At 72.3% G+C, this 57,671-nt stretch carries 43 protein-coding genes (1 of these 43 running past the window's edge); 23 read left to right on the top strand and 20 right to left on the bottom strand.

Annotated features, from left to right (window positions below; translation table 11 throughout):
• Window positions 1-38: the 3' portion of a TetR/AcrR family transcriptional regulator gene (locus tag ACWDBB_RS25115; protein ID WP_449791744.1), read on the top strand. It extends 703 nt beyond the left edge of the window; 38 of the gene's 741 nt are visible here — the last part of the coding sequence; its start codon lies beyond the left edge, outside the window; the stop codon is at window positions 36-38.
• A gap of 52 nt (window positions 39-90) precedes the next feature.
• On the opposite strand, the gene ACWDBB_RS25110 is transcribed toward ACWDBB_RS25115, so the two are convergent.
• Entirely contained in the window at window positions 91-864 is a 774-nt protein-coding gene (locus ACWDBB_RS25110) for a class I SAM-dependent methyltransferase (RefSeq protein ID WP_449791743.1), read from the bottom strand.
• 93 nt (window positions 865-957) lie between these two features.
• Entirely contained in the window at window positions 958-1,818 is an 861-nt protein-coding gene (locus ACWDBB_RS25105) for a DMT family transporter (protein WP_449791742.1), read from the bottom strand.
• A gap of 479 nt (window positions 1,819-2,297) precedes the next feature.
• Here ACWDBB_RS25105 and ACWDBB_RS25100 point away from each other — a divergent pair, with 479 nt between their 5' ends.
• Window positions 2,298-3,548 carry a hypothetical protein gene (locus ACWDBB_RS25100; RefSeq protein ID WP_449791741.1) on the top strand — a complete coding sequence of 417 codons (1,251 nt, stop codon included), beginning with the start codon at window positions 2,298-2,300 and terminating at the stop codon, window positions 3,546-3,548.
• A gap of 214 nt (window positions 3,549-3,762) precedes the next feature.
• Here ACWDBB_RS25100 and ACWDBB_RS25095 read toward each other — a convergent pair whose 3' ends face one another.
• Both ACWDBB_RS25095 and ACWDBB_RS25090 read right to left on the bottom strand, forming a co-directional pair.
• Window positions 3,763-4,932, bottom strand: coding sequence for a protein-L-isoaspartate O-methyltransferase (locus ACWDBB_RS25095; protein ID WP_449791740.1), 1,170 nt, complete (start codon window positions 4,930-4,932; stop codon window positions 3,763-3,765).
• Between the two features lie 263 nt (window positions 4,933-5,195).
• Window positions 5,196-5,630, bottom strand: a complete 435-nt coding sequence (locus ACWDBB_RS25090) for an ATP-binding protein (protein WP_449791739.1) — start codon at window positions 5,628-5,630, stop codon at window positions 5,196-5,198.
• 185 nt (window positions 5,631-5,815) lie between these two features.
• Between ACWDBB_RS25090 and ACWDBB_RS25085 the strand changes: the two genes are divergently transcribed.
• The 3 genes from ACWDBB_RS25085 (at window position 5,816) to ACWDBB_RS25075 (ending at window position 7,959) form a co-directional block, all read left to right on the top strand.
• Window positions 5,816-6,604 carry a helix-turn-helix domain-containing protein gene (locus ACWDBB_RS25085; RefSeq protein WP_449791765.1) on the top strand — a complete coding sequence of 263 codons (789 nt, stop codon included), beginning with the start codon at window positions 5,816-5,818 and terminating at the stop codon, window positions 6,602-6,604.
• Entirely contained in the window at window positions 6,601-6,858 is a 258-nt protein-coding gene (locus ACWDBB_RS25080) for a DUF397 domain-containing protein (RefSeq protein WP_449791738.1), read from the top strand. Before ACWDBB_RS25085 ends, ACWDBB_RS25080 begins: the two co-directional genes overlap by 4 nt.
• Before the next feature lie 210 nt (window positions 6,859-7,068).
• Window positions 7,069-7,959, top strand: coding sequence for a hypothetical protein (locus ACWDBB_RS25075; RefSeq protein WP_449791737.1), 891 nt, complete (start codon window positions 7,069-7,071; stop codon window positions 7,957-7,959).
• Window positions 7,960-8,547: 588 nt separating this feature from the next.
• On the opposite strand, the gene ACWDBB_RS25070 is transcribed toward ACWDBB_RS25075, so the two are convergent.
• From ACWDBB_RS25070 to ACWDBB_RS25055, 4 genes are all read right to left on the bottom strand, one after another.
• On the bottom strand, window positions 8,548-9,045 hold the full coding sequence (locus ACWDBB_RS25070; protein WP_449791736.1) for an ATP-binding protein: 498 nt from the start codon (window positions 9,043-9,045) through the stop codon (window positions 8,548-8,550).
• 200 nt (window positions 9,046-9,245) lie between these two features.
• Entirely contained in the window at window positions 9,246-10,487 is a 1,242-nt protein-coding gene (locus ACWDBB_RS25065; protein ID WP_449791735.1) for a L,D-transpeptidase, read from the bottom strand.
• Window positions 10,488-10,695: 208 nt separating this feature from the next.
• Window positions 10,696-11,946, bottom strand: a complete 1,251-nt coding sequence (locus ACWDBB_RS25060) for a L,D-transpeptidase (RefSeq protein WP_449791734.1) — start codon at window positions 11,944-11,946, stop codon at window positions 10,696-10,698.
• 173 nt (window positions 11,947-12,119) lie between these two features.
• Complete coding sequence (locus tag ACWDBB_RS25055) at window positions 12,120-13,355, bottom strand: L,D-transpeptidase (RefSeq protein ID WP_449791733.1); 1,236 nt, start codon at window positions 13,353-13,355, stop codon at window positions 12,120-12,122.
• Window positions 13,356-13,535: 180 nt separating this feature from the next.
• Here ACWDBB_RS25055 and glgX point away from each other — a divergent pair, with 180 nt between their 5' ends.
• Window positions 13,536-15,731, top strand: a complete 2,196-nt coding sequence (glgX, locus tag ACWDBB_RS25050; protein ID WP_449791732.1) for a glycogen debranching protein GlgX — start codon at window positions 13,536-13,538, stop codon at window positions 15,729-15,731.
• Window positions 15,732-15,734: 3 nt separating this feature from the next.
• Here the strand turns inward: glgX and ACWDBB_RS25045 are convergent, their stop codons facing one another.
• A complete protein-coding gene (locus tag ACWDBB_RS25045) occupies window positions 15,735-17,162 on the bottom strand; it encodes a family 2B encapsulin nanocompartment shell protein (RefSeq protein WP_449791731.1) in 1,428 nt (475 codons plus the stop codon).
• 232 nt (window positions 17,163-17,394) lie between these two features.
• Between ACWDBB_RS25045 and ACWDBB_RS25040 the strand changes: the two genes are divergently transcribed.
• Both ACWDBB_RS25040 and ACWDBB_RS25035 read left to right on the top strand, forming a co-directional pair.
• Window positions 17,395-19,254 (top strand): ABC transporter ATP-binding protein, encoded by a 1,860-nt coding sequence (locus ACWDBB_RS25040; protein ID WP_449791730.1) that lies wholly within the window; start codon window positions 17,395-17,397, stop codon window positions 19,252-19,254.
• Complete coding sequence (locus ACWDBB_RS25035) at window positions 19,251-21,098, top strand: ABC transporter ATP-binding protein (protein ID WP_449791729.1); 1,848 nt, start codon at window positions 19,251-19,253, stop codon at window positions 21,096-21,098. Before ACWDBB_RS25040 ends, ACWDBB_RS25035 begins: the two co-directional genes overlap by 4 nt.
• Window positions 21,099-21,292: 194 nt before the next feature.
• On the opposite strand, the gene glgP is transcribed toward ACWDBB_RS25035, so the two are convergent.
• Window positions 21,293-23,971, bottom strand: a complete 2,679-nt coding sequence (gene glgP, locus ACWDBB_RS25030; RefSeq protein WP_449791728.1) for an alpha-glucan family phosphorylase — start codon at window positions 23,969-23,971, stop codon at window positions 21,293-21,295.
• A gap of 1,030 nt (window positions 23,972-25,001) precedes the next feature.
• Here glgP and ACWDBB_RS25025 point away from each other — a divergent pair.
• The 7 genes from ACWDBB_RS25025 to pyk all read left to right on the top strand — a co-directional run bounded on the left by ACWDBB_RS25025 (window position 25,002) and on the right by pyk (window position 38,118).
• A complete protein-coding gene (locus tag ACWDBB_RS25025) occupies window positions 25,002-26,957 on the top strand; it encodes an alpha-1,4-glucan--maltose-1-phosphate maltosyltransferase (RefSeq protein ID WP_449791764.1) in 1,956 nt (651 codons plus the stop codon).
• Complete coding sequence (gene treS / locus ACWDBB_RS25020) at window positions 26,954-28,678, top strand: maltose alpha-D-glucosyltransferase (protein ID WP_449791727.1); 1,725 nt, start codon at window positions 26,954-26,956, stop codon at window positions 28,676-28,678. The genes ACWDBB_RS25025 and treS overlap by 4 nt, the downstream gene beginning before the upstream one ends.
• 250 nt (window positions 28,679-28,928) lie before the next feature.
• Window positions 28,929-30,410 carry a maltokinase N-terminal cap-like domain-containing protein gene (locus ACWDBB_RS25015; protein ID WP_449791726.1) on the top strand — a complete coding sequence of 494 codons (1,482 nt, stop codon included), beginning with the start codon at window positions 28,929-28,931 and terminating at the stop codon, window positions 30,408-30,410.
• Window positions 30,411-30,565: 155 nt separating this feature from the next.
• Window positions 30,566-33,001 (top strand): 1,4-alpha-glucan branching enzyme, encoded by a 2,436-nt coding sequence (gene glgB, locus ACWDBB_RS25010; protein WP_449791725.1) that lies wholly within the window; start codon window positions 30,566-30,568, stop codon window positions 32,999-33,001.
• A gap of 168 nt (window positions 33,002-33,169) precedes the next feature.
• Complete coding sequence (pta, locus tag ACWDBB_RS25005) at window positions 33,170-35,299, top strand: phosphate acetyltransferase (RefSeq protein ID WP_449791724.1); 2,130 nt, start codon at window positions 33,170-33,172, stop codon at window positions 35,297-35,299.
• Between the two features lie 73 nt (window positions 35,300-35,372).
• Window positions 35,373-36,596: an acetate kinase gene (locus ACWDBB_RS25000; protein WP_449791723.1), complete on the top strand. Its 1,224-nt coding sequence runs from the start codon at window positions 35,373-35,375 to the stop codon at window positions 36,594-36,596.
• A gap of 94 nt (window positions 36,597-36,690) precedes the next feature.
• Entirely contained in the window at window positions 36,691-38,118 is a 1,428-nt protein-coding gene (gene pyk / locus ACWDBB_RS24995; RefSeq protein WP_449791722.1) for a pyruvate kinase, read from the top strand.
• A 94-nt stretch (window positions 38,119-38,212) separates the two neighbouring features.
• Here pyk and ACWDBB_RS24990 read toward each other — a convergent pair whose 3' ends face one another.
• From ACWDBB_RS24990 to ACWDBB_RS24975, 4 genes are all read right to left on the bottom strand, one after another.
• On the bottom strand, window positions 38,213-39,697 hold the full coding sequence (locus tag ACWDBB_RS24990) for a hypothetical protein (RefSeq protein WP_449791721.1): 1,485 nt from the start codon (window positions 39,695-39,697) through the stop codon (window positions 38,213-38,215).
• Window positions 39,694-40,320, bottom strand: coding sequence for a DUF6114 domain-containing protein (locus tag ACWDBB_RS24985; RefSeq protein WP_449791720.1), 627 nt, complete (start codon window positions 40,318-40,320; stop codon window positions 39,694-39,696). Before ACWDBB_RS24985 ends, ACWDBB_RS24990 begins: the two co-directional genes overlap by 4 nt.
• A gap of 133 nt (window positions 40,321-40,453) precedes the next feature.
• On the bottom strand, window positions 40,454-41,116 hold the full coding sequence (locus ACWDBB_RS24980; protein WP_402401122.1) for a DUF6230 family protein: 663 nt from the start codon (window positions 41,114-41,116) through the stop codon (window positions 40,454-40,456).
• A 732-nt stretch (window positions 41,117-41,848) separates the two neighbouring features.
• Window positions 41,849-42,850, bottom strand: a complete 1,002-nt coding sequence (locus ACWDBB_RS24975) for a tetratricopeptide repeat protein (RefSeq protein WP_449791719.1) — start codon at window positions 42,848-42,850, stop codon at window positions 41,849-41,851.
• 428 nt (window positions 42,851-43,278) lie between these two features.
• Between ACWDBB_RS24975 and ACWDBB_RS24970 the strand changes: the two genes are divergently transcribed.
• Complete coding sequence (locus ACWDBB_RS24970) at window positions 43,279-43,920, top strand: TetR/AcrR family transcriptional regulator (protein ID WP_449791763.1); 642 nt, start codon at window positions 43,279-43,281, stop codon at window positions 43,918-43,920.
• Window positions 43,921-44,011: 91 nt separating this feature from the next.
• On the opposite strand, the gene ACWDBB_RS24965 is transcribed toward ACWDBB_RS24970, so the two are convergent.
• The 3 genes from ACWDBB_RS24965 to ACWDBB_RS24955 form a co-directional block, all read right to left on the bottom strand.
• The gene (locus ACWDBB_RS24965; RefSeq protein WP_449791718.1) at window positions 44,012-45,697 is read right to left on the bottom strand and encodes an acyl-CoA mutase large subunit family protein; all 1,686 of its coding nucleotides are present in this window, start codon (window positions 45,695-45,697) and stop codon (window positions 44,012-44,014) included.
• 264 nt (window positions 45,698-45,961) lie between these two features.
• Window positions 45,962-46,303 carry a DUF3817 domain-containing protein gene (locus ACWDBB_RS24960; protein ID WP_449791717.1) on the bottom strand — a complete coding sequence of 114 codons (342 nt, stop codon included), beginning with the start codon at window positions 46,301-46,303 and terminating at the stop codon, window positions 45,962-45,964.
• Window positions 46,304-46,379: 76 nt separating this feature from the next.
• A complete protein-coding gene (locus ACWDBB_RS24955) occupies window positions 46,380-46,916 on the bottom strand; it encodes a MarR family winged helix-turn-helix transcriptional regulator (protein WP_449791716.1) in 537 nt (178 codons plus the stop codon).
• 499 nt (window positions 46,917-47,415) lie between these two features.
• On the opposite strand from ACWDBB_RS24955, the gene ACWDBB_RS24950 reads away from it, so the two are divergent.
• Together ACWDBB_RS24950 and ACWDBB_RS24945 are read left to right on the top strand one after the other, a co-directional pair.
• Window positions 47,416-49,044 (top strand): M4 family metallopeptidase, encoded by a 1,629-nt coding sequence (locus ACWDBB_RS24950; RefSeq protein WP_449791715.1) that lies wholly within the window; start codon window positions 47,416-47,418, stop codon window positions 49,042-49,044.
• 462 nt (window positions 49,045-49,506) lie between these two features.
• Window positions 49,507-51,132: a M4 family metallopeptidase gene (locus ACWDBB_RS24945; protein ID WP_449791714.1), complete on the top strand. Its 1,626-nt coding sequence runs from the start codon at window positions 49,507-49,509 to the stop codon at window positions 51,130-51,132.
• Between the two features lie 91 nt (window positions 51,133-51,223).
• Here the strand turns inward: ACWDBB_RS24945 and ACWDBB_RS24940 are convergent, their stop codons facing one another.
• Entirely contained in the window at window positions 51,224-51,535 is a 312-nt protein-coding gene (locus tag ACWDBB_RS24940) for a DUF3817 domain-containing protein (protein ID WP_449791713.1), read from the bottom strand.
• A 341-nt stretch (window positions 51,536-51,876) separates the two neighbouring features.
• Between ACWDBB_RS24940 and ACWDBB_RS24935 the strand changes: the two genes are divergently transcribed.
• The 5 genes from ACWDBB_RS24935 (at window position 51,877) to ACWDBB_RS24915 (ending at window position 55,645) form a co-directional block, all read left to right on the top strand.
• Window positions 51,877-52,674 (top strand): DUF2127 domain-containing protein, encoded by a 798-nt coding sequence (locus ACWDBB_RS24935; protein WP_449791712.1) that lies wholly within the window; start codon window positions 51,877-51,879, stop codon window positions 52,672-52,674.
• A 104-nt stretch (window positions 52,675-52,778) separates the two neighbouring features.
• On the top strand, window positions 52,779-53,417 hold the full coding sequence (locus ACWDBB_RS24930) for an AIM24 family protein (RefSeq protein WP_402401147.1): 639 nt from the start codon (window positions 52,779-52,781) through the stop codon (window positions 53,415-53,417).
• A complete protein-coding gene (locus tag ACWDBB_RS24925) occupies window positions 53,417-54,067 on the top strand; it encodes an AIM24 family protein (RefSeq protein ID WP_392873034.1) in 651 nt (216 codons plus the stop codon). Before ACWDBB_RS24930 ends, ACWDBB_RS24925 begins: the two co-directional genes overlap by 1 nt.
• A 209-nt stretch (window positions 54,068-54,276) precedes the next feature.
• Window positions 54,277-55,089, top strand: coding sequence for an AIM24 family protein (locus tag ACWDBB_RS24920; RefSeq protein ID WP_392874198.1), 813 nt, complete (start codon window positions 54,277-54,279; stop codon window positions 55,087-55,089).
• 40 nt (window positions 55,090-55,129) lie between these two features.
• A complete protein-coding gene (locus ACWDBB_RS24915) occupies window positions 55,130-55,645 on the top strand; it encodes a MarR family winged helix-turn-helix transcriptional regulator (protein WP_392873037.1) in 516 nt (171 codons plus the stop codon).
• Window positions 55,646-55,727: 82 nt separating this feature from the next.
• Here the strand turns inward: ACWDBB_RS24915 and meaB are convergent, their stop codons facing one another.
• Both meaB and ACWDBB_RS24905 read right to left on the bottom strand, forming a co-directional pair.
• Complete coding sequence (gene meaB / locus ACWDBB_RS24910) at window positions 55,728-56,684, bottom strand: methylmalonyl Co-A mutase-associated GTPase MeaB (RefSeq protein WP_449791711.1); 957 nt, start codon at window positions 56,682-56,684, stop codon at window positions 55,728-55,730.
• A gap of 92 nt (window positions 56,685-56,776) precedes the next feature.
• The coding region (locus ACWDBB_RS24905) for an acetyl-CoA C-acyltransferase (protein ID WP_449791710.1) at window positions 56,777-57,671 on the bottom strand (895 nt) is incomplete at its 5' end.

Raw genomic sequence — 57,671 nt, 5'->3', positions numbered from 1 at the left:
GCGTCCTCGACGGCATCGCCGCCCACTTCGGCCTCTGACCGGCCCGGGCGGCGGCCCGCACGGCGGCCCACGCGGCGGCACGGGGGCCGGCTATCCGGCCGGTCGCTCGCCCGCGATGATCAGGCGGTAGCCGTAGTCCACGCTCTCCCGGTCGAGCAGGTCGGCGTACCGCCGGTGCCACTCCCCCGAGACGAGGTCGGCCCGCAGCCGCTCGACCGCCGGCTCCACCACCTCCGGCGGCAGCGTCGCGAAGGTCGAACTGGCCTGCCGGACGGCCCGGTCGAGGTAGAGCTCGGGCCGCCGCCAGTAGGCGGCCTGGTAGCCGTCGGTGAAGTCGTGCGGGATGGGGAACGGCAGCACGGTGTGGGCGCCCAGGGCCTCCACCACCTCGGCGAGCGGGGTGAAGCGGCCGTCCTCCAGCTCCCGGATCTCCGGCAGGTAGTCCTCCAGCAGCCACAGTTGCGGCCGGTGCGCCGGATCCCAGGTGAACACCACCTGCCGCCGCGCGACCCGCCGCAGCTCGGCGAGCCCCTGCCGCAGGTCCGGCCAGTGGTGGACGGTCAGCACGGCCATCGCGGCGTCGAACGCCCCGTCCGTGATGGGGAGTTGCGAGGCCGATGCCTTGATCTTCCGCCGCCCGGGGTGCTGGTCGAGCATGACCTGCGACGGATCGACGGCCGTGACCTCGGCGCCCTCCGGCTCGTACGACCCCGCCCCCGCACCGACGTTGACCACCGTGCGCGCCCCCCGCAGCGCGGACCCGATCAACGCGTGCAGCCGTGGATCCGGCCGCCGGATCCGCCGGTACCCGACGCCGATGCGGTCATACGCCGCCGGTCCGCTCTGCTCTTCCAGGTGTCCCATCCGGCCAGCCCAGCAGACAGCGCCGCTGCCGACAACCGGTTCGCCCCGACGCGCGGGAAGTCGGCCGGCCGACTTCCCGCGCGAGCCCGGCGGTTAGCGGCGGGCGGGGAGGGCGAGGAAGGCCAGGCCGCCGGCCAGGACGGCGAGGCCGCACCAGGAGGCGGCGGGGAGGCGCTCGCCGAGGGCGGCCACGCCGAGGACGGCGGCGACGGCCGGTTCGGCGAGGGTCAGGGTGGTGGCGGTCTGGGCGGTGGTGTGGCGCAGGCCGCGGCCGAACAGCCAGTACGCGAGGAAGGTGGTGACCACCGCGAGGTGCAGCACCACGCCCGCTCCGCGCGCCGAGGCGAGCCACGCCAGGTCACCGGTGAGCAGCACCGGCAGGACGATCAGCGCCCCGCCGGCGAACATCGCGCCCATCACCCCGCCCGAGGGGTGCCCGGCGTTGATCAGCCGTCCGCCGATCAGCGAGTAGACGGCGTACGAGAGCCCCGAGAGCGCCGCCAGCAGCACGCCCAGTGGGTCCACCGCCGTGCCGCCTCCGGCGAGTTCGGGGCCCAGCACGAGCACGGCGCAGCCGAGTACGGCGAGCGCCGTGGCCCCGGCCCACCGCCCGCCGGGCCGGCCCTGCCGGGCGAGCCAGCCGAGCAGTCCGGTGAACACCGGCGCGCTGCCGAGGGCGATCACGGTGGCGACGGCCACGCCGGTACGGCTCACCGCCGGGTAGAAGGTCAGCGGGTACCCGGCCACCGCGACGGCTCCGGCCGCGAGCAGCCACCGCTCGCGCGGCACGCACACCCGGGGCAGCTCCCGGGCGGTGCGGTCGGTGAGGAACAGCAGCAGTCCGCCGAGCACCAGCCCGGCGGCGCCGATCCCCGCCGCCGGGGCGCCGGAGGGCGCCAGCGAGCTGGCCGTGCCGGTGGTGCCCCAGAGGACGGCGGCGATCAGGATCGGCACCGCGCCACCGCGGGGGCGGGCGCGGCGGGGGGCCTGGGGAACGGAGGGAACGGTACGGGCAGGGGAGGACAAGCGATTCGGCACAGTCGTGAACTTCCGTCGTCGAAGACCGTCAGGAGAGGGGTTCCGAGAACGGGCGCACGCCATCGGCCCGCGGCGGCCGCCATCGGGCCGGGCCGGGGTCGCAGGGGATCAAGCCACCGGAGCGCGCGCCCGATCAGGCGCTGAGCGGTGGCAGCACGACGTGCCAGTACAGGTTCACGGGCCCGATGCTATCCGCCCGCACGAGAAGTCGACAGGGCCGACTTCCCACGCAGACGCCCCACCCGCCTCCGGGGGGTCGCCCCGCCCCTCCCGGGGGCGCGTTGCCCCTCGCGCACACCCGTTGGCGGCCCGGCGTTCGGCTTTCCCCCGTGGCGGACCGTCGACGGGTCCCTACGCTGAGTGTCGGCCCGTCGGCTCACCGGAAGGACCCGCTCATGCGCCGCTCCCGCCTCGTGCTGCCCGTGATCCTGGCTGTCGTGGTCGGCTCCGGCCTGGTCGCCGCCGATGTGGCGCAGGAGGAGCCGTACCTGTCCGTGAGTCTGCCGGTGCTCCGCGATCCGGACGCCCAGCAGCTGCTCCACCGCATGACGGACCCGGTGCAGGACTGGGTGGAGTCCGGGGATCCGGCGGCGGCCGGCTACGCGGGGACGGTGATCGACGCGTCCGACCAGCACGCCGACGTCTACTGGAAGGGCGCGGCCCCGGCCACGGTCCGCTCCCTGCTCGACGCGAACGCCCGGCCCGGCTACACCGTCGACGTCCACCGGAGTCCGTACTCCCGCGCGGAGATGCGCGCCGCGATCGACCGTTTCACCGCCGCCGTGGCCCGCGACGCCTGGACGTCGATCGGCCCCCAGGAGGACGGCGCCGCCATCGCGATCACGTACACGCCGGCGGCGGCGAAGCGGCTCACCGGTGGTGACGCGGACGCGCAGGCGTACTCCTCGCGGGCCGCCGAGATCGCCGGGATGCCGGTGACGGCCAGCGTCGAGGGAACCCCGGTGGCGCTGTCCGGCAGCCGGCACTCCGACAGCGCGCCGTACTACGCGGGGGCCGAGGTGAGCACGGCGAAGGCGTCGTTCTGCTCGACGGCGTTCAGCGGCTGGAAGGGCGGGACGAAGGTGGTACTGACCGCCGCGCACTGCGGCGGCGGCCGGTACTACAACGGCACCGGCGGCTACATCGGCGACCTGTCCTCGGTCGGCGACGGCCTGGACGTCGGCATGATCGCGGTCAACGGCAGCGGCGGCGGCCGGTTCTACGACGGCGCCTGGTCGGACAGCGGCGGCTCGTCCCGGCACACGTACGGGGCCGGGCGGAACAACGTCGGGGACCTGGTCTGCCTGAGCGGCGCCCAGTCGGGGTGGAAGTGCGACGTGCAGATCAAGCGGGTCGACGTGGAGACGACGAACGACGAGGGCACGAAGATCAGGCCGGTGGACGTCGCCGAGTCGAAGGGCGGCGACCGCCGGGCGATCGCCGCGCAGGGCGACAGCGGCGGCCCGGCGGTGGCGAACCCGTCCGGCCCGAACGGCGACATGGAGGCCCGCGGCGTGATCGTGGCGGCGAGGTCCGAGGTCGGCTGCCCGGCCGGATCCACGGCGCACCCGACCAAGTGCTACTCGCAGGTGCTGTACGTGCCGATGACGCCGGTGGTGAACCAGATGGGTTTCTCACTGTCCTGACCCGGGGGACCCTGAAGTTCGGCAACATCCGTGATCCCGCCTTCGCGGGCTGTCAGCCCTTTCCGTGCAGGCGAATCGCGCGAACAGGCCTTCGGCAAGCCTGAACAGGCTGCCACAGGCCGGTGACGCCTGCCCCTGTTGCGCGGGAAGTCGGCCGGCCGACTTCCCGCGCAACAGGGGCTTCACGCCGTTCAGCCGGAGGATCCGAGAACGGTCACCGCGCAGCCGGGTGCAAGCACCCGATCGGCCACCGGGGGCCGTCGTTCGGGTCGCCGTGCCAGGCCCACTGGGAGTCGGGGGTGACGGTGACGCCGTAGTCGTAGAGATCAGGGCGGCCGAGTTCCTCCCACTGGGACCAGGCGGCCACCAGCTCGTCACCGAGGCGGCGCGGCCCGCCCTGCGACAGCAGCAGCCTGCCGTCCCCGTCCGGACGGATCTCGGCCCACGAGCGGGCACCGTCGTGGACCAGGGCGGCCGCCCCCTCCCCGGCCTGGCCGGTGGACAGCACGGCGTCCGGGACGGCGACGCGCAGCGCGAACCTGAGGTGCCAGTCCTCCAGGCCTGCCGGATCGCGGTCCAGTGCCCGGCAGTCCTCGGGGTCGGTATCGCCGCGCACCTGCGCGTACGCGGCGGGCCCACTGCTCGGCTGGGCCGGAGCGTGCCGGTCGCCCATGAACTGGGCCAGCCCGTGGACCCAGCCGTGCGCGGCGGCGCCGTCGTCGGCGACGGTGAGGGCGACGTATCCGAGTCGCCCCCAGGGATAGACGATCCGTCCGCCCGGGCGCACCGCCGCCGCCCAGGACCAGGGGACGGTCTCGACGGCGTAGGTGGCGTGGAGGCGGTCGACCCGGCCGCCGCCTGGCACCCCGCCGTCGGTGCCGTCCCCTGCCGCCGCATGGACGTCGAGCCCGGCGTCCGCGAGCCGGGCCCGAGCGACGGCGGCCAGCTGCTCGTCGACCTCGGTGGTCACCACCAGGCCCGGCCCGGCTCGCCAGGCGGCCAGCGCCGCCGTCCAGCCCTGGCCGGTGCCGACGTCCCACACCCGGTGCCCCGGCTCCACCCTGAGGCTGTCCAGCATGTCCGCCACCACGGAGGGCGCGGACAGTGAGGACGACGGGCGGCCGTCGGTGAGCTGGGTGACGGCCGACGCGTCGACGCCGGAGTACAACTCGACGGCCCAGCCGTCCGGGTCGTCGGCGCGGTCGACAGACACGTAGGCCCTGCCGTTCCACCGCCACAGCCGGTCCGGCGCGAAGCGGTCGCGCGGCACGGCGACGAAGGCCTCGCGCAGCCACGGCGAATCCTCCGGCCACGTCCCTCGCCGCTCCATCTCCGCGTGCAGGCGTGCCCGGTGCTCGGCCAGGCGCCCGTCGTCGCTCGCCATCACTTCTTCTTGTGCTTGCCGTTGCTCGGCGGCGGCAGGGGGATCTTGCTATCGGAATTGTCCGGCGGCGGAGTCCCCTGGCTCGGATCCTTCGGCGGCTTCGAGTGCTCTCCCATGCTGTTCTCCTATGGTGATGAGACGGATGCGGTCGGTCGCCACCCTGTCCCGGCACCGCAGGAGGCGGTAGAGGCGTGCGGCAGCGACCGGAGGGCGCGCACGAGAAGTCGGCCCACCCGACTTCTCGTGCAGTCGGTGGGTTGGGATCAGGCGTGGGGGTCGAGCGGGGTGGGGAGGGCGAGTTCGCACCAGATGGTCTTGCCGATGTGGCCGTCGCCACGGAGGTGGGCGCCCCAGGAGGTGGCGAGGGCGGCGACGAGTTCGAGGCCCCGGCCGGACTCGTCCTCGGGGGTGGCCTGGCGGACGGTCGGGAGGTCGGAGTTGGCGTCCGAGACCTCGATGCGGAGCACGGAAGGGGTGGGGAGGAGGACGCGCACGCCGATCATCCGGTCACGCGGGCCACGGGCATGGCGGCAGGCGTTGGTGACGAGTTCGCTGAGGAGGATCAGGGCGGTCTCGGCGGTGTCGACGGGCACCTCCCACTCGAAGGCCTGCCGGATGAAGCGGATGCGGGCACGGCCGGCGCTGCGGGGAAGGCGGGGGAACATCCACTCGACGAGGTCGACGGGCTGAGTGAGCATCAGAGTCCTTGGGGGTGTACGGAGGGCGTCACTCGGGAGGGCTGAGTTCGGCCATTTCACCCTTCAAGCGTCGACAGGCGGGCATAGCCTCAGGAGTAACGCGATACGTACAGCGAGAGCATGAACCGCCCTGCGACCAGGGCAGGGAGGGGGACAGGGCCGTGAGCACGCCGAAGGAAAACCCGATGTCGTGGAAGTACTGCGGCGATCAGCTCAAGCGGTGGCGTGCAAAGGCGGGCGTAACCCGGGAGCAGCTGAGCAAGGCGGCCTGCTACGACATCGAGAGCGTGCGGTCGATGGAGGCGGGGAGGCGGAAGCCGTCGTTCAAGCTGCTTCAAGTAGCGGATGAGTTGTGCGACGCGAAGGGGATGCTGCTGGCCGCGACCGACTTCCTGCAGCCGGAGAAGTTCCCGTCCTACTCACAGGGCTACACGGATGCAGAGAGCGTGGCGATCGCAATCCAGTGGTTCGAAGGGCTACTCATCCCTGGCCTGCTCCAAACCGAGGATTACGCCCGAGAGTTGCTGAGCCACAGCTGCCCACCCCTGGACGACGAGACCGTGGAAGCGCGAGTGGCCGCGCGACTCCAGCGCCAGGAAAGGCTGCATCGCTCGATGACTGTGATGTTCAGCTTCGTTGTCTACGAAGCCGCCCTTCGGTCAATGGTCGGCGGACGAGCCTGCATGAAGCGGCAGCTCCATCACCTGCTGGAGGTCGCCAAGTTGCGTAATGTGTCAGTACAGGTGCTTCCGGTCGGACGCGGCGCCTACCAGGGACTCGGCGGCTCCCTGATCCTGCTGGAGTCCCCCGAGCACGAGCACTTCGCTTACATCGAGGGTCAAGAAACCGGGGTTCTGTACGCGGACCCAGACAAGGTGAGCGTCCTGAACCGCCGCCATGGCATGATCAGCCAGCAGGCACTCGGTGCCGAGGACTCAGCGGACTTCATCAGAAAGGTAGCGGAGGAGCTTTGAGCGACCACGAGTGGTTCAAGTCCAGCTACAGCAACGATCAAGGCGGCGCCTGCATCGAAGTCGCCGTCGCCTGGGGCAAGTCCAGCTACAGCGACGACAATGGCGGCGAGTGCATCGAGGTAGCCTCCTGCCCTTCCGCCATCCACGTCCGGGACTCCAAGGACAAGGCCGGGCCGACCCTCACCTTCTCCCCCGAGGCCTGGTCCGCCTTCGTCGCCTTCGCCTCCGAAGCTCAAGCCGCACAGGCCGAGTGACCCTCAATGGAATGGGTGGGTAACCACCTTCCAACCACCCCCCGTGCGCAGCAGATATGACTTATCGTCACGACTTCTCCACAGGCGGTTTCCCCCTGTAGCGTGCGCAGCAACGAAACAACCCCCGCCGGTGCTACCAACACCGAACGGGGGTCTGACCGGCACGATCGAAACGAGCTCGATCCTGTGGCTACTCACGACTCTACCGCCATGGCCGCCCCCGGGTACGGCAAGCAGTCCGCCCCGGAGCAACTCCCCCGCTCCGCGACCGACTTCGCCCACCTCCCCGCCCGCGAGGCATACCTCGCCTCGCTCATCGACCACCTCCCCGACGGCGCCGCCATGGACGTCAAGACCCTCGCCGTCCTTCAGCCCCACTACGGGCAGATGGCCTGCCGCACCGCCCTCAACAGGCTCTCCACCGCAGGTCATCTGCGTCGCGTCCGGGAGCGCGTCAGCTCCAAGGAGTGCCGCTGGGTGTTCCGCACCTACTTCTCCCGCACGCCCCGCTCCGACGCCTGGTGGACGCGCTTCGTCATGACCGGCGAGACGTCAACGCCCGCCGCGCCCGATCCTCCCAAGGAGCGAACGCTCAACCGCACTTCCCCCACTTCGGCCGCCTACGCCGCCCTCGCCGGCCTCGGCCTCGCCGACCCCCGCCTCGCCCTCTCGGCCGCCGACTGCGCGGCCCTCGAACCGCTGGCCGCCGAGTGGCTGGCCCGGGGCACCTCCCCGGCCCTCTTCACTGCCGCCCTCACCGGCGGCCTCCCGCCGGACGTCCACAGCCCGGCCGCCTTCACCCGCCGCCGCCTGCTCGACAAGATGCCCCCGGAACGCCACCCGCAGCCGGCCCCACCCTCGCAACAGCACCCCGCCCGCGTCATCGAGTGCACCGCCTGCCGCACCCCCTGCCGCCCCAGGCCCTCCTCGGCGGCCTCTGTCGCGCCTGTCGCGGCACTCCCGCGACCCCGCCATCCCGCCGACACCTCTCGCCCACCACCGTCCACCAGCACGCCGCCCGCGTCCGCGACGCTCTCCGACGTCACAGCAGCCCAGCAGCGCGCCTTCGTTGACATGTCAGGCCAAGCTGACGCGGCCTAGATTTCGCATCAACAGATTGCCGAGACGCATGGCGGGTGGGCGTTGGCCGAACGACCCTTCAGCGCTACGCGCGGGCGGTCGGCGCCCGGCTCCACAGCCTGGTCGACCACACCGGCTCGGCCGTCACACCCGCCTGGCAGCCCGCTCCGGTCGAGGTCGAGGTCCACGGGGCCCTCCGGGAGCGCGGCACCGGCACCCGTCCCGCCGCCTGGAGCCGGGCAACACCCAGGCGGACTTCGCCGTCGACGCCGTGGTCCCTGGATCATGAATATTCACAGGCATCAGCGTGAACCTATGCGGAATCCAAAGGTGAACTAGGTAACAGGCCTTTCATTCCAAGCCATCCGGTTTGCCCGCATGCTGAGATCCGTGCGATAGTCAGAGCAGCCCAACGGCGGGCGACACAGCACGCCGCCCTGGGCCGATGACTTCGGCGGGCCCGACCTGGCACTGCCGACGCCCATCGCGCGGCACGCACCCCCTTGGCCGGCGCGATGACCTGCAGGGGCCCCCATCCGCCGGACCACGGCGAATCCGGGGGCCCTGCGTGTTTCCCGGGGAGTGCACGGAACAGCGGTTCGCCCGCCCTCAGGGCCGCTCGCGCACCTTCAGCTCGAACCAGACGCCCTTGCCGCGCGGCAGCAGGTCCGCGCCCCAGCGGTCGGCGAGGTCGTCGACGATCCTCAGCCCCCGCCCGCGCTCGTTCGCCGGCTTGGCCTCGGCGAGGATCATGCACGGCAGCGCCCGCGAGGAGTCCCGGACCTCGATCCTCAGCCACCCGGGCTTGCGGCTGACGTGCAGGCCGATGGTGCGCCCGGCCGCGTGCCGGACCGCGTTGCTGACCAGCTCGCTGGTGAGCAACTCCCCGGCCTCCAGGTGCTGGTGGAGCTCCCAGGACTCCAGGACGGAGAGCACCAGCCTGCGGGCCACCGGGCCCGACTCGGGCCGGGACGGCAGCCGTACCTCGTTGGGGGCCGACGGGTCGCGGAGTCTGCCGGAGTACAGCTCCTCCAGCTCCTCGGAGGTGAGCCGCTCCAGTGCCGAGAGCCCACCGCCCCGGACGTCGATCCAGGATGCCTCGGCCACCACTCCGGCCCCGGGAACCACTGACTGATCTGCTTCGCCCCAACCCGCCATGCGGACCATCATTGCGGAACGCAAGCAGCCGCGTACGGACAATGAGCAAACGATCACGTCGCGTCGGCATATGCCGGATGCAAGAAAGGGTCGACCCGGGCCGAATTCCGTCAAGCCCGGGTTGACCCCTCCCCCACCTCAGCGACCGGTCACCAGGTGCTCCACGGCGCGTTCCAGCCGCTCAGCCCGTTCGACGGGTCGAGCGTCTCCTTCCTCGTCGAGTTCTTCACGACCATCACGTCGCCGACCAGCGAGCCGTCGTAGAACTTGCCCATCGAGGTGTTGGCGCCGCCGCCCTGGACGTCCTTGAGGCCCACGCAGCCGTGGCTGACGTTGTCCTCGCCGAAGGTGCTGCTACTGCTCCAGTAGTTGCCGTGCACGTACGTGCCGGAGTCGGTGAGCCGCATCGAGTGCGGGACCTGGAGGTCGTACGGCGCACCGGTCATGCCGGGCAGGGTGCTGGACTGCATCCGCACCACGCCCTCCTTGGACATGACCACCATCGTCCCGTTCCAGGTGGGGTGTTCGGGCGCGCCGGCGCTGATGTCGATCTCGCTCGTCTGACCTGCCGATACGACCGTCATCTTGTGCGTCGCGGCGTCAACCGTCGAAATCTGGGACCGCCCGATCGTGAAGGGCTCGTCCCGGTCCCCGCCGTACACCCCGGGGGCGATCTCGACGCTCTTGAGGCGGTAGTGCACGACCACCTTGGTCCCGGGCGTCCAGTACTGCTCCGGGCGGAAGTCCAGCCGGCGGTCGCCGAACCAGTGGCCCTTCACCACGGTGCCGTTGTTGGTCTCGAAGCTGATGCCCCGGGCGACCTCGTCCTTGTTCGCGACGTCCTTGCTGAAGTTCACCGAGACGATCATGCCGACGCCGTACGTCGCGTCGTTGTCCACGTTGTCCGAGGCCTTGGCGAGCGCCGTCGGCGTCAGCGTGGAGAAGTCGCTGTCCGCCGTGGCGACCGCGCCGTCGGCGTCCGCAGCCATCGCGCTGACCTGGTAGGCGGTGCCCACCTCCAGGCCGGCCGTGGGCGTCCAGGAGGAGCCGTCGGCGGAGATGGTGCCGGGGACCTCCCTGCCCGCCTTGTCGTTCACCTTGACGGTGGTGAGCTTGCCCCCGGTCGCGCCGATCTTCAGCGCGTTCGGCGCCACGTCCACCGAGCCGGGCTTGGGCTCGATGCTCACGGCCGCCTTGGAGACCTTCGGCACCGTGCCGGTGGACGCCGCCGCGCTGGGCGCCGCCGCCGGCTTGGCACCGGCCGCACCCGCCCCCAGGTCGGCCTTGGCCGCGCCGCCCGCCGTGCTCCCACCGCCCCCGCCGCAGGCGGCCGTCAGCGCCATCGCGCCGCCGACCAGACCGACCGCCACCACTCTGCGTATCGACCTCAACGTCGATCCTCCCTCAGAACCCCGTGATCCCCGTGAATCCGGCGGACCCGAACGTCACACGCTCCGGGCCATCGGAAAGGTTGCGCCATTCGTGGGGCTCGTCGCCCCGGAAACCGCGGCGGCCCGACCCCAACGGGTGAGGATCGGGCCGCACGACGGCGAACTCGCCGGAAGGCCCGGAACAGCCGGGCCCGCTACCGGGAAGGGCCTACCAGGCGGCCCAGTCCACGTTCCAGCCGCCCAGCCCGTTGGAGGGCGAGACGGTCTTCTCCTTGGTGTTCACGACCTTGATCGGGTCGCCGACCATCGAGTCGTTGAAGAACTTGCCGGCGACGGAGGAGTCGCTGCCGCCCTTCACGTCCTGCATCGACACACAGCCGTGGCTCGCGTTGGTCTTGCCGAACGGGCTGGCCCAGTAGTTGCCGTGCACGAAGGTGCCGGAGGTGGTCAGCCGCATCGCGTGCGGGACGTCCTTGATGTCGTACTCGCCACCGAGACCGACGGTCTGCGAGTTCATCCGGGTGACCTTCTCCTTGGACATGACCACCATCGTCCCGCCCCAGGACGGCGTGGCGTCCGCGCCCAGGGTGACCGGCACGGTGGTGCTCTGGCCGTCCCGCTCGATGGTCATCTGGTGCGACTTGGCGTCCGCCGTGGAGACCATCGACCGGCCGATGGTGAACGGCTCGTCCTTGTCCACGTCGCCGTAGATGCCGGGGGCGACCTCGACGTTCTTCAGCCGGTACTTGACGGTCACCTTGGTGCCCGGCGCCCAGTACTTCTCCGGACGGAAGTCCACCCGGCGGTCGCCGAACCAGTGGCCCTTCACCACGGTGCCGTTGCTGGACTCGATCGTGATGCCCTTGAGGACGGCGTCCTTGTTCTTGACGTCCTTGTTGAAGTTCACCGAGACGATCATGCCGACGCCGTAGGTGGCGCCGTCGCTGATGTTGTCGTTGGTGGAGACCTTCTTCTCCGGCGTCAGCGTGGTGAAGGTGGTGGTGGACGCGGCCACCAGCCCCTCCGCGTCCTTGGCCTGCGCGTTCACCTTGTACGCCATGCCGACGGCGAGCGCTCCCGTGGGCTTCCAGCCGGCGCCGTCCGGGGTGATCGCACCCTCGACCGGCTTGCCGTCCTTGTCGGTCACCTCGACCGTGCTGAGCTTGCCGTTGGAGACGGCCACCTCCAGCCCGTTCGGCGCGACGTCCTGGGCGCCGTCGGCCGGCTGGACGGCGAGCACCGCGGCCGAGGGCTTCGGCGTCGCCGAGCCACCGCCCGCGTCCGCCGCCGGCGCGGAGGCCGCGTTGCCGCCGCCGGAACCCCCCGAGCCGCCGCCCTTGTCGTCGTTGCAGGCAGCCGTCAGCAGCAGCACCCCGCCCATGACCAGCGCCATCGCACTCCGGCGCCCGTAGCGGTTGGTGGTGCGTATCGCTGCGCCGACCGTCTTACCCGTCTTCACGGTTTCTCCCCTCCCGGTATCCACTCACTTGACGCGTTGAGTGCCCCCATGAGTTGCACCGTCCGGCCGATCTTTCCGGCCGGATTCCGGACGCGCCGGAGCAGGATAGCTAAGCCGTCCGAGTGAAACCTGAGAGGAGTCGGGTTGACGAGAAGTGAAGGTTCGGAGGAGGCCTACGGAACCGGCCGCAGCGCGCTCCCGGCCACCCACTGGTCCCACGGCACGTTCCAGCCGTTGAGCCCGTTCTGCGGCGGCACGAAGTCCCCGGAGGAGGCCTTCACCTCCAGCACGTCCCCCGGCACGGTGTGCTCGAACAGCCAGCCCGCCGGGGAGTCCTTGCTCGCCCCGCCCTTGGCGTCGGCCAGCCCGATGCAGCCGTGGCTGGTGTTGGCGGTGCCGAACACCCCGGGATCCGCCCAGTAGTTGCCGTGCACGAAGGTGCCGGAGGTGGTCAGCCGCATCGCGTGCGGGACGTCCTGGATGTCGTACTCGTCGCCCATGCCGACGGTCTGCGAGTTCATCCGGGTCACCTTGTACTTCTCCGACACCACCATCACCCCCCGGTAGGTGGAGTGGTCGGGGCTGCCGCCGGAGATCTTCAGCACCCGGACCACCTGGCCGCCCCGGCCCGCCCGGACGGTCATCGTGTGGGCGTCCAGGTCGACGGTGGAGACCTGCGCCCGGCCGACGGTGAAGTGCAGGTCCCGGCTCTGCGTCCCGAACGCCCCCGGCGCTCCCTGCACGTCCTTGAGCCGCAACGCCACCGTCACCCGGGTGCCCGCCGCCCAGTACTGCTGCGGACGGAAGTCCAGCCGCTGCCCGTCGAACCAGTGCGCGGCCACCGGCACCGGCGGGTCCGCGACGACCCGGACGGCCTTCTCCACCGCCGCCCGGTCGGTGATCGGACGGCTGAAGCGCAGCGAGACCGGCATGCCCACGCCGACCGTGGAGCCGTCCTCCGGGGTGAAGAACGCCGCGAAGGTGTGCGCCCGCGCGACGGTCGTGAACGCCGAGTGCCAGGCCGCCCTGCGCCCCTGGTCGTCCTCCGCGACGGAGTCCAGCGTGAACGCCGTCCCGAGCGGCAACGGCCCGTCCGGCACCCACCCGCCGCCGTCGGCCGCGATCGTCCCCGGAACCTCGGTGCCCTTGCCGTCCGCCAGCCGCACGGACACCAGCCGCCCCTGCGTCACCCCCACCCGGACGGCGCCCTCCGGCTGCACGTCCTGCGCCCCGTCGGCCGGCTGCACGGCGAGCACCGCCCGGGACGGCACCGGCGGCACCGCCCACGCACCGCCCTGGGCCGCGTCCCCCTCCGACACCCCCACCGGGCCGCCACAACCCGCCAGGACGACCAGACAGCAGACCACCGCCGCCACGCCCCGCGCCCACACCCGTCCTCGGCGCCGCATCCCGGGGCCCCTCCCACTGTTCACAACCGACGCCCGGAACAACGATGGCCCTCGACACGGGGACACGCCGATCACCCGGAATCCCCCGACCCACGGAAACCCCCACCGCTTCTGCCGGACGCAATCCGGGAAAGAGAAGGTGAATGGACCCGGAACACCCCGCCCAGGAAGGCCACCGCCATGGCGTCGGCACCGCACCTGAACCCCGGCAACTGGCAACCCCTGGGCGCCCGCCTCCGCACCGACCACCGAGGCCGCCGGGGCACCGACTTCGCCCTCTGGGCCGCCGGCGCCGAAGCCGTGGAGCTCTGCCTGTTCGACGAGGAGGGCCACGAGACCCGCCACCCCCTCACCGAGCAGGACGCCCAGGTCTGGCACGGTTTCCTCCCCGGCGTGCTCCCGGGCACCCGCTACGGCTTCCGCGTGCACGGCCGCTGGGACCCGTGGACCGGCGCCCGCTGGAACCCCGCCAAGCTGCTGCTCGACCCGTACGCCCGCGCCGTCGACGGCTGTTACACCTCCCACGACGCCGCCTGCGCCTCCGTCCGCAACTGGCCCGAGGCGGACGTCGCCGACACCGTCCGGGACAACCGCGACTCCGCGCCGTACGTCCCGAGATCGGTGGTCGTCCACGACGACGAACGCCACGAGGACGGCGACCGCCCGAACACCCCCTGGTCCGAGACGGTCCTCTACGAACTCCACGTGCGCGGCTTCACCATGCGCCACCCGGAGATCCCCCCGCACCTGCGCGGCACCTACGCCGGCCTCGCCCACCCCGCCGCCCTCGCCCACCTCACCCGCCTCGGCGTGACGGCCGTCGAGCTGCTGCCCGTGCACCAGTACGCCAGCGAGGACCACCTCCAGGCCCGCGGGCTCGTCAACTACTGGGGCTACAACACGATCGGCTACTTCGCCCCGCACGCCGGCTACTCCGCCTCCGGCTCCCGCGGCGGCCAGGTCGGCGAGTTCAGGCGGATGGTCCGCGCCCTGCACGCCGCCGGGATCGAGGTGATCCTCGACGTGGTGTTCAACCACACCGCCGAGGGCGGCGCCCTCGGCCCGTCACTCTCACTGCGCGGCATCGACAACGCCGCCTACTACCGCCTCCCGCCGAACCACCCGCGCGGCTACGCCGACTACACCGGCTGCGGCAACACCCTGGACACCCGCCGCCCGCAGGTGGTCCGGCTGATCACCGACTCGCTGCGCTACTGGGTCACCGAGATGGGCGTGGACGGCTTCCGCTTCGACCTCGCCGCCGCCCTGGCCCGCGGCGGCCCGAGCGGCGGCGACGCCGTCGACATGGACCACCCCTTCCTCACCGCCGTCTCCCAGGACCCCCTGCTCGGCCGGGTGAAGCTGATCGCCGAGCCCTGGGACGTCGGCCCGGGCGGCTACCAGCTCGGCGGCTTCCCCCCGCTGTGGGCCGAGTGGAACGACCGGTACCGCGACACCGTACGGGACTTCTGGCGCGGCGCCCGCCCGGACGTGCGCGAGCTCGGCTACCGCCTCTCCGGCTCCTCCGACCTCTACCAGCGGGCCGGCCGCCGCCCGTACGCCTCCGTCAACTACGTGACGGCGCACGACGGTTTCACCCTGCGCGACCTGGTCTCCTACGACCGCAAGCACAACGGGGCCAACGGCGAGGACAACCGCGACGGCACCGACGACAACCGCTCCTGGAACCACGGCGCCGAGGGCGAGACGACCGACCCCGCGGTCAACGCGCTGCGGCTGCGCCAACTGCGCAACCTGACCGCCACCCTGCTGCTCTCCGCCGGCGTCCCGATGCTCACCGCCGGGGACGAACTGGGCCGCACCCAGGGCGGCAACAACAACGCCTACTGCCAGGACAACGAGGTCGGCTGGCTGGACTGGTCACTGCTGGAGCAGCCCGGCTGGCAGGAGCTGTGCGCGTTCACCGCCCGGCTGGTCCGGCTGCGCCGGGCCCACCCGGTGCTGCGCCGGCGGGCGTTCTTCTCCGGCCGGGCCACCACCCCGGGCGGCCGGCCCGACCTCACCTGGTTCACCCCGCGCGGCACCGAGATGACCGAGGCCGACTGGTTCGCACCGACCGCCTGCCTCGGCATGCTGCTCTCCGGCACCGCGCTGCCCGAACGGGACGAGGACGGGCCGGCACCCGGCGACGACAGCTTCCTGCTGGTGCTCAACGCGGGCCACGAACCGGTGGCGTTCACCCTGCCCGGCGAACCCTGGGCGGCGCCGGCGGCCCCGTACGAGAGCGTGGTCGACACCGCGGACCCGGGCCCGGGCGGCACCGTCGTCCTGGGCGGCACCCTCGCTCCGGGCGGCACCGTCGTCCTGGGCGGGCGCTCGCTGCGCCTGCTCCGCTCCCCCGCCCAGGAGACGTAGGCATCAGCTGCCGGCGTGCCCGACCTCGACGTTCTCCAGCACACCGATCGCGTCCGGCACCAGCACCGCCGCCGAGTAGTAGGTGCTGACCAGGTACGAGGCGATCGCCTTCTCGTCGATGCCCATGAAGCGGACGTTCAGACCCGGCTCCACCTCGTCCGGGATCCCGGTCTGGGTGAGGCCGACCACGCCCTGGTTGTCCTCGCCGACGCGCATCGCGATGAACGCGCTGGTCTGCTGGCCGGACACCGGGATCTTGTTGCACGGGAAGATCGGCACCCCGCGCCAGGTCGGCCGGTGCTTGCCGAGGACGTCGACCGCGGACGGGTAGAGGCCGGCCCGGTTGCACTCCCGCTCGAAGGCCGCGATCGCCCGCGGGTGGGCGAACAGGAAGTCGGTGTCACGGCGCATGCTCAGCAGCTCGTCCAGGTCGTCCGGGGTGGGCGCCCCGGTGCGGGTCTGGATCCGCTGGTCGAAGTCGGCGTTGCTTAGCAGCCCGAACTCCGGGTTGTTGATGATCTCGTGCTCCTGCCGCTCCCGCAGGGCCTCGATGGTCAGCCGCAGCTGCTCCTCGGTCTGGTTCATCGGCTTGTTGTAGAGGTCCGCGACCCGGGTGTGCACCTTGAGGACGGTCTGCGCGACGCTCAGCTCGTACTCGCGCGGCGTCAACTCGTAGTCCACGAAGGCGCCCGGCAGCTCGTACTCGCCCCGGTGGCCGGCCGAGAGGTCGATCCTCGCCTCGCCGTGCTCGTTCTGCGCCTGCGCGGCGTCGGCGGCGAAGCCCAGCAGCTGCTCGCGCAGCGACTCGGAGCGGCCGACCAGCTCCTGGAGCACCGGCCAGGACAGCGCCATCGCGACCCCGGAGGTGCTCGCCCTCACGGTGTACGGCCAGGTGCCGCCGCCCTCGGTGATCGCCTCGTCGCCGAGGGGGTCGCCGTCGGCGAGCGAGCCCAGCACGGTCTGCTCGCCGTACTTGCCGGTGCCGATCCGGTCCACCTTCCCGTGCGCGATCAGGAACACCTCGTCGATCGGCGCCCCCTCCCGCACCAGCACGTCGCCCTGCGCGAAGTCCCGCTGCACGAACCGGCGGGCCATCTCGGCGAGCACCTCCTCGTCCTCGAAGCCGCGCAGCGCCGGCACCTCGGCCAGCGAGGGAGCGATCACCGTCACCGCGGAGCCGGTCTTGGCGAAGCTCACCCGGCCCCGCCCGGGGGCGTAGCTCAGCCGCCGGTTGACCCGGTAGGTGCCCGCGCTGACCTGCACCCACGGCAGCATCTTCAGCAGCCAGCGGGAGCTGATCTCCTGCATCTGCGGCTTCGACTTGGTCGTCGTCGCCAGGTTCCGCGCCGCGGTCGTGCTGAGGCTGAGCTGGGCCCGTACCCGCACGGTTGCGGAACCGTGACCGGGGGTGGGCTCGGTTTCGACCGTCATCCGCGCACTCCTGTCGCCTGCGTGTCCATGGGCATCCGTCAGGAGATGTAATCGGCCGACGAGCAGGCGCTCGCAAGACGCGCGCGGCGCACTCGCCCCTGCACGAACGGATGCGCGCGCCCCATGTTCGCGCCCGCACCGCCCGTTCGGGTGGCCGGTTCTCGCCTGATGCCACCGACAGGGGCGAAAAACCGGATGAGAAGTGACGGTCTCTCTGCCTACCCTCACCGCGATGGCCGAGAACAGACAAGACCCCGACGACCCGACCCCGGCAACCCCCCGAACCGACACGGACACCGCGAGAACCGCGGCCGGCCGGGCCGGGACCGCACCGCGCCACTCCACGGTCCGCTCCCTGCTCCGCCTGCGGCCGTACGCCCGCGCCGTCCGCGGCCGGCTGGCCGTCTCGGTGACGGCCGCCTCGCTCGGCATGCTGAGCACCCTCGCCGTCCCGGTGGTCCTCGGCCTGATCGTGGACGGCCCGCTCGCCGAACACGACCTGGCCGGCCTCTGGCCGCTGGTCGGCCTGCTGGTGGTCCTCGGCCTGGTCGAGTCCGCGCTGTTCTTCACCCGCCGGGTGGTGCTGGCCCGCCCGCTGGCCGGGCTGGAGACGGCCATGCGCGGGGACCTCTTCGCCAAGCTCCAGCGGCTGCCGGTCTCCTTCCACGACCGCTGGGGCTCCGGCCAGCTGCTCTCCCGGGCCACCGCCGACATGTACACCATGCGGCTGTTCCTGGCCTTCCCGCTGGTCTTCCTGGTCGTCAACTCGGTGATGTTCCTGGCCGGCACGGTGGTGATGTTCACCCAGGACTGGCGGCTCGCACTGATCGCCCTCGTCCCTGCGCTCCCGCTGTTCGTGCTCACCCGGCGGTTCGAGGCCCGCTACTCCGACGTCTCCCGGCTCGCCCAGGACCAGAACGGGGACCTCGCCACCGTGGTCGAGGAGTCCGTCCTCGGCATCCGCATCCTCAAGGCCTTCGGCCGCCACCGCTCGATGGCCGAGCGCTTCCGCACCCAGTCCCAGGAGCTGCGCGGCACCGAACTGCGCAAGGCGCACCTGCTCGCCAACCTCTGGGCGGTCATCGTCGGCCTGCCGGAGATCGCGCTCGGCTGCGCCCTCGCCGTCGGCGCCTACCTGGTGGCCCACGACGAACTGAGCGCCGGCACCCTGGTCGCCTTCCTCTCCACCGCGCTCGCGCTGCGCTGGCCGGTCGAGTCGCTCGGCTGGCTGCTCGCCTACGCCAACGAGGCGGCCACCGCCACCGACCGCTTCTTCGAGGTGCTGGACGAGCCCGAGAGCCCCGACCCCGGCACCGCCACCGAACTCGCCGCCCCGGACGGCATCCGCTTCACCGGCGTCCGCTTCCGCTACCCCGACGCCCCCGAGGACGGCCCCGACCTGCTGGCCGGCATCGACCTGCACGTCCGCAGCGGCGAGACCATGGCCCTGGTCGGCGCCACCGGCAGCGGCAAGACCACGCTCACCGCGCTGCTCCCCCGGCTGTACGAGGCCACCGCCGGCACCATCACCCTGGACGGCCGGGACATCCGCGAACTGCCCCGGCAGCGGCTGCGCGAACTCGTCGCCGTCGCCTTCGAGGAGCCCACCCTGTTCTCCGCCACCGTCCGGGAGAACGTCCTGATGGGCGCCCCCGGCGCCGGTGAGGAGCAGCTGCGCACCGCCCTCGCCACCGCCCAGGCCGGCTTCGTCGAGAAGCTCCCGCAGGGCCCGGACACCGAGGTCGGCGAGCAGGGCCTGAGCCTGTCCGGCGGCCAGCGCCAGCGCCTCGCGCTGGCCCGCGCGGTGGTCGGCGACCCGGCTTTCCTGGTGCTGGACGACCCGCTCTCCGCGCTGGACGTGCACACCGAGGCGCTGGTCGAACGGGCACTGCGCGAGGTCCTCGGCACCACCACCGCCCTGGTGGTCGCCCATCGCCCCAGCACCGTGCTGCTCGCCGACCGGGTCGCGGTGCTGGCGGACGGCCGGATCGTGGCCGTCGGCACCCACCAGGAGCTGCTGCGCGACTGCGCGCACTACCGAGAACTGATGTCGGGCGAGGCCGCCCCGGTGCCCGAACGGAGCAGCGCATGACCACCACCGCCGAACCCCTGCAGACCGGGCCCGCCGAGCCGCCCGGGGAGGAGCTGCCCCCGCCGCCCGCCGACGAGGAGGACATCCCCGTCCCGCCGGGCGCGCCCCGGGCGCTGCTGCGCTCGCTGCTCGGCCCGCACCGGGCCCGGATCGCCGTCGCGATGGTGGTGATCCTGGTCCAGCAGGCCGCGCTCCAGTCCGGCCCGCTGCTGGTCGCGGTGGCGATGGACCGCGGCATCCCGGCGCTGCGCGAACACGACTCCGGCCCGCTGATCGCGGTGGTCGCCGCCTACCTGTTCTGCGCGCTGCTCAGCCCGGTGCTGCAGTGGGCGTTCATCAAGATCAGCGCCCGGGTCAACCAGGACATCGTGCTGGAGCTGCGCGGCCGGATCTTCCGGCACGCCCAGCGGCTCGGCCTGGACTTCCACGAGCGCTACACCTCGGGCCGGATCATCTCCCGCGCCACCAGCGACATCGACGCGCTGCGCGAGCTGCTCTCCGAGGGCCTGCAGGAGCTGCTGACGGTCTTCCTGTCGGTCTGCTACATCTCGGTGCTGCTGCTGGTGCTGGACTGGCAGCTCGGCCTGGTCTCGCTGGCGGCCTTCCTGCCGCTGGCCCTGATCGCCCGCTCCTTCCGCCGTCGCTCGCGCCGGGTCTACCGGCGCTCGCGCACCTCGGCGGCCTCGCTGATCGTCCGCTTCACCGAGACCATGAACGGCATCCGCCCGGTGCAGGCCTTCCGCCGGGAGAAGGCCAACGACGCCGCCTTCGCCGTGGTCAACAAGCAGTCCGCCACCGCGACGGCGGACGGCCTGCTGGAGATCGCCCGCTACGTCGGCCTCTCCCGCGCCACCGCCAACCTGTGGACCGCCGGCGTGGTGCTGCTCGGCGCGTACCTGGTCGTGGACGACGCGCTGGAGCTGGGCGTGCTCACCGCCTTCGCGCTCTACCTGCGCCGGCTCTTCGACCCGATCGACCAGCTGGCGATGTTCCTCAACAGCTACCAGTCGGCCGCCGCGGCCCTGGAGAAGATCTCCGGCCTGCTCGCCCACGAGCCGACCGTCGCCGAGCCGGCCGAGCCCACCGCGCTGCCCGAGTCCTCCGGAAAGGGCCGCGCCGTCTCCTTCGAGGGCACCCGCTTCGCCTACCGGACGGGCAAGGAGGTGCTGCCGGTCTTCGACCTGCTGATCCCGGCCGGGCAGACGGTCGCGGTGGTCGGCGCGACCGGCGCGGGCAAGTCGACGGTCGCCAAGCTGCTGGCCCGCTTCTACGACCCGACCGACGGCCGGATCCGGCTGGACGGCGTGGACCTGCGCGAGCTGGCCACCCCCGAGCTGCGGCGCGGGGTGGTGATGGTGACCCAGGAGTCCTTCCTGTTCTCCGGCACCGTCGCCGAGAACATCGCGATCGGCCGCCCCGGCGCCACCCGCGAGGAGGTCGAGCAGGCCGCCCGCGACATCGGCGCGTACGAGTTCATCGCCGCCCTGCCGGACGGCTTCGACACCGACGTGCGCAAGCGCGGCGGCCGGATCTCGGCCGGCCAGCGCCAGCTGGTGGCCTTCGCCCGCGCCCTGCTGGCCGACCCCTCGGTGCTGATCCTGGACGAGGCGACCAGCTCGCTGGACGTCCCCGGGGAGCAGGCCGTGCAGCGGGCGATGCGCACCGTGCTGGCCGGCCGGACGGCCGTGATCATCGCCCACCGGCTCTCCACCGTGGAGATCGCCGACCGTGTCCTGGTGATGGATCAGGGCCGGATCGTGGAGGATGGCTCCCCACGGGAGCTGATCGACGGCTCCGGCCGTTTCGCCGCCCTCCACCGGGCCTGGCGGGACAGCCTGGTCTAGGGTCAGCCCGGGCCCGGCTCCAGGGCCCCACGAATGTGCCCGTCCGGGTGCGCCGTCACGCACCCGGCCGGGCCACCCCACTTGCCGAACAGGAGTACGGGCGCGACCGTCCGCGCGGTTCACGACCGGACGGCCGCCCTCCGCCCGCGCGGACGGGCGGGTGGAGGGCGGCCGTCCGGGGGACAGCCCTGGGCTCAGCGCAGCAGCCCGGCGTCCATCCCGGCCGACTCGGCCGGCAGGGCGACCAGCCCCAGCTCGGCCGGCGAGGCCAGCCGCGGATGCGCGGGCAGCACCCGGACGGTGTAGCCGAACGGGCCCGTCCGACACAGCTCCAGCGAGCCCTCGTAGCGGGTGCGACCGTCCAGGTCGGGCCCGCCGACCGGCTTGAGGGCGAGCAGGCAGGCCTCCGAGATCCGGTCCCGCTCGTCCACCCGACCGGAGACCGCCTGCACCTCGACGTCGCCCGGCTCCAGCGTCCCGAGCGCGACCTGCACCCGCAGCGCCAGCGAGCTGCCCAGCTCCTGCGCCTCGGCCGGGCAGTCCGCCTCCACGTGCTCGACCCGGACGGCCGGCCACGCCTCCCGGACCTTCGCCTTCCAGGCCGCCAGCTCGCGCGCGCCCGTGAACCGGCCGCCCGCCTGCTGCCCCGCCAGCTCCCGCTGGGCCTGCGCCGCCGGCGCGTACAGCCGTTCGACGTACTCCCGGACCATCCGGCCGGCCAGCACCTTGGGCCCGAGGGTGACGAGGGTGTGCCGGACCATGGAGATCCACTGCTGCGGCAGCCCGTCCGCGTCCCGGTCGTAGAAGCGGGCGGCGACCTGGTTCTCGATCAGGTCGTAGAGCGCGGCCGCCTCGATGTCGTCGCGCCGCTCGGCCTCGCCGCTGTCCGGGTCGAGCGCCCCGCCGCTCTCGTCGGCGGTGGGGATCGCCCAGCCGTTGCGGCCGTCGTACCACTCGTCCCACCAGCCGTCCAGGACGGACAGGTTGAGGCAGCCGTTGAGCGCGGCCTTCATCCCGGAGGTGCCGCAGGCCTCCAGCGGGCGCAGCGGGTTGTTCAGCCAGACGTCGCAGCCCGGGTAGAGGCGCTGGGCCATCGCCATGTCGTAGTCCGGCAGGAAGACGATCCGGTGCCGCACCGCCGGGTCGTCGGCGAAGGCGACCATCTGCTGGATCAGCCGCTTGCCGCCGTCGTCGGCCGGGTGGGCCTTGCCGGCCACCACGATCTGCACCGGCCGGGTGGGGTGCAGCAGCAGGGCCCGCAGCCGCTCCTGGTCGCGCAGCATCAGGGTGAGCCGCTTGTACGAGGGCACCCGGCGGGCGAAGCCGATGGTGAGCACGTCGGGGTCGAGCACCGAGGAGACCCAGCCGAGCTCGGCCTCGCCGGCCCCGCGCCGGCGCCAGGAGGCGCGCAGCCGGCGGCGGGCCTCCTCCACCAGCTGGGCCCGCAGGGTGCGCCGCAGCTCCCAGACCTCGGTGTTGCCGATCCTCTCCAGGCCGGTCCAGCGCTTGGTCTCGCCGGTGGTCATCGCCTCCTCGGCGCGCTCGGCGCCGATCTCGGCGGCGCCGAGCCGCACCACCGCCGGGTCGATCCAGGTGGCGGCGTGCACGCCGTTGGTGACCGAGGTGATCGGCACCTCGGCGGGGTCGAAGCCGGGCCACAGGCCGTTGAACATCGAGCGGCTGACCTCGCCGTGCAGGGTGGAGACCCCGTTGGCGCGCTGGGCCAGCCGCAGGCCCATGGCGGCCATGTTGAAGAGCTTCGGGTCCCCGTCGGACCAGCTCTCCGCGCCGAGCGCGAGCACCTGGTCGACCGGCACGCCCGGGAGCGCGGCGTCGCCGCCGAAGTGGCGGGCGACCAGCTCGCGGTCGAAGCGGTCGATGCCGGCCGGGACGGGCGTGTGGGTGGTGAAGAGGGTGCCGGCCCGGACGGCCTCCAGGGCGGCGGCGAAGTCGAGGCCGGTGCGGTCGTCGGCGATCAGTTCGCGGATGCGTTCCACGCCGAGGAAGCCGGCGTGGCCCTCGTTGGTGTGGAAGACGTCGGGGGCGGGGTGGCCGGTGAGCCGGCAGTAGGCGCGCACCGCCCGGACGCCGCCGATGCCGAGCAGCATCTCCTGGAGCAGCCGGTGCTCGCTGCCGCCGCCGTACAGCCGGTCGGTGATCTCCCGCTCGGCCGACGAGTTGGCCTCGATGTCGGAGTCGAGCAGCAGCAGCGGGACCCGCCCGACCTGGGCCTTCCAGATGTGGGCCGCCAGGGTGCGGCCGCCGGGCAGGGCGAGGTCGACCCGGCTCGGGGTGCCGTCGGCCTCGCGTAGCAGGCTGACCGCGAGTTCGTCCGGATCGAGCAGCGGATAGCGCTCCTGCTGCCAGCCGTCCCGGCTGAGGGACTGGCGGAAGTAGCCGTGCCGGTAGAACAGGCCGACGCCGACGACCGGCACGCCGAGGTCGCTGGCGGCCTTGAGGTGGTCGCCGGCCAGGATGCCGAGCCCGCCGGAGTACTGGGGCAGCGCGGCGGCGATGCCGTACTCGGGCGAGAAGTAGGCGATCGCGGCGGGCAGCGGGGCGGCCTCGGAGTGCTGCCGGTTCTGGTACCAGCGGGGGCCGGTGAGGTACTCGCGCAGGTCGTCGGCGAGGTCGCCGAGTCTGCGCAGGAAGCGCCGGTCGGTGGCGAGCGCGGCCAGCCGGGCGGCCGGGACCTCCCCGAGCAGCCGTACCGGGTCCTCGCCGGTCGCGGCCCAGACCTCCGGGTCCACGGACCGGAAGAGGTCCCTGGTCTCGGGGTGCCAGGACCAGCGCAGGTTGAGGGCCAGCTCGTGCAACGGCTGGAGTTGTTCGGGCAGGACGGTGCGGACGGTGAATCTGCGGATTGCCTTCACGGCGTGAAGCGTAGCCTCGGCGGTCGGCCCGACAGTGCGTCAAGTGGGCTATTGGGCATCCGTTCGGGCTATTGATGAGATCGCATTCGGCGCATTGGTCTGCACGGGGGGCGCGCGAGGCGCACATTTCGGGGGCCCGCGCTACCAATACGTGAACTCTTCGGTACGGTTCCATTTCCGACCACTCATCCGGCCGGGAGAAGGCCCGAAACTACTGTCGTACCGCTGCAAAAACCTTGTCACCGGTGCGAGGATGACCGAAGGCCGTTGATGCTGTGGGGAGTACGACGACGGGTGGCGTCCCCCGCGAAGCAGCACGTCCGAATCCTTTTCGCGTTGACCGTTCCCGCCCTTCTTAGCCCATTCGGCGCTCACCGCGCACGGACGCGTGTCCTCACGCCCGGCCCGCTCGTTCACGGGTGGACCGGGTCGGCCGGGGACACGCCCCGCGCAGGCGTGCGCCGGGACGCGCACGGGCTCCGGGGCGCCCCGCCGCCGGCTCGGCGGGCGTCGGGCAGGTTGCCGGGAACAGCGGCGCGGGCAGGCTTCCGGTCGCACGTCCTCCCCACCCAGCAGTCCTCCGGTACTCCCCCGGCCCGACCCCGGCCCGCGGGGAGCTGCCGCCGATCTCGGGCAGGAGCTTGGCATGCACGGCGACACGCGGGACCAGTCCACACCGGTGGCCGAAGGCCTCGACGCAGCGGTCGCGGAATCCGCCGGACGGATGGATTCTGACACTCGGACAGATACGGCGATGCCGGCGCCGAGGACGTCCGGAGCGGTCCCTGGCGGATCCTCCGAATCCGAAGCCTCCCCAGCGACTCGACACCCCGGGGTCGAGGAGGACCGGACGGCGGCACCCCGCAGGCGCACCACCACCACGCGCCGCACCACCGCCACCGCCCCGAAGGCCGGCACCGCGAAGCCCGGCGTCGAGTCCGCCGCCGTGCAGCCCCCGGCCACCAGGGCGCCCGCTCGCAAGTCCCCCGCTCGCAAGCCCGCCGCCCGCAAGACGACAGAGAGCGACACCGTGATCGGCCGCATCCCCGTCCTGGACGTCAGTCCCCTCGTCGACTCCGGCCGCCGACCGGCCAAGGCCGTCGTCGGCGAGACCTTCCTGGTCACCGCGACCGTCTTCCGCGAGGGCCACGACGCCGTCAACGCCAACGTGGTGCTGCGCGACCCGCGCGGCCGCAGCGGCCCGTGGACGCCGATGCGGGAACTCGCCGAGGGCACCGACCGCTGGGGCGCGTACGTCACCCCGACGGCGCCCGGCCGCTGGTCGTACCTGGTGGAGGCGTGGAGCGACCCGGTCGCCACCTGGCGCAGGACCGCCTCGGTGAAGCTGCCCGCCGGGATCGACACCGCGCTGGTGCTGGAGGAGGGCGCCCGGCTGCTGGAGCAGGCCGCGGCCGGGGTGCCCAAGAAGGAGGGCCGCGCCGACGTGCTCGCGGCCGCCGACGCGCTGCGCGACCCGTCCCTGCCGCCGCTGTCCCGGCTGGCCGCCGCGCTCGCGCCCGAGGTGCTCGACGCGCTGACCCGCCACCCGCTGCGCGAGCTGCTCAGCGCCTCCCGCCCGCTGCCGCTCCAGGTCGACCGCGAGCGCGCGCTGTTCGGCTCCTGGTACGAGTTCTTCCCCCGTTCGGAGGGCGCCGTGGTCGACCCGACCGGGGTCGAGCCGCCGTGTTCCGGCACCCTGCGCAGCGCCGCCGAGCGGCTGCCGGCCATCGCCGCGATGGGCTTCGACGTGGTCTACCTGCCGCCGGTCCACCCGATCGGCCGAGCCTTCCGCAAGGGCCCGGACAACACCCTGACGGCCGGTCCGCACGACGTCGGCTCGCCCTGGGCGATCGGCTCCCCCGAGGGCGGCCACGACGCCGTCCACCCGGACCTCGGCACCATCGAGGACTTCGACCACTTCGTCGCCGAGGCGCAGGCGCTGCACCTGGAAGTGGCGCTGGACTTCGCCCTCCAGTGCTCCCCCGACCACCCCTGGGTGAACAAGCATCCGGAATGGTTCAGCCACCGCACGGACGGCACCATCGCGTACGCCGAGAATCCGCCGAAGAAGTACCAGGACATCTATCCGATCAACTTCGACCAGGACATGGACGGAATCGTCAAGGAAACAATCCGGATCCTCCGGTTCTGGATGTCCCACGGCGTGCGGATCTTCCGGGTCGACAACCCCCACACCAAACCCGTGGTGTTCTGGGAGAGGGTGCTCGCCGACGTCGCCCGGACCGACCCGGACGTCGTGTTCCTGGCCGAGGCCTTCACCCGCCCGGCGATGATGCACACCCTGGCGAAGATCGGATTCCACCAGTCGTACACGTACTTCACCTGGCGCACCACCAAACCGGAACTCACCGCGTACCTCACCGAGCTCACCGGTGACGCCGCCGCCCACATGCGGCCCAACTTCTTCGTCAACACCCCGGACATCCTCCACGCGTACCTCCAGCACGGCGGCCGGGCCGCCTTCGCGGTCCGCGCGGTGCTCGCCGCCACCCTCTCCCCCAGCTACGGCGTCTACGCCGGCTACGAGCTGTACGAGAACGAGCCGGCCCACCCGGGCTCCGAGGAGTACCTGCACTCGGAGAAGTACGAACTGCGCCCGCGCGACTGGAGCCGCACCGACACCCTGGCCCCGCTGCTGACGGTGCTGAACCGGCTGCGCCGCCGCCACCCCGCCCTCCAGCAGCTGCGCGACCTGCGCTTCCACCCCACCGACAACGACCAGGTGCTCGCCTACTCCAAGACCGCGACCACCCCCGAGGGGTTCACCGACCAGGTCATCACCGTGGTGAACCTCGACCCGCACCACGTCCAGGAGGCCACCGTCACGTTGGACGGCGACGGCCCGTACGCGGTGCACGACGAGCTCACCGGCGCCGTCTACACCTGGGGCCGGCACAACTACGTCCGGCTCGACCCCTCAGCCGAGCCGGCTCACCTCCTCACGGTTCGGAGGAACCCAGCGTGACAGTGAACGAGCCCGTCCCCGACACCTTCCCCGAGACCTCGAAGAAGAAGCTCGACCCCGAGTGGTTCAAGCGTGCGGTCTTCTACGAGGTGCTGGTGCGGTCCTTCCAGGACAGCAACGGCGACGGGGTCGGGGACCTCAAGGGGCTCACGGCCAAGCTCGACTACCTCCAGTGGCTCGGGATCGACTGCCTCTGGCTCCCCCCGTTCTTCGCCTCGCCGCTGCGCGACGGCGGCTACGACGTCTCCGACTACACCTCGGTGCTGCCGGAGTTCGGCGACCTCGCCGACTTCATGGAGTTCGTCGACGCCGCCCACGCCCGCGGCATGCGCATCATCATCGACTTCGTCATGAACCACACCAGCGACCAGCACCCGTGGTTCCAGGCCTCCCGCTCCGACCCGGACGGGCCGTACGGCGACTTCTACATGTGGGCCGACGACGACAAGCAGTACCCGGACGCCCGGATCATCTTCGTCGACACCGAGACGTCCAACTGGACCTACGACCCGGTCCGCAAGCAGTACTACTGGCACCGGTTCTTCTCGCACCAGCCGGACCTCAACTACGACAACCCCCGGGTCCAGGACGAGATGATCGCCGGGCTGCGGTTCTGGCTCGACCTCGGCATCGACGGCTTCCGGCTGGACGCGGTGCCGTACCTGTTCGCCCGCGAGGGCACCAACTGCGAGAACCTGCCGGAGACCCACGAGTTCCTCAAGCGGGTCCGCAAGGAGATCGACGCCAACTACCCGGACACCGTGCTGCTGGCCGAGGCCAACCAGTGGCCGGAGGACGTCGTCGACTACTTCGGCGACTTCGGCTCGGGCGGCGACGAGTGCCACATGGCGTTCCACTTCCCGGTGATGCCGCGGATCTTCATGGCGGTGCGCCGCGAGTCCCGCTACCCGGTCTCGGAGATCCTCGCCAAGACCCCGCAGATCCCCGGCGGCTGCCAGTGGGGCATCTTCCTGCGCAACCACGACGAGCTGACCCTGGAGATGGTCACCGACGAGGAGCGCGACTACATGTACGCGGAGTACGCCAAGGACCCGCGGATGCGCGCCAACGTGGGCATCCGCCGCCGGCTCGCCCCGCTGCTGGAGAACGACCGCAACCAGATCGAGCTGTTCACCGCCCTGCTGCTCTCCCTGCCCGGCTCCCCGGTGCTCTACTACGGGGACGAGATCGGCATGGGCGACAACATCTGGCTCGGCGACCGGGACGGCGTGCGCACCCCGATGCAGTGGACCCCGGACCGCAACGCGGGTTTCTCCTCCGCCGACCCGGGCAGGCTCAGTCTGCCGCCCATCATGGACCCGGTGTACGGCTTCCAGGTGACCAACGTCGAGGCGCAGCAGAGCAGTTCGAGCTCACTGCTGCACTGGACGCGTCGCATGATCGAGATCCGCAAGCTCAACCCGGCGTTCGGCCTCGGAAGCTACGCCGAACTGCCCTCCAGCAACCCCGCCGTGCTGGCGTTCGTGCGCGAGTACGAGGGGGACCTGGTCATGTGCGTGAACAACTTCTCGCGGTTCGCGCAGCCGACCGAGCTGGACCTGCGGCAGTACGGCGGGCGGTACCCGGTCGAGCTGATCGGCGGGGTGCGCTTCCCGTCGATCGGCGAGTGGCCCTACCTGCTCACCCTGGCCGGGCACGGCTTCTACTGGTTCCAGCTCAGGCAGCCCCCGCGCCTGAGCGGGACCAGGCGGTCGAAGTAACGATCCGTCGCACGCCGCACACCAGCATGGACAGCACCACCAGACCCTCCGGGGGCGCGAGTTGACCCCCGCGCCCCCGGTGTTCTCTGCACCACCGCGTACGGAGAACAGCCCAACGGCCACCCACACGAAGGCGTGACACCCGAGCCGTGCTCGCGTGCCGCGACCGCCGCGCCGCCGCAATCCGGAAGACTGACGGACCCGGCCACGACCCGTCGGGCAGTCCGCGTGCTTCCGGGGAAAGGGAGCCATGTCCGAAACCTCCCGTTCTCAAGCCCACCTCCCGGGCGACGCCCCCGCCACCGCGGCGGGCCCCCGGGGCACCGGGGCCCGGAGAACCACCCTGGGCGTCAGCGAACTCGTCCAGGCGGCCCTGCCACTGATCGCCGCGTGGCTGCCCACCCAGCGCTGGTACGCCGGCAAGGGGCGGCCGATCACCGGCCTCACCCCGGTGGTCGGCACCCCGCTGCAGGTCGGCGACCCGGCCCTGCTGCACCTGCTGCTGCGGGTCGAGCACGCCACCACGGCCGGCGCCCCGCACGGCGACATCTACCAGCTGCTGCTCGGCATCCGCTCCGGCGGGCTCGGGGACATCGGGCCCGGCGCCGTGCTCGGCCGGCTCACCCAGGGCCCGTACGACGGCGCGACCCTCTACGACGCGGTGCACGACCCCGAGCTCACCGGGCGGCTGCTGGAGCACCTGGCCACCGGCGACCGCTTCGGCGCGCTGTCCTTCCGCCGCACCCCCGGCTCCGGACTGCCCACCAACCTACCCGGCCGCGCCTCCACCGCCGAGCAGTCCAACAGCTCGGTCATCTACGGCACCTCGTACATCCTGAAGCTGTTCCGCCGCATCCACCCCGGCACCAACCCCGACCTCGAACTCTCGCTCGCGCTCTCCCGGGCCGGCTCCACCCGCATCCCCCGGGTCGCCGCCTGGTTCGAGAGCCGGATGGAGCGCGCCGAGCCCGCCACCCTCGGACTGCTGCAGCGCTACCTGCCGGACGCCGAGGACGGCTGGGAGCTGGCCCTCGACCAGGTCGGCCGGCTCAAGGGCGACCGCTCCCCCGGCAACTTCGCCATCGAGGCCCACCGGCTCGGCCGGGCCACCGCCGAGGTGCACCGGGTGCTGGCCCGCTCGATGCCGGTCGCCCGGCTCGACCGCACCCAGACCGGGCGGCTGGCCGGCGCGATGGCCGACCGACTGGACAGCGCCGTCGCCGCCGTCCCCGGGCTGCTGCGCTTCCGGGCCGCGCTGCGCACCGCCTTCCAACAGCTCGCCGACGCCCACCCGGACGGCCTGCCGGTCCAGCGCATCCACGGCGACCTGCACCTCGGCCAGGCGATGCGCACCCCGCACGGCTGGGTGCTGCTGGACTTCGAGGGCGAGCCGGCCAAGTCGGTCAACGAGCGCCGCGAGCCCCAGCCGGCCCTGCGCGACGTCGCCGCGATGCTGCGCTCCTTCGACTACGCGGCCGCCCACCTGCTGGCCGGCGGCCCGGTCGACCCGGAACTGGCCCACCTCGCCGCCGCCTGGGCCCAGCGCAACCGCACCGCCTACTGCGCCGGCTACACCGCCGGCGGGGGCGCCGACCCGGCCGCCTCGCCGGAGCTGATGCGGGCGCTGGAGATCGACAAGGCGGTGTACGAGGTGGTGTACGAGGCCCGGCACCGGCCGAGCTGGCTGCCGATCCCGCTGGCCGCGATCAGCCGGCTGGCCCTGTCCGTCTGAGTCCTGTCCGTCTGAGTCCCGCTTCCCGACCGCCGCTTCCGATCACCGCTTCACCACTGCTTTCCGAGTCCCGCTTCCTGACCACCGCTTCCTGACCACCGTTTCCTGTTCCGCCCGCAGGAGTTCGCCCACCCCCGTCGCAGGAGGACCCCGCCGTGACGCCGATCGACCCGACCGGCCGCCCCACCCGCCCCGTACCGGCCACCTTCCTGGCCGGACCGCTCCCAGCCGAAGGGCGGGCAGCCGAAGGGCGCGCCGGCCGCGGGCGCGGGGCGCACCGGGCGGCCGAGGAGGAGGAGGAGGGGAGTGCCGGCACCGGCGCGGAGCCCCCGGCAGCCCTCCCATCCGCAGCCGCGGACCCCCTGGAACCCGGGCGTCCGGCCCCCAGCGGGGCGCTGCGGCTGCCCGAGGCGCCGCTGCCGCCGGCCGAGGTCGACCGGCTGGTGGGCGGGCAGCACCACGACCCGCACGCCCTGCTCGGCGCGCACCCGGTGCACGGCGGCACAGCGATCCGGGTGCTGCGCCCGTTCGCCGAGCGGGTGGTCGTCGAGACCTCCCAGGGGCCGGCCGAACTCACCCACCAGCAGGGCGGGTTGTTCACCGGACTGGTGGCCGGCGGCGACCTCCCCGAGTACACCCTGCTGGTGACGTACCCCGGCGGCGAGCCGCTGCGCCAGTACGACGGCTACCGCACCCCGCCCACCCTCGGCGAACTCGACCTGCACCTGATCTCCGAGGGCCGGCACGAGCAGCTGTGGCGGGCGCTCGGCTCGCACGTGCGCACCGTCGACGGGGTGCCGGGCACCGCCTTCGCGGTCTGGGCGCCGAACGCCGTCGGGGTGCGGCTGATCGGCGACTTCAACCACTGGGACGGCACCGGGCACCCGATGCGCTCGCTCGGCTCGTCCGGGATCTGGGAGCTGTTCGTCCCCGGCCTGGCCGAGGGCACCACCTACAAGTACGAGGTGCACACCCGGCAGGGCTGGGTGCTGGACAAGGCCGACCCGCTGGCCCGGTCCGCCCAGTGCCCGCCCGGCACCGCCTCGGTGGTCACCTCCTCCGGCCACGTGTGGCGGGACGGCGAGTGGATGGCCCGCCGGGCCCGCGCCGCGCACCACCGGGCGCCGATGTCGGTGTACGAGCTGCACCTGCCGTCCTGGCGGCCCGAGCTCACCGACTACCGCGCCATCGCCGAGGAACTGCCGGGCTACCTCAAGGAGTTGAACTTCACCCACGTGGAGTTCATGCCGGTGATGGAGCACCCCTTCGGCGGCTCCTGGGGCTACCAGGTGTCCGGCTACTACGCCCCCACCGCCCGGCTCGGCAGTCCTGACGACTTCCGGTACCTGGTGGACACCCTGCACCGGCACGGCATCGGCGTGATCGTCGACTGGGTGCCCGCGCACTTCCCCAAGGACGACTTCGCGCTCGCCCGCTTCGACGGCGAGCCGCTGTACGAGCCGGCCGACCCGCTGCGCGCCGAGCACCCGGACTGGGGGACGCTGGAGTTCGACTACGGCCGCAAGGAGGTGCGCAACTTCCTCGTCGCCAACGCGGTGTACTGGTGCGAGGAGTTCCACATCGACGGCCTGCGGGTGGACGCCGTCGCCTCGATGCTCTACCTCGACTACTCCCGCGAGGGCGGCGACTGGACGCCCAACCGGTACGGCGGCCGGGAGAACCTGGACGCGGCCGCCTTCCTCCAGGAGATGAACGCCACCGTCTACCGGCGCTGCCCGGGCGTGATCACCATCGCCGAGGAGTCCACCGCCTGGGACGGGGTCACCCGCCCCACCGACGCCGGCGGCCTCGGCTTCGGGCTGAAGTGGAACATGGGCTGGATGCACGACTCGCTGGTCTACATGTCCAAGGAGCCGGTGCACCGCAAGTACCACCACAACGAGATCACCTTCTCGATGGTGTACGCCTACTCCGAGAACTACGTGCTGCCGATCTCGCACGACGAGGTGGTGCACGGCAAGCAGGCACTGGTCTCCAAGATGCCGGGCGACTGGTGGCAGCAGCGCGCCAACCACCGCGCCTACCTCGGCTTCATGTGGTCCCACCCGGGCAAGCAACTGCTGTTCATGGGACAGGAGTTCGCCCAGGGCGCGGAGTGGGACCACGAGCAGGGCCCGCAGTGGTGGGTGCTCGACGAGCAGTGGCCGGCCCACGGGGACCACCTCGGGGTGCGCCGGCTGGTCCGCGACCTCAACCGGTGCTACCTCGACACCCCGGCGCTGTGGGAGCTGGACAGCGTCCCGGACGGCTTCCGCTGGCTCGACGGCGGCGCCGCCGAGGACAACCTGCTCTCCTTCGTCCGGTACGCGACCGACGGCTCGCCGCTGGTCGCGGTCTGCAACTTCTCGCCGGTCGTCCGGCACGGCCACCGGGTCGGCCTGCCCCGACTGGCGGGCCGCGAGCAGCTGTGGGAGGAGGTGCTGAACACCGACGCCGAGGAGTACGGCGGCAGCGGCGTCGGCAACTCCCATCCGGTCAAGGCCGAGCCGGTGGAGTGGGACGGCCAGCCCCGGTCCGCCGAACTGGTCCTCCCGCCGCTCGCCACCGTCTGGTTCCGCCCCGTCCGCTGAGCGCGCACCCCGCCGAACACCCCGGGTGTCCGCCCTTCCCGGCGGGCCCCCGGGCGGGACCTCCGTCCCTTGCCCGAACCCCGCCGTTCTGCTCGCGGACGGCCGTTCGGGGTGCGAAGGTATGGTCGATATGACCACTTTCCGAGACGACGGGACGGAGACACCCACGTGGCGCGCAGCGTGTACGTGACCGGCATCGACCGAGGGGACGGCCGGCAGGCGGTCGAACTCGGGGTCATGGAACTGCTCACCCGCCAGGTGGACCGGGTCGGGGTGTTCCGTCCGCTGGTGCACGCCGCCGCGCCCGGGAAACCGGGCACGGACCACGTGGTCGAGCTGCTGCGCGGCCGCTACCGGCTCGACCTGCCGAGCACCGAGCTGTACGGCCTCACCTACGAGGAGGCCGCCGCACTCCGGGCCGCCCTGGGGCAGGACGAGCTGGTCTCCGTCCTGGTCGACCGCTTCCACGCGCTGGAGCGGCGCTGCCAGGCGGTGCTGGTGCTCGGCACCGACTTCGCCGACACCGGCATCCCGGACGAACTGGCCTTCAACGCCCGCCTGGCCAACGAGTTCGGCGCCGCCGTGCTGCCCGTGGTCGGCGGGCACGGCGCGGACGCCGAGACGGTGATCGCCGAGGTGCGCAACGCCCACCGGGCGTACACCGACCTCGGCTGCCAGACCCTGGCGATGGTCGCCAACCGGGTCGCCCCCGGCGCCAAGCAGCGCATCCAGCGCACCCTCACCGACAAGCTGCCGATCCCCGCCTACGTCATCCCGGAGGAACCGGCCCTCGCCGCGCCCACCGTCGCGCAGCTGGTCGAGGCGACCGGCGCCGAGGTGCTGATCGGGGACGCCGCCGGCCTCGCCCGGGACGTGCGCGGCTACGTCTTCGGCGGCGCCATGCTGCCCACCTTCCTGGACGCGCTGACCGAGGGCGCCCTCGTCGTCACCCCCGGGGACCGCGCCGACCTGGTGATCGGCTCGCTGGCCGCGCACGCCGCCGGCGCCCCGCCGATCGCCGGCGTGCTGCTGACGCTCGGCCAGCACCCCGGCCCCAACGTGATGGCGCTGGCCGCCCGGCTCGCCCCCGGCACCCCGGTCGCGGTCGTCCCCGAGCGCAGCTGGCCCACCGCCGCCCACCTGACCCACCTGGAGGGCAAGCTCACCTCGGCCAGCCCCCGGAAGGCCGAGATCGCCCTCGGCCTGTTCGAACTGCACGTCGACACCGCCGAGTTGACCAACCTGATCGAGGTCGGCCGGTCCGAGCGGGTCACCCCGATGATGTTCGAGCACGAGCTGCTGGAGCGCGCCCGGGGCGCCCGCCGGCACGTCGTGCTGCCGGAGGGCACCGAGGAGCGGGTGCTGCGCGCCGCCGAGATCCTGCTGCGCCGCAACATCTGCGACCTCACCCTCCTCGGCGAGGTGGACGCCGTCCGCCGCAAGGCCGCGAGCCTGAGCATCGACCTCCCGACCGAGCCGCCGACCGCCGACCGCGCGCAGGTGCGGATCGTCGACCCGGCCACCAGCCCGCTGCGCCGCCAGTTCGCCGAGCTGTACGCGAAGCTGCGCGCCCACAAGGGGATGACCGTCGAACTGGCCCTGGACGTGGTCACCGACGTCTCGTACTTCGGCACCCTGATGGTCCAGGAGGGCATCGCGGACGGCATGGTCTCCGGCGCGGTGCACTCCACCGCCGCGACCATCCGGCCCGCCTTCGAGGTGATCAAGACCTCGCCGGGCGCCTCGATCGTCTCCTCGGTCTTCTTCATGTGCCTGGCCGACAAGGTGCTGGTGTACGGCGACTGCGCCGTCAACCCCGACCCGGACGCCCGGCAACTGGCCGACATCGCCATCCAGTCCGCCGCCACCGCCGCCCAGTTCGGGGTGGAGCCGCGGGTCGCGATGCTCTCGTACTCGACCGGCACCTCCGGCTCCGGCGCCGACGTCGACAAGGTCCGCAAGGCCACCGAGCTGGTCCGCGAACTGCGGCCGGACATCCTGGTCGAGGGCCCGATCCAGTACGACGCGGCGGTGGACGCCCACGTCGCGGCCACCAAGCTGCCGGGCTCCGCGGTCGCCGGGCGGGCCACCGTGCTGATCTTCCCGGACCTCAACACCGGCAACAACACCTACAAGGCGGTCCAGCGCTCGGCCGGCGCCGTCGCGGTCGGCCCGGTGCTCCAGGGGCTGCGCAAGCCCGTCAACGACCTCTCCCGCGGGGCGCTGGTGCAGGACATCGTCAACACCGTCGCGATCACCGCGATCCAGTCGCAGGACCACAAGGAGCCCCAGGCATGAGCGAGCGAAACGAGCTAACGATCAGAAGGTGCGTGTCTCGCGAAGCGACTGCCGGGCGCGGCGAGGTGGGCGCATGAGCGAGGGTACCCGCGTTCTCGTGCTGAACGCCGGCTCCTCGTCGGTGAAGTACCAGCTGATCGACATGCTGGACGGGGCCAAGCCGGCCTCCGGCCTGGTCGAGCGGATCGGCGAGGCCGGCGGGCGGCTGGTGCACACCCCGCGCGGCGGCGAGGCGCGCGAGCGCGTCCAGGTCTTCCCGGACCACTCCGCCGCGCTCAAGGCCGTCGCCGAGGAGCTGTCCGCCGACGGCCTCGGGCTGGACTCCCCCGAGCTGGCCGCGATCGGCCACCGGGTCGTCCACGGCGGCCTGCGGTTCACCGAACCGACCGTGATCACCGACGACGTGCTCAAGGAGATCCGCCGGCTGATCCCGGTCGCCCCGCTGCACAACCCGGCCAACATCACCGGCATCGAGGTGGCCCGCGCGCTGCGCCCCGACCTCCCCCAGGTGGCCGTCTTCGACACCGCCTTCCACGCCTCGATGCCCGAGTACTCGGCCCGGTACGCGATCGACAGGGCCGTCGCCGACCAGCACCGGGTGCGCCGCTACGGCTTCCACGGCACCTCGCACCAGTACGTCTCGCGGGCCACCGCCCGGCTGCTCGGCAGGGACCCGGCCGAGGTCAACGTGATCGTGCTGCACCTGGGCAACGGCGCCTCCGCCTCGGCGGTCAGCGGCGGCCACTGCGTGGACACCTCGATGGGCCTGACCCCGCTGGAGGGCCTGGTCATGGGCACCCGCTCGGGCGACATCGACGCCGGCGTGGTGTTCCACCTTCACCGGGTCGGCGGGCTGTCCGTGGACGAGATCGACGACCTGCTCAACCGCCGCAGCGGCCTGCGCGGGCTGTGCGGCGAGAACGACATGCGCGAGATCATGCGCCGGGCCGACGAGGGGGACGAGGACGCCAAGCTGGCGTTCGACTCGTACGTCCACCGGCTGCGCAAGTACATCGGCGGCTACTACGCGGTGCTCGGCCGGGTGGACGCGATCGCGTTCACCGCCGGTGTCGGGGAGAACGCCGCGCCGGTGCGCGCGGCGGCCACCGCGGGGCTGGAGGAACTGGGCATCGCCGTCGACCCTGAGCTGAACTCGGTGCGGTCCGGCGAGGCCCGGATCATCTCCCCCGAGTACGCCCGGGTGGCGGTCGCCGTGGTGCCCACCGACGAGGAGCTGGAGATCGCCCGACAGGCCTTCGCGCTGGTGCACCGGGAACGCCGGGTGTCCGAGGACTGATACGGATCCGTCCTACTCCTCGGAACATTTCGTCGGCGATTCCTCCCGGTGCATGCCGAATGCACGTATAACACGAACGGATAGACTGATCCATATGCGCCGAGCGAAAATTGTCTGCACCCTGGGTCCGGCGACGGACTCCTACGAACAGCTGAAGGCCATCGTCGAGGCGGGCATGAACGTCGCCCGACTCAACATGAGCCACGGCAACCACGCGGACCACGAGGAGCGGTACCGCAAGGTCCGCCAGGTCTCGGAGGACACCGGCAAGGCCATCGGCGTCCTGGCCGACCTCCAGGGTCCGAAGATCCGTCTGGCGACCTTCGCCAACGGCCCGGTGACCGTCGACAACGGCGACGAGTTCACCATCACCACCGAGGACGTCCCCGGTGACCAGTACATCTGCGGCACCACCTACAAGGGCCTGCCCGGCGACGTGAAGCCCGGCGACCCGATCCTGATCAACGACGGCGTCATCGCCCTGGAGGTCGTCAGCGTCGACGGCCCGCGGGTGAAGACCGTGGTGGTCGAGGGCGGCGTGCTCTCGAACAACAAGGGCATCAACCTGCCCGGCGCGGCCGTGAACGTGCCCGCCCTGTCCGAGAAGGACAAGGACGACCTGCGCTTCGCGCTGCGCCTGGGCGTCGACATGATCGCCCTGTCCTTCGTCCGCAACGCGGACGACATCAAGGACGTCCACGAGGTCATGGACGAGGTCGGCATCCGGGTGCCGGTCATCGCCAAGATCGAGAAGCCGCAGGCCGTCGAGGCCATGGAGGAGATCGTCCTCGCCTTCGACGCCATCATGGTCGCCCGCGGCGACCTGGCCGTCGAGTACCCGCTCGAGCGGGTGCCGCTGGTCCAGAAGCAGCTGGTCACCCTGGCCCGCCGCAACGCCAAGCCGGTCATCGTCGCCACCCAGATGATGGAGTCGATGATCCACGCCTCGCGCCCGACCCGCGCCGAGGTCTCCGACGTCGCCAACGCCATCCTGGACGGCGCCGACGCGGTCATGCTGTCCGCCGAGTCCAGCGTCGGCAAGTACCCGGTCGAGACCGTCCGCACCATGAGCCGGATCTGCGAGAAGGCCGAGGAGGAGCTGCTCTCCCAGGGCCTCCAGCCGCTCAACCCGGGCCGCAAGCCGCGCACCCAGGGCGGCTCCGTCGCCCGCGCCGCGTGCGAGCTGGGCGACTTCCTGGACGGCAAGGCGCTGGTCGCCTTCACCAAGTCCGGTGACACCGCCCGCCGGCTGTCCCGCTACCGTTCGCCGATCCCGGTGATCGCCTTCACCCCGGACTCCGCCACCCGCAACCAGCTCTCGCTGAGCTGGGGCGTCGAGGCGTACGTCACGGAGCAGGTGGCCACCACCGACGCGATGGTCGCGCAGGTCGACCGGGAGCTGCTGAAGATGGGCCGGCTCGGCGAGGGCGAGACCGTCATCGTCACCGCCGGTGTCCCGGTCGGCGTTCCCGGCACCACCAACATGGTGCAGGTGCACCACCTGGGCACCCGGAGCGAGTGAGCACCCGTACTGCCCGAACGCCCGTGGGGCGGTCCTCCTTCCCGGAGGGCCGCCCCACGGGCCTTGTGGCGCCGGGTACTCACTGCCGCCCGGACTACTTGTCGCTGTACGGGGCGTCGTCGTTGAACAGGCGCATCCCGGGGATGCGCAGGGTGCCGCCGAACTGGCCGGCCTGCTTGGCGGTGACGCCGGTCAGCTCCAGCTCCAGCGGGATCGGGATGGCGCCGATCAGGTCGTACAGCCAGCGCGGCAGGGTGTCCGGGGTGAGGGTGATCTCGCCCAGGTCGAACACCGGGATGCCGAGCACCTTGGAGAGGTGGCCGGACAGCCGCTCCACGTACATGGTGACCGGGCCGTTGCGCATGGTCGAGGTGGAACCCGGCGCGCCCTGGACGTGGAAGGTCACGCCGTTGCCCTCCAAGGTGGACATGTCGAGGTTGTCGATGTCCACGCTGTCGACCACGAACTTCAGGACGCGCTTGGTGCCGGTCGGGGTCCGCACGTCGTAGACGCCGTGGAAGGCCGCGCCGTGCAGGGCGAGCCGGCTGGTCTTCAGCGTCCAGTTCTGCTCCGGGACGACGTGTCCGGGGGCGGCCGCGGCGGCGGTCAGACCCCGGGTGTCCACATCGCAGTCCGGGTCCTCGGTCGGCGTGGCGGACGGGGTGCCGGAGGCGCCCTCGGAGGGCGTCGCCGAGGCGTCCGCGGACGGCTTCCCGGAGGGCGCCGGCTTGCCGCTCGCCCCGCCGCTCGGCGTGGCGGCGGGCGAGGGCTCGTCGGCGGTGGGCGGGGCCGTGGACGGCGCGGCCTGCGGGGCGGCGGCCTTGGCCCGCGGCTGGGTGGCCTGGGTCGGAGCGCCCGTGCCCGGGGCCGGGGTGGCGGGGGCGGCCGGGGTGGTCGGAGCGGCCGGGCTGCCGGGCGCCGCCGGGGTGGTGGTGGGGGCGCCGATCGGGCTCTGGCTCGGCGAACCGTTCGGGTTGAGCAGCCGGCTGACGCCGCCGACGAGGTCGTCGATCAGCCCGGCCTGGGCCGCCGTTCCGGTGCCGCTGCCGGTTCCGGTGCCACTGCCCTGCAGGACCGCGCTCGACACGTCCGCGCCACCGGTGGCGGCGGAACGGACGGCGGACTGCTGGGCGGGCGTGCCGGTGGCCGACGGCTTGACCGGCGAGGTGGGCTGCCCGGTCGGCGCGGCGCTCGGCACCTGGCCCGGCACCGAGCCCGGGTCGGTCGACGGGCCGGCCGGGGGCGCGGTGGCCGGCGGCGCGGTGGCCGGGGCCGAACCCGGCGCGCCGGACGGGCCGGGCGGCGGCTCGGGCAGCTCGCTCTTGGGCACCGGCGTCTCGACCGGCGCCACGTCCGGAACCGCGGCCGGAGCGGTGCCGCAGGGCTTGCCCGCCGCGGACTCGGCGACCGCCGGGTTGGGCGTGTAGGCGGCGGCCATCAGCAGTGCGGTCGGCACCGCCGCCATGGCCAGCGCCCGGCCTCTCAGCCGGGCCCGTACGGGCGTGCGCGGGGCCGCGTGCCGGCCGGAGCGCTGCGCGGGAACGGTCGTACCGTCGGCTTGCTCGGCCGGCCCGGTCACCGTGCCTCCTCCTGGTCCACGGTGCCGGCCTGCCGCGGCGCGGCCTGGGCGGGCAGCTCGGCGGTGGGCGCCTCGACGGCGGGCCCGGCGGCGTCCTCGGTGGCGCTCTCGGCAGCGACGCTCTGTGCCACGGTGTTGTCGGCCGCCGCGTCCTCGGCGCCGCCCTTGCCGCGGCGTCGGCGCCGGCCCCTGGCGGCCTCCGCCTGCGCCGTCTCGGGCAGCGGCGCCCAGGAGACCATCAGCCCGCCGCCGATCAGGCCCGGCAGCAGGGCCAGCCCGAAGCCCGCCAGGTTGGAGACCGGGATCGAGACCAGCGTCAGCAGGGTGGTGGCGATGCCGGCGAAGACCCGCACGGCCGGCTGGAACCAGGCCGTCAGCCCGAGCACGATCAGCAGCACGCCGATGATCAGCGCCCCGGCGCCCCCCGTGGTGGCCATGGCCACCGTCATGCCGCCCAACGAGAGGTGGGCGTAAGGGAAGTACATGATCGGGACGCCGGCGATCATGGCCAGCAGACCGCCGTAGTACGGCCGCGTCCGGCGGAACGTACGGAACACCCGGCGCAGCCACTGGGCGGGGTTCTCGTGCTCGGCGGGCCGGTAGGAGGCAAGGGCGCTGGACACGGTGCAGCTCCTCGATGGTGTGAACGAGGGATGGACGAGACGCGGGATCCGGGGACGGCGTACGCGCCGCCCCCGGTCCCGCAGGTGCCGTCACGGCGGGCGGGCCGGGTTCGGTCCGCCCGCCGTCAACGGCCTAGTAGCACTCGCCGGTACCGTCGGTGTGCAGCGCGAGCTTCAGGCCGGAGAGCCGGAAGGTGCCGGCCGAGGTGGCCCAGGCGGTCTGCTGCACGTTGTACAGGTCGGCCTTCTCGGCGGCCTGGGCGAAGCCGGTCGCGCCGGTGGGCAGGCCGCCGAGCTTGGACTTCCAGCCCTGGGTGGCCTCGCCCTTGAGGGTCGAGGCGTCCTGGCCGATGTTGATGTTGCTGAACTCGGCGTCCGCGTTCAGCTGGTCGAGGTCGATCAGCAGGTTCTTGGCGTAGACCTGCTTCTTGACGTCGTCGCTGTTGCCCGCCTCCAGGCGCAGGATGATCTTGGGCAGCTTCCACGGCAGGCCGGGGATGACGTTGGGGTCGGTCACCACGGACTGGCACAGGCCCTTGATGGTGGCCTCGTCGAAGGCCGAGACGGCGACCGGGTGCGGGGTGCCGTTCTGCTCCGCGTCGATCGAGCCGAACTGGGCGAAGTTCTTGCCGTGCAGCTCCGGCGTGGTGACCTTGAAGCTCTGGCCGGACACGCTGAACGAAGCCGCCAGCGCGTTGTTGGCGATCGACATGCCGACCATCGCGGTGGCCGCGACGCTCGGGACCATCACCAGTGCGAAGCGCTTCCAGCGGGTCTTGCCGTAGGTCTGGGACATGCGAGTCCTCCTTCTAGGACGTACATCTCCGGCTCCCGGCGGTGCGTCCCGCACCGGTGGGGGCCTGGGATGGGAGAGAGCTACGTCCTCGGTAGCGGAGAGCGCCTTGGGCGTCGTCGGACGCGGGAACGGCCTGCCTGCGGCGGGCCTCCCGTCCAAGCACCGGCCGTCCTTGCGGGGCGGCGGGCAGGACCGACGACATCGGCGATCACCCCCGAGCGACAACCAGCGACCGCGCAGGGCCGCGCGGCCGGTCGAAGGACAGGAACCGCCGTGGGACCGCGGATACCCCCCTGCCCTCCCTCCCGCCGGCCGGGGCCGGCGGATCACCCGGTGGGGATCCCGCGCTCCGCGTGGCCGACCGGGTCGGCGGGTGTGGAGTCTGGGACCGGGCGTGGCCGATCGTGCTTGAATCCCGGGCGAAGCACAAGAGGTTCCTTACTGACGGGTAATGCAACATCAGGTGGAGTTGATCATGGGATCGGCCCCAGTTGCACCCTGCGTGACGCCTTGAAGGAATCGTGACGGCTGAATCCACCGGAAACAGAAGCGAAACACCCGCGGATGGTCACACATGGTGACCATCCGCGGGTGAAATCAAGATTTGGTAAACCTCTGTCCGGTTGACCGGATTGTCGCCAAATCACCAGGCGACACCGCAGGTCATCCGCCGTGCCAGACGCCGCGCCCCGGCCGGGCACCGAACGGACCCGGGCCCGGCCTGAACCGGCGTCAGAACAGCACGCGCGCCAGCGCCGTACGGGCCGCGACGACCCGCGGGTCCTCCGGGCCGATCACCTCGAACAGCTCCAGCAGGCGCAGCCGGGCGGCGTCCCGGTCCTCGCCGGCCGTCCGCCCGACGGTGGTCACCAGACGCCCGAAGGCGTCCTCGACGTGACCGCCGACCAGGTCCAGGTCGGCCGCCTTGAGCTGGGCCTCGACGTCCTTCGGGTCGGCCGCGGCCGCCGCCCGGACGGCCTGGAGGTCCAGACCCTCGATCCGCTTCAGCAGCTCGGCCTGGGCCAGGCCCAGCTTGGCCTCGGTGTTGCCCGGCTGCTCGGCCAGCACGTTCTTGTACGCCTGGATGGCGCCGCCCAGGTCTCCGGCGTCCAGCGCCTCGTGGGCGGCGGACAGCGCCGGATCCTCGGGGCGCTGCGGGGCGGCGGCCCCGGCCTCGCCCGGGGCGGCCGCACCACCGGCCACGCCGGCCACGCCGAAGCGCTGCTCGGCGACCAGGATCAGCTGGTCCAGGATCTTGCGGATGTTGGCGGCGCTCTCCGCGCCCTGGAACAGCGGCACCAGCTGGCCGGCCACCACGGCCATCACGGCCGGGATGCCCTGGATGCCGAACTGCTGGGAGAGCAGCGGGTTGGCGTCCACATCGATCTTGGCGAGCACGAAGCGGCCGGCGTACTCCTCGACCAGGCCCTCCAGGACCGGGCTCAGTTGCTTGCAGGGCCCGCACCACTCGGCCCAGAAGTCGATGACGACCGGCACCTCGGTGGAACGCTGGACGACCTCGGTCTCGAAGGTGTCCTCGGTGACGTCGATGACGAGCTGGTAGGCGGACGGGGCCGGGGCGGCTCCGCCCGACTCGGCGGCGGCGGCCTGGCGGGCCCGCTCGGCCCTGGCCTGCTCGGCCTTCTGGGCGGCTTCGCCGGCCGCCTTCACTGCGGCGAGGTCGACCGCGCCGCGCAGGGCGGAGCTGTTGAGACGCGAATTCCGTGGCTGCATGGCACCATCCTCCCCCGTCCGCGCTGCTCGCGGGCACCAACCTCCGGAAAGTCGCCCCGCGCGGGGCGCGCGGTGCTGGTTCCCCGGCGTCGCGCCCGTCCCCCGGTAGCCTGGACCGTTCGGCGCGGATCCCCACCCGCGCCCGCGCCGCTCCCGTCCCACGGGACGCGGCGCCTGGTTGTCACTGCTTTCGCTACGAGTCGTAGCGTAACTGGAGGCGGTGCCCCGCCCGCAAGCCCCACCGGCGGTTCGGGGACGTGAGCTGCCCCACTTTCCCGGGCCGCCCCGCTGCCCGAACGGGCGAACAGTCGCTACCGTTACCAGCCCCACCCAAGTTACTTACCAGTAAAGCGCAAGGAGGCCCGGTGCCGGCCGCCCAGCCCCCAGCGACCCCGGACCGCACGGAGAGCACGGAGAGCACGGGCCGGGTGCGGCCCGACCCGGCCGGCCGGGCCCCCGAAACGGCGGGCACCGCCCGGGCCAAGGGCCGCCCGCGCAGCGCCGCCGCCGACCTCGCCATCCTCGACGCCACCCGCGAGGCACTGGCCGAACTCGGCTGGGGCGGACTGACCATGGGCCACGTCGCGAGCCGCGCCGGGGTCGCCAAGACCACCCTCTACCGCCGCTGGCCGTCCAAGAACGAGCTCGTGGTGGACGCCGTCGCCAGCCTCTTCGACGAGCTTGTGATGCCCGACCTCGGCAGCCTGCGGGCCGACATCGAGGCCGTGGTCGCCCAGTTCGCCGACCTGCTGGCCCGCCCGGAGACCCAGACCGCGCTGCTCGCGCTGTTCGCCGAGGGCACCCGCGACCGGCAACTGCGGTGCCGGATCCGCGAGTCCATCGTGGACCCGCAGAAGCGGCTGGTCCGCCAGGGCCGGGCGGCCGCCCAGGCGCGCGGCGAGCTGGACGGGGACACCGACAGCGCGACGGCCCGCAAGGAGGTCGACATCATCTTCGACACCATCGCGGGCGCCGTCGAGCACCGCGTCCTGGTCAGCGGCGAGCCGATCACCCCGGAGTGGACCCGCCGCTTCACCGACCTGCTGCTCGGGCCGCTCACCACCTGCTGAGGACGCCCGGGCACGGCGCGGCCGCCCGTACGGGGTTCCGTACGGGCGGCCGCTCGTCGGCCGCGGCCTCGGAAGGCCACCGCCGGGGCCCTCAGAAGGCCGCGTTCTCCTGGTACGTCCCCCACTCCTGGCGCAGCGCGTTGCAGATCTCGCCCAGCGTCGCCTCGGCGCGCACCGCGTCCAGCATCGGCGGGATCATCGACTCGCCCGAGCGCGCCGCCGCCAGCATGGCGTCCAGCCCGGCCCGCACGGCCGCCTCGTCCCGGGCCGCCTTGCGCTCCCGCAGCACCCGGACCTGCTCGCGCTCCACCTCGTGGCTGACCCGCAGGATCTCCAGCTCCGGGGTGACGCTGCGCGGGTGGCAGTTGACGCCGACCACGCGCTTGTCGCCCTTCTCCACCGACTGCTGGTACTGGAAGGCCGCCTCGGCGATCTCCCCGGTGAACCAGCCCTCCTCGATGCCGCGCAGGATGCCGGAGGTGATCGGGCCGATCTCGTGGTCCTCGCGGCCCTTGTCCAGGATCCGCTGGAAGATCGCCTCGGCCTGCTCCTCGATCCGGTCGGTCAGCGCCTCGACGTACCAGGAACCGCCCAGCGGGTCGGCCACGTTGGCGACGCCGGTCTCCTCCATCAGCACCTGCTGGGTGCGCAGGGCGATCTCGGCGGCCTGCTCGGAGGGCAGCGCCAGGGTCTCGTCCAGGGCGTTGGTGTGCAGCGAGTTGGTGCCGCCGAGCACCGCGGCCAGCGCCTCGACGGCGGTGCGGACCACGTTGTTGTACGGCTGCTGCGCGGTGAGCGAGACGCCGGCGGTCTGGGTGTGGAAGCGCAGCCACTGCGCCTTGTCGGTCTTGGCGCCGAAGCGCTCGCGCATCCAGCGGGCCCAGATCCGGCGCGCGGCGCGGAACTTGGCGATCTCCTCGAAGAAGTCCACGTGCGCGTCGAAGAAGAAGGACAGGCCGGGCGCGAAGACGTCCACGTCCAGGCCGCGGGACAGGCCCAGCTCGACGTAGCCGAAGCCGTCCGCCAGGGTGTACGCCAGCTCCTGCGCGGCCGTCGCCCCGGCCTCGCGGATGTGGTAGCCGGAGACCGACAGCGGCTTGTACGCGGGGATGCCCTCGGCGCAGTAGGCCATCAGGTCGCCGATCAGGCGCAGGTGCGGCTCGGGGGCGAAGAGCCACTCCTTCTGCGCGATGTACTCCTTGAAGATGTCCGTCTGGAGGGTGCCGTTGAGCACCGCCGGGTCCACGCCCTGGCGCTCGGCGGCGACCAGGTACATGCAGAAGATCGGCACGGCCGGGCCGCTGATCGTCATCGAGGTGGTGACCTCGCCGAGCGGGATGCCGTCGAACAGCACCTCCATGTCGGCGGCCGAGTCGATGGCCACACCGCAGTGGCCGACCTCGCCGAGCGACTTCGGGTCGTCCGAGTCGTAGCCCATCAGGGTGGGCATGTCGAAGGCGACCGAGAGGCCGCCGCCGCCCGCGTCCAGGATCATCCGATAGCGCTCGTTGGTCTGCTGCGCGTTGCCGAAACCGGCGAACTGGCGGATGGTCCAGGTGCGGCCCCGGTAACCGGTCGGGTGCAGACCGCGGGTGTACGGGTACTCGCCCGGCCACCCGATCCGCTCGAACCCCTCGTAGGCCTGCCCGGCGTGCGGGCCGTAGACCGGCTCGACCTCGTCGCCGGAGAGGGTGGTGAAGTCCGCGTCGCGCTTGCGGGCCTTGTCGTAGCGCTGCTGCCAGCGCTGCCGGCCGCGCTCGATCTCCTCGGCGTCCATGACCCCGAACTCCGCTCCGTACGGCCGCCACTGCGACGGGCGGCAAGCTAGTAGGACGTCCTAACAATTTACTCGGACGTCCTAGTACTTGTCGATGGATGATCGCCCGCGCGGCCCGAAAAGCACCGAAAAGCACCCGGAAGGCATCCGGAAACCACTCGGACGGCCGGGAAGCCTCCGGGGCCCGGGAGGCCCGGGAACGCCGGAGCGCCCCTCCCCCGTGGCCGGGGAAGGGGCGCTCTCGGAACGCGCGGACGGTCGGGATCAGACCCCGGCCGGCTGGCGGGCGCCGTCGGCCGCCGGGAGCTTCCCGGCGGCCTCGCGGGCCACCTTGCGCTCGAAGACGAAGGAGAGGAAGGGGATGCAGCCCGCGGCCAGGGTGAGCACCAGCCGGCCCATCGGCCACTTCAGCTTCTGCCCGAGCATGAAGGTCACCACGAAGTACCCGATGTAGAGGTAGCCGTGCAGCATCGCGACGTACGTGGTCACGTCCTGGGCGGCGTCGAAGCCGTACTTCGCGACCATGAAGCCGCAGAACACCAGCAGTGCCACACCGGTCGCGACGGCCAGGGCCCGGTACCAGCCCAGCAGGGGGGTCGCCTTCATGATCTTCCTCGACTCGCTCGGCAGTATCGGCCGGTACGCCCGGATCCGCGCACCGCTCACACGAGGGTAGCCGCCTTCACGCGCTCCCCTTCCCAGCCCCCTCGTCGGACTCGATGAAGTCGCCGGCGGCCACCCTCAGCGGCCGGAGCAGGTCGAAGACCTCCCGGCACTGCTCGGCGCCGTACCCCTCCAGCCCGAACTCCATCGCCATCAGCTCCCGGGTCGCCTCCTCGACCACCTCGCGGCCGCGCCGGGTGATCGTGGCCAGCACCCCGCGGCCGTCCAGCGGGTTGGGGCGGCGGGCGACCAGGCCGGCCCGCTCCAGGCGGTCGACGGTGTTGGTGACGCTGGTCGGGTGGACCATGAGCCGCTCGCCGATCTTGGAGAGCGAGAGCTCGCCGGTCCGGCTGAAGGTCAGCAGCACCAGCGCCTCGTAGCGGGCGAAGGTCAGCCCGTACGGCTTGAGCACCGCGTCCACCCGGGAGAGCAGGATCTGGTGGGCGCGCATGATCGAGGTGATCGCCGCCATCGAGGGGACTCCGCCCCAGCGGCGGGTCCACAACTCGTCGGCGCGGGCGATCGGGTCGAAGTCGAGAGCGAGGGGCTTGGCCACCTCCTTACCGTACCGGCGGACGGGGCGCGCGTTACCAGGCGTCCCTGATGGTGGACAAGCGCAGCACGTGGCGGGAACCCGCCAATGGGACGGCCAGGTCCATACCAGGACATTGCGCCGGTGTGAACGCACGGCACCCGCCCCCCGACGCATCGGGGTTGGCCTCCGATCGGTCCGCCGCCCCCGCCGGCAGGCGTCGGTTCGGACGGTAACCCATTGCGGGAACGGGCGATCCGCCCCCTTTGTCCGTCCGTTCACAATTCTTCGCCCTGGCGGGACTTGGCCAATTCATGAGCGAGACCTGTCATTTGAATTGCTTGATTGTCATGCTTTCGGCCAACCCCGTTCGGTAGCCACCACCCCCACCCACCGGTGGCGCAGCCGCCCCGACCGCACGGGACCCGCACGTCAGCGCCCGTTCCGCCCCGCAGGTGCCGATCCCGGCCCCCGGAGCGCGGCGCGACCGCGTCCGCTCGCGGTTTCCCGGAAGGACTCGTTCGTGAAGCGAAAGCTCGCCGCAGTCGCCGTACTCTCCGCTACCGCCCTGCTCACCGGTGTCGTCCAGGTGAGCACCGTGGCCGTCGCGGACCCCGCCCCGCACTCCTCCGCCGCGCAGCGCGCCGACCTGCTGGCCCTCGCCAACGGGCAGGCCGGCAAGGTCGCGCACGCCCTGGCCCTGGGCGGCCAGGAGCAACTGGTGGTCAAGGACGCGCTGGTGGACGCCGACGGCACCCGCCACCTCCGCTACGAGCGCACCTTCGCCGGCCTCCCCGTCCTGGGCGGCGACCTGGTGGTGCACCAGAAGGCCGACGGCACGACCACCTCCGTGGACAAGGCCACCGGCGCGACCATCGCCCTGCCGAGCCTCGCCCCGCAGATCCCGGCCGACCAGGCCGCCGCCCAGGCGACCGGCGCCGTGCAGTCCACCGTCGGCATCGCCGCCGACGAGGACGAGTCCCCGCTGACCGCCGTCCACCAGACCGGCAAGGCCGAACTGGTCGTGTGGGCCACCGACGGCAACCCGCGCCTGGCGTACCGCACCACCGTCGAGGGCGAGCGCGCCGACGGCACCCCGAGCCGCCAGCTGCTGGTCACCGACGCGGCGAGCGGCGAGGTGCTCTCCAGCCACGAGCAGGTGCGGACCGCCGCCGGCACCGGCAAGGGCGTCTTCGTCGGCACCGTCCCGCTGACCACCACCCAGAGCGGCAGCTCCTACCAGCTGAAGGACGCCACCCGCGGCGGGCAGGCGACCTACACCCTGAAGGGCAAGACCTCCGGCTCCGGCACGCTGGTCGCCAACACCACCAACAGCTTCGGCAACGGCCTGGCCTCCAACGCGGAGTCCGCCGCGGTGGACGCCCAGTACGGCGCGGCGGCGACCTGGGACTTCTACAAGAACACCTACGGCCGCAACGGCATCAAGAACAACGGCGTCGGCGCCGCGAGCCGGGTCCACTACGGCTCCAACTACGTGAACGCGTTCTGGGACGACTCCTGCTTCTGCATGACGTACGGCGACGGCACGAGCAACACCCACCCGCTGACCGCGCTGGACGTGGCCGGCCACGAGATGAGCCACGGCGTCACCTCGGCCACCGCCAACCTCAACTACTCCGGTGAGTCCGGCGGCCTCAACGAGGCCACCTCGGACATCTTCGGCACCATGGTCGAGTGGTACGCCAACCTGCCCGCCGACAAGCCGGACTACCTCATCGGCGAGCAGATCAACATCAACGGCGACGGCACCCCGCTGCGCTACATGGACAAGCCCTCCAAGGACGGCGCCTCGGCCGACTACTGGTCCTCCACCGTCGGCAGCAAGGACGTCCACTACTCCTCGGGCGTCGCCAACCACTTCTTCTACCTGCTCGCCGAGGGCAGCGGCGCCAAGACCGTCAACGGCGTCAGCTACAACAGCCCGACCTCCAACGGCTCGACCCTCGCCGGCATCGGCCGGGACAAGGCCGCGGCCATCTGGTACCGCGCTCTGACCACCTACTTCACCTCCACCACCAACTACGCGGGCGCCCGCACCGGCACCCTGAAGGCCGCCGCCGACCTGTACGGCGCGACCAGCGCCGAGTACAACGCCGTCGCCGCGACCTGGAGCGGCGTCAACGTCAACTGACGCACCGCGCAGGCGCATCGGGCGCCCGGGTCCTCCTGCCGGAGGGCCCGGGCGCCCGCCCGTTCCGGACGGCCGGGGCGGACGGGCGGGGCCGACGGGCGGGGCCGACGGGCGGGGCGGACGGGCAGGGGCGGACCGCTGTCAAGGCCGTCCGGCTGGCGGAGTCCCGCCAGGGGGACGAACCACCCAAACCGGGCAGCGGGCGGCAACCGAACCATCCGTACCGGGGCTGGCGATTCCTGGCCAATCCCCGAACACGCCTGTCCATCCCTGCCAACGATTGTCATGCTTCTGACCAAGTCCCGTCCGACGCGTCGCCGCCCCACCCACTTCCGGCGGAGCGTCAGGAACCGCGCGGGACCGGCACGTCCGCGCCCTACCGCCCCCAAGGTGCCAACCCCGGCGCCCCGGTACGCGGCGCACCCGCACGCACCCGCGGGTCTCGTGGAAGGAACCCCGTACGTGAAGCGAAAGCTGACTGTCGGAGCCGTACTCTCCGCCACCGCCCTGCTGGCCGGCGTCATCCAGATCGCCGCCGCCCCCGCCCAGGCCGCCGCCCCCTCGCCGGCGCAGCAGCAGTCCGCGCTGCTCGCGCTGGCCTCCGGGCAGAGCGCCCCGGTCGCCCGGGCCCTCGCCCTCGGCGGCCAGGAGCAGCTGGTGCCCAAGGACGTGGTGGTCGACCAGGACGGCACCCGGCACCTGCGGTACGACCGGACCTTCGCGGGCCTGCCGGTGATCGGCGGCGACCTGGTCGTCCACCAGAAGGCCGACGGCTCGGTGAAGTCCGTCGACCGGGCCTTCGCCGGGCAGCTGTCGGTGCCCAGCCTGACCCCGGGCCTCGCCGCACCCCAAGCCGCAGAGGCGGCCACCGCCGCGGTGCGGGCGACCGTCGGCATCGCCGCCGACGCGGACGGGGCGGCGCTCAGCCGGGTCGACGGCGCCGGCGCGCCCGAGCTGGTCGTCTGGGCCGCCGACGGCAGCCCGCGGCTGGCCCACCGCACGGTGGTCCAGGGCCAGCGCGCGGACGGCACCCCGAGCCGCCAGGAGGTGATCACCGACGCCGCCACCGGCCGGCTGCTCGCCACCGACGAGAAGGTGCAGACCGCCACCGGCACCGGCAAGGGCGTCAACGTCGGCACCGTCACGCTGACCACCACCCAGAGCGGCACGAGCTACCAGCTCAAGGACGCCTCCCGGGGCAACCAGTCCACCACCGACCTCAAGGGCGGCACCTCGGGCAGCGGAACGCTCTTCGCCAACACCACCAACAGCTTCGGCAACGGCCTGCCGTCCAACCGCGAGTCCGCCGGCGTGGACGCCCAGTTCGGCGCGGCGGCCACCTGGGACTACTACAAGAACACCTTCGGCCGCAACGGCATCAAGAACAACGGCGTCGGCGCCGCGAGCCGGGTCCACTACAGCACCAACTACGTCAACGCGTTCTGGGACGACTCCTGCTTCTGCATGACGTACGGCGACGGCTCCGGCAACACCCACCCGCTGACCGCGATCGACGTCTCCGGCCACGAGATGAGCCACGGCGTCACCTCCGCCACCGCCGGCCTGATCTACTCCGGCGAGTCCGGCGGCCTCAACGAGGCCACCTCGGACATCTTCGGCACCATGGTCGAGTGGTCCGCCAACCTGTCCGTCGACCCGGGTGACTACCTGATCGGCGAGAAGCTCAACATCAACGGCAACGGCACCCCGCTGCGGTACATGGACAAGCCGTCCAAGGACGGCGCCTCGGCCGACTACTGGTCCTCCACCGTCGGCAACAAGGACGTCCACTACTCGTCCGGCGTCGCCAACCACTTCTTCTACCTGCTGTCCGAGGGCAGCGGCGCGAAGGTCATCAACGGGGTCAGCTACAACAGCCCGACCTCCAACGGCTCGACGGTGACCGGCATCGGCCGTACCAAGGCGGCCGCGATCTGGTACCGCGCGCTGACCGTCTACATGACCTCCACCACCAACTACAAGGCGGCCCGCACCGCGACCCTGAAGGCGGCGTCCGACCTGTACGGCGCGACCAGCACCGAGTACAACACGGTCGCGGCGGCCTGGAGCGCGGTGAGCGTCAACTAGCCATCCCCGGTAAGAAACGGCGACAGGCTGCCGCGGCCCTTTGGGAGAGGAGGCCGTGGCAGCCTGTCGACCGTCCACGAGGGGGTCGGGATCAGGCGGTGGCGGGCTTCGGCTCGCCCCGCTCCTCCTTGGCCAGCATCCGCTCGGCGAAGAAGCCGCCGGTGGGCAGCACCGCGAGCACGAACAGCAGGACGCCGCGCTTGGCGTCCCACTTCTGCGTCTGCCAGGCCTGGATCCAGAAGACCACGTACAGGATGAACAGGATGCCGTGGACCATGCCCATCACCGGGACGGCGTCGAACGAGGTGGTCCGCTTCAGCACCGAGCAGATCAGCAGCAGGATGAAGGAGACCCCTTCGGGGCCGGAGACCAGGCGCAGGCGGTGGACGGCGCTGCTGTTCACGATGGATACCTCGATACGGGGGTGGGCGGCGCGGGCGCGCTTGTGAAGCGACTCACAAGCATTCGGCCATTATCGCCGAGCGGACGTGCGGCCTCCCGGCCGGGGGTGGCCACCGTGCCCGATCTCACAGTGCTCCGGCCGGGGGTGGCCACCGCGCCAGTCGCACAACGCTCCGGCCGGAGGCGGCCACCGCGCCGATCGCACAACGCTCCGGCCGCCTGTCACAGCTCTGTGCCGGAACGCCACCGAGCACGACCGCCCGTCCCCGGGAACCCCTATCCTGCTGCCCGCGCGCCCACCGATCCGGACGCGCGACGCAACGCACACGGGGGTGCCACCACATGTTCAAGCGCGACTGGGACCGCAGGACCTGCGCCAAGCGCGGGCACATCACCTACGCGCCGACGGAGCCCGAACTCGCCTCCCGGCTGCACGCCTCGACCGCCCTCGGCGACGCCTGGCGCTGCCTGCGCTGCGGCGACTTCGCGCTGGGCGCCCCGCACGGCTCCGGCCCGGCCGAGGACGCGCCGCTGGTGCCGCGCGGCAAGGCGCTGCGGGACCTGTTCATCCTGCGCTTCCTGGCCGTCGAGCGGGTACTGCGCGGACTGCTGATCATCGTGATCGCCTGGGCCGTGTGGAAGTTCTCCAACAGCCAGGACGCGGTGCACCGGGTGTTCGACGAGAACCTCACGGTCTTCCGGCCGGTCACCGACCACTTCCACTGGGACCTCGAACACGCCCCGATCGTGGAGACGATCCGCAAGACCTTCGACTTCAAGAAGAGCACCCTGCTGATCGTCGCGGGCGCACTGGTCGCCTACGCGGTGGTCGAGATCGTCGAGGCGGTCGGCCTCTGGCTGAACAAGCGCTGGGCCGAGTACCTGACGGTGGTCGCCACCGCGGCCTTCCTCCCGCTGGAGGGCTACGAGCTGAGCCACCACGTCAGCGCGCTGAAGATCTGCACCCTGGTGCTGAACATCGCGGCGGTGCTCTGGATCATGCTCTCCAAGCGGCTGTTCGGGCTGCGCGGCGGCGTGGTCGCCTTCGAGGCGGAGCGCCACTCGGCCTCGCTGCTGGAAGTCGAGCAGGCGGCCGGCACCGTTCCGCGCCCCGGGCACGGGGCGCACGCCCGGGCCTGACCGGGGGCGCGCGCGCCGTGCCGGCCGGCGCGTTTGTCGCAGGCTGGTACCAGTTGGCCCGCGCGCTCTCCCCCAGCCACGGCCGCAGCGGCTAGATTGCGGCCGTGGCACAGTTCAGACTCCAGGGATCACGCGTGCTCGCCGTCGAGTTGGGCGGGGACGCCGTCAAGGCGCGACACGGTTCGATGGTCGCCTACACCGGGCAGATGGCCTTCAAGAAGCTGACCGGCGGCGGGGACGGCCTGCGCGGCATGGTCACCCGCCGGCTGACCGGCGAGAAGATGACGGTCATGGAGGTGAAGGGGCAGGGCACCTGCTACTTCGCCGACAAGGCCACCGAGATCAATCTGGTCCGGCTGAACGGCGAGACGCTGTACGTCGAGTCGGACAATCTGCTCTGCACCGAGGCCACCCTGCACACCGGCACCAGCTTCACCGGGCTGAACGGCATGTCCTCCGGCAACGGCCTGTTCACCACCAAGGTGGAGGGCCACGGCTGGGCGGCCGTCACCTCCAACGGCCCGGCCGTCATCCTGCGGGTCGACAAGAGCATGCCGCTGCGGGTGGACCCGGGCGCGTACGTGGCGCACACCGGCACCCTGCAGCGCAGCCTGAAGTCGGGCGCGGGCTGGACCACGTTCATCGGCGAGGGCGGCGGCGAGGCCGTCCAGATCGAGTTCACCGGCGAGGGCCTGGTGTACGTCCAGCCGTCCGAGAAGGTCACGGTCGGGGGCGACGTCTGATGGGCTTCACGAAGATCAACGGCAAGATGGTCGAGGCCCAGGTGGTGCCCGGCCAGCGGCTGTTCAGCCAGCGCGGCGCGATGCTCGCGTACAGCGGCGACGTCCGCTTCACCCCGAACATCACCGGCGGGCAGGGCGGGGTGATGTCGATGATCGGCCGCCGGGTGGCCAACGAGGACACCCCGCTGATGACCGTCGAGGGCCAGGGCCGGGTGATGTTCGGCCACGGCGGCCACCACGTCCACGTGATCGACCTGTTCGGCGACACCCTGTACGTCGAGGCGGACCGGCTGCTCGCCTTCGAGGGCACGCTGCGGCAGTCCACCATGTTCATGGGTTCGCAGGGCGGGGTGATGGGCATGGTCCGCGGCCAGGTCACCGGGCAGGGCCTGTTCACCACCAAGCTGGAGGGCCAGGGCTCGGTCGCGGTGATGGCCCACGGCGGCGTCTTCGAGCTGCCGATCGGCCCCGGCCAGTCGGTGCACGTCGACCCGCAGGCCTACGTGGCGCACCGCGGCGACGTGCGCAACAAGCTGTCCACGGCGCTGGGTTGGCGCGACATGATCGGCCGCGGCTCGGGCGAGGCGTTCCAGCTGGAACTGTCCGGGCAGGGCGCGGTGTACGTCCAGGCGAGCGAGGAGAAGCTCTGATGTCCTACCCGCCGCAGCCCCCGTACGGCTCGCCGCACGACCAGCCGACCCAGCCCGGCTTCGCCGTCCCGCCGCCCCCGCCGAACTACGGCCCGCAGCCGGGGCAGGGCTACCCGCCGCCCCCGCCCGGGGGCTACCCGCCCCCGCCGCCCCACCAGCAGCCGTACGCGCAGCAACAGCCGTACGCCCAGGAGCAGTTCGGCGGACCGGTGGCCCCGCTGCCGACCGGCCACGGCGGCACCGGGCCGGTGGTGTGGGACGCCCACAGCCTGCCGGCCGGCGACAACGTCAACCCGTACGCCTTCTCGGTCGAGCTGAACGGCTCGTACTTCCTGCAGAAGGGCAAGATGGTCGCCTACTACGGCGACATCACCTTCAAGGGCGTCGGCGCCGGGGCGGTCGACCGGCTGCTCGGGCAGCACTTCAACTCGCCGATGCACGCGGCGGACTGGGTGGTCGCCGAGGGCCGCGGCAAGCTGGTGCTGGCCGACCGGGCGTTCGACCTCAACTCCTACGATCTGGACGACGGCAACCTGACCGTCCGCTCCGGCAACCTGCTGGCCTTCGACCCGACGCTGCGGCTCAAGCAGTCGATCATCCCGGGCTTCCTGACACTGATCGGCACCGGCCGCTTCGTCGCCGCCTCCAACGGCCCGGTGCACTTCGTCGAGCCGCCGATCCGGGTGGACCCGCAGGCGTTGGTCGGCTGGGCGGACTGCCCGGCGCCGTGCCACCACTACGACCACGACTACATGCACGGGCTGATCGGCGGCCTGCGCCGGCTGACCGGCATCGGCGGCGCCTCCGGCGAGGAGCACCAGTTCGAGTTCATCGGCGCCGGGCAGGTGCTGCTGCAGTCGAGCGAGAAGCTGATGGCGGAGCGGTCGGTCGGGCAGGTCGGGGCCGAGGCGGGAGTGCCGGTCGGCGGCGTTCCGACCCAGCCGGCCGCGCACGGCGGCGGGAATCCCAACCTGCCGGGCCTCGGTAACCTGGGCGACCTCGGCCGACGTTTCGGCCTGTAAACTTGTACAAGATTGAACTAAATCGGCTATGCTAGTGGCCATGGAATCGCACACGATCGACACTGCGGACACCCCTCCGTCGCAGCCCGAGGAGGAGACTCCCTGGCTGACCGCCAGGGAGCAGCGGATGTGGCGCGCCCATCTGGAGGTCGCCAAGCTCCTGGAGTACCAGCTCAGCCGCGAACTCCAGCCGCACAACCTCGCGATCAACGACTACGAGATCCTGGTCGTGCTCTCCGAGGCCCCGGAGCACCGGATGCGGATGACCGACCTCGCGACCGCCACCCTCCAGTCGAAGAGCCGCCTCTCCCACCAGATCACCCGGATGGAGAACGCCGGCCTGGTCCTGCGCCAGGACTGCCCGGGCGACCGCCGCGGCCTCTACGCCCACCTCACCGAGCAGGGCTGGGAGACCATGCAGCGGGTCGCCCCGGACCACGTGCGCAGCGTCCGGGCCCACTTCATCGACCGCTTCAGCCAGGAGCAGCTCGACGACATGTACCAGGCCCTCGCCCCCATCGCCGAACACCTCCGCGGCCTGCGCGGCAAGCCGTAGCACCCGCGCGCACGACGACCGCCCCGCCGCGATCCCGATCGCGACGGGGCGGACCGCGCCACCGGGCCTGCCGTTCGCGCGCTCAGCTCGCAGTGAGCCCCGCGACCAGCTCGTCGGCTGCGCCGTACGGGTCCAGGGCGCCCTCGGCCACGCGGTCGGCCAGGGCGGCCAGGTGGCGGTCGCCGCGCAGGTCGCCGATCCGGGCGCGCAGTTCGGCCAGCGCGATCGCCTCGATCTCCTCGGCGGCCCGGCGGCGGCGGCGCGCGGCCAGTTCGCCGTGCTCCTCCAGCCAGGCGCGGTGCTTCTCCAGCGCCTCGACCACCTCGTCCACGCCCTCGCCGCGGGCCGCGACGGTCTTGACGATCGGCGGCCGCCAGTCCCCCGGCTCCCGGGCCTCGCCGAGGCCCAGCATGTGGTTGAGCTCCCGCGCGGTGGCGTCGGCGCCGTCCCGGTCGGCCTTGTTGACCACGAAGACGTCGCCGATCTCCAGGATCCCGGCCTTGGCGGCCTGGATGCCGTCGCCCATCCCGGGGGCCAGCAGCACCACGGTGGTGTCGGCCTGGGCGGCGACCTCGACCTCGGACTGGCCCACCCCGACCGTCTCGACCAGGATCACGTCGCAGCCGGCCGCGTCCAGCACCCGCAGGGCCTGCGGCGCCGCCCAGGAGAGCCCGCCGAGGTGGCCGCGGGTGGCCATCGAGCGGATGAACACCTCGGGGTCGGTGGCGTGGTCCTGCATCCGGACCCGGTCGCCCAGCAGCGCGCCGCCGGAGAACGGCGAGGACGGGTCGACGGCCAGCACCCCGACCCGCTTGCCGAGCCGCCGGTAGGCGGAGACCAGGGCCGAGGTGGAGGTGGACTTGCCGACCCCGGGCGAGCCGGTCAGGCCCACCGTGTACGCCCGCCCGGTGTACGGCGCGAGCGCGGCCATCGCCTCCCGCAGCTGCGGCGCGGCGTTCTCGACCAGCGTGATCAGCCGGGCGACCGCCCGCGGCCGGCCCTCCCGGGCCTGCTCGACCAGCGTGGCGACATCGATCATCAGGAGCTCCTAGCGCAATGCCGTCGAAATGCCGAAAGGGGCTACGGACCGCAGTGACGCGGTCCGCAGCCCTGGGGCTCAGATCCCGCCGGTCAGGCCTTCGGGACGCGCACGATCAGCGCGTCGCCCTGGCCGCCGCCGCCGCACAGCGCGGCCGCGCCGACCCCGCCGCCACGGCGCTGCAGCTCCAGCGCCAGGGTCAGCACCACGCGGGCGCCGGACATCCCGATCGGGTGGCCGAGCGCGATGGCGCCGCCGTTGACGTTGACGATGTCGGAGGAGACGCCCAGGTCCTTCATCGACTGGTGGGCGACGGCCGCGAACGCCTCGTTGATCTCGATCAGGTCGAGGTCGGCGACCTCCAGGCCCTCCTTGGCCAGCGCGTGCTTGATCGCGTTGGACGGCTGCGACTGGAGCGAGTTGTCCGGGCCGGCCACGTTGCCGTGGGCGCCGATCTCGGCGATCCAGCTCAGGCCCAGCTCCTCGGCCTTGGCCTTGCTCATCACGACCACGGCGGCGGCGCCGTCGGAGATCTGCGAAGAGGTGCCGGCGGTGATCGTGCCGTCCTTGGTGAAGGCCGGGCGCAGCTTGGCCAGGCCCTCGACGGTGGTGTCCGCGCGGATGCCCTCGTCCTGGCTGAACAGGACCGGCTCGCCCTTGCGCTGCGGGATGGCGACCGGGACGATCTCGGCGTCGAAGACCCCGTCGGCCTGCGCCTTGGCGGCCCGCTGGTGGGAGGCGGCGGCGATCTCGTCCTGCGCCTCGCGCGGGATGCCCAGGCGGGTGTTGTGCTTCTCGGTGGACTCGCCCATCGGGATGTTCTCGTAGGCGTCGGTGAGGCCGTCGTGGGCCATCGCGTCGAGCATCGCGATCGCGCCGTACTTGAAGCCCTCGCGGGACTTCGGCAGCAGGTGCGGGGCGTTGGTCATCGACTCCTGGCCGCCGGCCACCACGATGTCGAACTCGCCGGCCCGGATCAGCTGGTCG

This window comes from Kitasatospora sp. NPDC001095 (assembly GCF_053598615.1).
The sequence above is the reverse complement of the archived record's forward strand: the minus strand, read 5'-3'. Positions and strand labels throughout refer to the sequence as shown.

Excerpts from the sequence above, each read along its gene's own strand:
- ACWDBB_RS25110 (WP_449791743.1), bottom strand. The coding sequence starts at position 864 with ATGGGACACCTGGAAGAGCAGAGCGGACCGGCGGCGTATGACCGCATC.
- ACWDBB_RS25100 (WP_449791741.1), top strand. The coding sequence starts at position 2,298 with ATGCGCCGCTCCCGCCTCGTGCTGCCCGTGATCCTGGCTGTCGTGGTC.
- ACWDBB_RS25095 (WP_449791740.1), bottom strand. The coding sequence starts at position 4,932 with ATGGCGAGCGACGACGGGCGCCTGGCCGAGCACCGGGCACGCCTGCAC.
- ACWDBB_RS25090 (WP_449791739.1), bottom strand. The coding sequence starts at position 5,630 with ATGCTCACTCAGCCCGTCGACCTCGTCGAGTGGATGTTCCCCCGCCTT.
- ACWDBB_RS25085 (WP_449791765.1), top strand. The coding sequence starts at position 5,816 with ATGTCGTGGAAGTACTGCGGCGATCAGCTCAAGCGGTGGCGTGCAAAG.
- ACWDBB_RS25075 (WP_449791737.1), top strand. The coding sequence starts at position 7,069 with ATGGCCGCCCCCGGGTACGGCAAGCAGTCCGCCCCGGAGCAACTCCCC.
- ACWDBB_RS25055 (WP_449791733.1), bottom strand. The coding sequence starts at position 13,355 with ATGCGGCGCCGAGGACGGGTGTGGGCGCGGGGCGTGGCGGCGGTGGTC.
- glgX (WP_449791732.1), top strand. The coding sequence starts at position 13,536 with ATGGCGTCGGCACCGCACCTGAACCCCGGCAACTGGCAACCCCTGGGC.
- ACWDBB_RS25045 (WP_449791731.1), bottom strand. The coding sequence starts at position 17,162 with ATGACGGTCGAAACCGAGCCCACCCCCGGTCACGGTTCCGCAACCGTG.
- ACWDBB_RS25040 (WP_449791730.1), top strand. The coding sequence starts at position 17,395 with ATGGCCGAGAACAGACAAGACCCCGACGACCCGACCCCGGCAACCCCC.
- ACWDBB_RS25035 (WP_449791729.1), top strand. The coding sequence starts at position 19,251 with ATGACCACCACCGCCGAACCCCTGCAGACCGGGCCCGCCGAGCCGCCC.
- ACWDBB_RS25015 (WP_449791726.1), top strand. The coding sequence starts at position 28,929 with ATGTCCGAAACCTCCCGTTCTCAAGCCCACCTCCCGGGCGACGCCCCC.
- ACWDBB_RS25000 (WP_449791723.1), top strand. The coding sequence starts at position 35,373 with ATGAGCGAGGGTACCCGCGTTCTCGTGCTGAACGCCGGCTCCTCGTCG.
- pyk (WP_449791722.1), top strand. The coding sequence starts at position 36,691 with ATGCGCCGAGCGAAAATTGTCTGCACCCTGGGTCCGGCGACGGACTCC.
- ACWDBB_RS24980 (WP_402401122.1), bottom strand. The coding sequence starts at position 41,116 with ATGTCCCAGACCTACGGCAAGACCCGCTGGAAGCGCTTCGCACTGGTG.
- ACWDBB_RS24975 (WP_449791719.1), bottom strand. The coding sequence starts at position 42,850 with ATGCAGCCACGGAATTCGCGTCTCAACAGCTCCGCCCTGCGCGGCGCG.
- ACWDBB_RS24965 (WP_449791718.1), bottom strand. The coding sequence starts at position 45,697 with ATGGACGCCGAGGAGATCGAGCGCGGCCGGCAGCGCTGGCAGCAGCGC.
- ACWDBB_RS24960 (WP_449791717.1), bottom strand. The coding sequence starts at position 46,303 with ATGAAGGCGACCCCCCTGCTGGGCTGGTACCGGGCCCTGGCCGTCGCG.
- ACWDBB_RS24935 (WP_449791712.1), top strand. The coding sequence starts at position 51,877 with ATGTTCAAGCGCGACTGGGACCGCAGGACCTGCGCCAAGCGCGGGCAC.
- ACWDBB_RS24925 (WP_392873034.1), top strand. The coding sequence starts at position 53,417 with ATGGGCTTCACGAAGATCAACGGCAAGATGGTCGAGGCCCAGGTGGTG.
- ACWDBB_RS24915 (WP_392873037.1), top strand. The coding sequence starts at position 55,130 with ATGGAATCGCACACGATCGACACTGCGGACACCCCTCCGTCGCAGCCC.
- meaB (WP_449791711.1), bottom strand. The coding sequence starts at position 56,684 with ATGATCGATGTCGCCACGCTGGTCGAGCAGGCCCGGGAGGGCCGGCCG.